This is a genomic window from Cellulomonas sp. NS3, from assembly GCF_024757985.1.
GTDB lineage: Bacteria > Actinomycetota > Actinomycetes > Actinomycetales > Cellulomonadaceae > Cellulomonas_A.
On sequence record NZ_CP103289.1, the window covers coordinates 4,454,003 to 4,509,281 of the forward strand.

Here is a 55,279-nt window from a genome sequence, read left to right on the forward strand (position 1 = left end):
GAACTTCCGAGCGGTCTTCCGCGACTCGACGTTCTTCGAGTCGTTCCGCACGTCGCTCGCCGTGACCGCCGTGACGCTCGTCGCCGCGATCCTGTTCGCGTTCGTCGCGGCGCTCGCCGTGTCCCGGTTCCGGTTCCGCGGGCGCAAGTCGTTCATCGTCGCGATCCTGGTCGTGCAGATGATTCCCGCCGAGGGGCTCTTCATCTCGCAGTACCAGATGCTCGACGGCTGGGGCCTGGTCAACGCCGTGCTCGGCCTGACGATCGTGTACGTCGCGGCGATCCTGCCGTTCACGATCTGGATGCTGCGCGGCTTCGTGACCGGCGTGCCCATCGAGCTCGAGGAGGCCGGCATGGTCGACGGGCTCTCGCGCACCGGCGCGTTCTTCAAGATCACCTTCCCGCTGCTGGCCCCCGGGCTCGTCGCGTCGGGCGTCTACGGGTTCCTGCAGGCGTGGAACGAGTACACGCTGGCGCTGGTCGTCATGACCGAGCCGTCGCGTCGCACGCTGCCGCTGTGGCTGCAGGGGCTCGTCGAGGCGAACCGCGCGACCGACTGGGGCGTCGTCATGGCGGGCTCCACGCTCATCGCGGTGCCGGTGATCCTGTTCTTCCTGTTCGTGCAGAACAAGATGACGAGCGGGCTCGTCGCGGGGGCGGTGAAGGGGTGAGTCCAGCGACGGACGGGGGCGTCACTGTGCAGGTCGAGGGGCAGGTGGGCGAGCAGGTCGACGGGCTGGTCGGAGAGCAGGGGGACGTGGGCGCGCAGGTGGACGGCGGGGCCGGTGCGGCCTCGGGGCTGGCGGGCACGTCGCTGGACGGGCGCACCGCGGGCGCCGCCCCCGGTGGTCACGCTCCCGCGCCCGACGGCGGCCCGCGCGGCGGCTGGTCCGTCGGGCTCGACATCGGCGGGACGAAGGTGCTCGGGGTGCTGCTCGCGAGCACGCCCGGCGCGGCCCCGGTCGTGCACGGGAGCGTGCGCGTGCCGACGCAGCGCGGGCACGACGGCGTCGTGGCGTCGGCCGCCGAGGCCGTCAAGGCGCTGTGCGCCCAGGCGGGGCTCACCGTCGACGACCTCACCGGTGTCGGTGCGGGCGTCCCCGGCGTCGTCGAGCCGCTCACGGGCGCCGTCTCGCACGCCGTGAACCTCGGCATCGACGGCACGGACGTCCCCCTCGGGGAGCTCCTGCGCGAGCGGCTCGGCGGCGTGCCGGTCGGCGTCGAGAACGACCTCAACGCGGCCGCGCTCGGTGCCGCCGAGCTCTTGGGCCTCGGCGGGGACCTCGCGTACCTCGCGCTCGGCACGGGCGTCGCCGCGGGGCTGCTGCTCGACGGGCGGCTGCGGCGCGGGCACCTCGGCGCGGCCGGCGAGATCGGGCACGTGCCCTACGTCGTCGAGGGCCCGCCATGCCCGTGCGGCCAGCGCGGGTGCCTCGAGCTGTACGCGTCGGGCTCCGCGATCGACGCCGCCTGGCCGAGCCGCACCGGGCGACCGGCGCCCGCCGAGGTCTTCGAGGCCGCGGCCGCCGGCGACCGGGAGGCGCTCGCCGTCCAGGGGCGGTTCGTCGACGCGGTCGCCGCCGCGGTGCGCATGCTCGTGCTCACGTGCGACGTCGAGCACGTGGTGCTCGGCGGCGGCGTCGCCGAGGTCGGCGCCCCGCTGCTCGAGGAGGTCGCCGCCGCCGTGCGCCGCCAGGCCGAGGGCTCCGCGTTCCTGCGCAGCCTGCACGTCGCCGAGCGGCTCAGCCTCGTCCCGCGCGAGCTCCAGGTGGCGGCGGTCGGTGCGGCGCTCGCCGCACGGCGCAGCCCCGTGTCCCCCGTCACCCCCGAGAGCCAGGCGGTCCGCTGATGGAAGTCGTCATCCACCCCTCCACCCAGCACCTCGCCGCGCTCGCCGCCGGCGCGATCGACGCGCTGCTGCGCCGCACGCCCGACGCGGTGCTCGGCCTGGCGACCGGGTCCAGCCCGCTCAAGGTCTACGACGAGCTCGCGCGCCGGCACGCCGAGGAGGGCCTCTCCTTCGCCGCGGCGCGCGCGTTCATGCTCGACGAGTACGTCGGGCTCCCGCTCGACCACCCCGAGCGGTACCGCAACGTGATCGAGCGCGACCTCGTGGGCCGCGTCGATCTCGACCCCGCGGCCGTGCACGGCCTCGACGGGCTCGCCGAGGACCTCCCGGCGGCCTGCGCGGCGTACGAGCAGGCCATCGCGGACGCGGGCGGGGTCGACGTGCAGATCCTCGGGCTCGGCACCGACGGGCACGTCGCGTTCAACGAGCCCGGCTCGTCGCTCGCGTCCCGCACGCGGATCAAGACGCTCACGCAGCAGACCCGGGCCGACAACGCCCGGTTCTTCGGCGACGACGTCGAGGCGGTGCCGCGTCACGTGCTCACGCAGGGTCTCGGGACGGTCATGGCAGCGAAGCACCTCGTGGTCCTGGCCGACGGGCGCCGCAAGGCTCAGGCCGTGCACCACCTCGTCGAGGGCCCGGTCACGGCGATGTGGCCCGCGAGCGTGCTGCAGCTCCACCCGCACGTCACCGTGCTGGTCGACGACGCGGCCGCGGGCCGGCTCCAGCTCGGGGAGTACTACCACCAGACGTGGGCGCAGAAGCCGGAGTGGCAGGGAATCTGACGTCGGGACGCGTCCCCGGCGGGACACGAGCCAGGCACGGGACCGGTAGGTCCACGAGGACGGGCCCGGCGCACGCCCCCGTGGCGGCGCGCCGGGCCCGTCGTCGTGCGGGCGCCGGGTGGCGGGACAGCCCGCGGGCGGCCCCGGAGGCGGCCGGTCAGGCCTTGTGGCAGGTGATCTTGATGTAGATCGGCCAGGTGTGGTCGTACGTCACCGTGTCGTCGTCCCAGTTGACGTCGAACGCGATCGACCCGGTGTACTCCCACGACCGGAGGCGCTGGGTGCCCTGGACCGTCTGGCCGGGCTCGATGCGGTTCGGCAGACCCACGATCGCGCGGCCCGCCGGGTAGGCACGTACGTTGCCGATCGTGCCGGCGACGTCGCGGTGGTTGGTGACCTCCCACGTGACGACCCACTCCCCCACGGTGGAGTCGCACACGCAGGTGCCGCGGATGTCGGCGGTGAGGCCGGACGACGCCTGGGCCGGGGCGAGGCCCAGGCCGAGGAGCACGAGGGTCGACGCCAGGGCGGCGGCGGCCCTCCGGACGGATGACGGGGCGTACGACGGGACACGGTTCATGACGGTTCTCCCCCAGGTGACGACGTCACCTCGGGTGCGGGTGCCGGACCCGGCCACGACCGCCCCCGAGGTCGTGAGAGCGCTCTCGCGCTACCAGAAGCGTATCTATCGGACATCCGGGGACGTCAAGGACGAACGTCCCGTCCTCGTGTGAACATCGTGTGACGTCCGACCCACGGCCCGCGGCGGCGGACGGGCTCCCCGGACGCGGGTCGGCCCCGGTGACGTGAGGTCACCGGGGCCGACCGTGACCCGGCTGAGCCGGGTCGCCGCGCCGCCGTCAGTACGGGCAGGTGCTGCGGTACTCCGAGATGGCCGCGCCGCTGGGCGGCGGGCAGAGGAACTGCGTGTACCGCTCGTCGTCGTCCACGAAGCGCTTGAGCCACGAGATGCTCTGCCGCGCGATCGTCGTGTTCGAGGTGTTGGGCGCGAAGTGGCTCGCGCCCCGCAGCTCGAGGTAGGCCTTGTCGAGGCTCGCCGGGAGGTTCTCGTAGAACGGCTCCGCGTGCGTGGTCACCGAGGCGACCGAGTCGTTCTGCGCACCGATGACGAGCGTCGGGGTCTGCACCTCGGGCCACGTCTTGTCGGTGTTCCACGGCGTCATCGGGATCGCCGCCTGCAGGGCCGGGTTGTCCTTCGCGGCCTCGAGCGCGCCGCCCCCGCCCATGCTGTGGCCCATGACCGCGAGCCGGCTCGCGTCGATGCGCCCGCGGACGCTGCTGCTGCCGGTGAGGTAGGCGAGCGCCGCCCGGAGCTGGTCCCCGCGCGACGAGGGCTGGTCGTAGCGGGAGTTCGTGTCGATCGTGATGACGACGAAGCCCTGCGACGCGAGCCGGGGGCCGAGCCACGCGATGCTCGACTGCGCGGCCGTGTACCCGGGCGAGATCGCGACGGCGCCGAACGTCCCCTCGGCCGTCGACGTCGGGTACGTGATCGTGCCGCCCCCGAAGCCGCTCGCGGCGAACCGGGACACCGTCGTCTGCGCGACGGCGAACGGCCCGCGGGCCGCCTCGATCGAGGCGACGGTCGGCGCGGGGCCGCGCTCGTACGGGCTCGCGGCGATCGTCACCGGGGGCGCGGCCGCCGGTGCGTCGACGGTGAGCTGCGGCTCGGTCGCCGCGTGCTCGTCGATGGCGCGCTGGCTCACGACCGGCGGCGTCTCGACGGTGGCCGGGTCGCCCGCGGCGGCGGACGCGGACGGGGCGAGCGTGCTCGCCGCGAGGGCGAGGCCGAGGGTGGCGACGAGCGGCACCCGGCGGCCGGGCGCGGCGCTGCGCCCGGGTCGTGCGAGGAGTCGGTTCACTGCGGAGCCCTTCAGGACGGCTGCGGGGCTGAGGGGTACCCCGGTGCGGTGGTGGCGCACCGCCTCATCGTGACCCGCGGAGGGGCCTCTGCGGTAGCCGTACCAACCGGTCGGTTTGCGGACATCTCGGGCAGCGGATCCGGAGAAGGCGCCGGGAAAGCGTCGAATCGGCCTCTCGCGAGCACGCCCGGACGGCCCCGGGACCCGTGCGTCAGCGCGCGGCGTGCACGGCTCGCCGCACCCGACTCCGGCGACCAGGGACCCGCCGAGCCGCGCGTCGTCCAGCAGGCGCCGGGACGCCTCGGGCTCGACCCCCTCCCCTGCGCCTACGCTGGGCGAACTGCGGTTCGCGTGCGGAGGCCGCGCGGGTCGCTCACCACGGCGGGCGCGACCGGCAGGGCGCTCCCAGAACCGAGGCACCATGAGCGCAGCTCGAAGTCCCGCGGGCGAGGCAGTCGTGCCCGCTGACCCGCCCGGCGTGCAGCTTCCCGACGGGCTCCCCGAGCACGTCACCCGCTCGACCGGCCTGGACCGGCTCGCCGACCTCGCCGCTCGTCTGCTGCACGCTCCGGCCGCGCAGGTCTCCCTGCTCACGCACGAGCAGCTCGTCGCCGCCGGCTCGGGCCTCCCGCCCGGCACGGTCGGCAGCACCGGACCGCTCGAGGACTCCCTGTGCACGGTCACCGTCGAGCACGGGGCGCCGCTCGTCGTCCAGGACGCCGCGACGGACGAGCGCGTCCGCCACCTCCCCCCGGTGCGCACGGGCGGCGTCGGCGCGTACCTCGGGGTCCCGCTCGAGAGCGGAGACGGCCACCACGTGGGGGCGCTGTGCGTCTTCGGGCCCGACCCGCGCGCGTGGACGGCAGGCGACGTCACGGTCCTCACCGAGGTCGCGCGCGCCGCGTCGAGCGAGCTCGAGCTCTCCGCCGTGTCGGCCGACCTCGAGCGCGACCGCATGCGCTGGGAGCTGGCCGTGAGCGCCGGTGGCGTGGGCAGCTTCGACTGGGACCTCCGCACCGGGACGCTCGTCTGGGACGACCGGCTGCTCCAGATCTTCGGGTTCACCCGCGCGGAGTTCGGGCGCACGATCGATGCGTTCAACTCGCGGCTGCACCCGGACGACGCCGCCCGCGTCGGTCAGGCGCTCGACGAGGCGATCGCCGGCTCCACGACGTACGAGGCGGAGTACCGCGTCGTCCTCCCGGGCGGGGTGACGCGCTGGGTCCAGGCGCGCGGGACCGCCGTCCCCGGGCCGGACGGGCGGGCGACGCGGGTGCTGGGCGTCGCGTACGACACGACCGCGAACCGGGACTCCGACGCCCGCCTGACCCGGGTCCTCGAGACCATGTCGGCCGCGTTCTACTCGCTCGACGCGCGGTGGCGGTTCACGTACGTCAACGCCGAGGCCGAGCGCCTGCTCGGGCGGCGCCGCGAGGAGCTGCTCGGCGGCGACATCTGGGAGCTCTTCCCCGCAGCGGTCGGCTCGCCGTTCGAGACGCACTACCGCGACGTCGTCCGGACCGGCCACCCGCAGAGCTTCGAGGCGTACTACCCCGAGCCGCTCGACGGCTGGTACGAGCTGCGCGCGTGGCCCACCGCGGACGGGCTGTCGGTGTACTTCCTCGACATCACCGAGCGCCGGAGCGCCCAGCAAGCGGCCGAGGCGGCGCTCGCGAGCGCCGACCGCGCGACCCGCCGCCTCGAGCTCCTCGCGCGCGCGAGCCAGGACCTCGGCGCGACGCTCGACATCGACGAGGCCCTCGCGAGCGTCGGAGGGCACGTGGTCCCGGCGCTGGCCGACTGGTGCATCATCACGCGCGTCGAGGACCACGGGCTGCGCGACGTGGGCACGTGGCACGTGGACCCGGCGATGCGGGGAACGCTCGAGCGCTACGCCGCGATCCGGCTCGAGACCCTCGACCTCACGTCGTCGTTCGTCGCGCAGGCCATCAGCACCGGGGAGCCGTCGCTGGTCCTCGCGCCGGCCGCCGAGTCGATGGCGCAGTACCTGGGCTCCCCCGAGGCGCGCGCGCTCGTCCGCGAGCTCGCGCCCCACACCGGGGCGGTGCTCCCGCTGCGGGCCCGGGGGCGCACGAGCGCGCTCATCACGCTGTGCCGCGGCGCCGGGCGGCCGCGGCTCGGCGGCACCGACATGCTCGCCGCCCTCGAGCTCGCCGAGCGGGCCGGGCTCGCGGTCGACAACGCGCGGCTCTACAGCGAGCAGCACACCATCGCCGAGGGCCTGCAGCGCAGCCTGCTCACGGCGCCCGTCGAGCCCGACCACATGCAGGTCGTCGTGCGCTACCAGCCGGCGGCCGAGGCCGCAGAGGTCGGCGGCGACTGGTACGACGCGTTCCGGCAGCCGGACGGGTCGACCGTGCTCGTCATCGGCGACGTCATGGGCCACGACATCACGGCCGCCGCGGACATGAGCCAGGTGCGCTCGCTCCTGCGGGGCATCGCGTACGCCACCGGCGCGACACCGGCCACGATCCTGAGCACGCTCGACGCCGCGATGCAGGGGCTCGGCGTCCGGACGAGCGCGACCGCCGTCGTCGCGCGCGTCGAGCAGCCCGCGGGCGAGGGGCACGGGCCGCACGTGCTGCGCTGGTCCAACGCGGGGCACCCGGCCCCCGTGCTCCTGGAGCCCGACGGCACGACGCGACTGCTCGACGCGCGGACCAACGACCTGCTGCTCGGCGTGTCGGCGTCGTGGCCGCGCGAGGACCAGGAGCTCCGGCTCGAGGCCGGGTCGACCGTGCTGCTCTACACCGACGGGCTCGTGGAGCGGCGCGACCGGCCCGTCATGGTCGGCATGGCCCAGCTCCAGGAGGCGGTCGCGAAGCTCGCGGACCGCGACCTCGACGCACTCGTCGACGGTGTGCTCGCGCGCCTGTCCCCCGGCCGGAACGAGGACGACGTCGCGCTCGTCGCCGTCCGCCTGCACCCGCAGGACCGTCCCCGGCCACCCGAGGCCGGCCCGAGCCGGGTCCGGCCGGCGCCCACCCCGTCCGTGGACCCGTCGAGGCCGTCGCCCGGTGGATGAACGTTCACCCATCCGGCGCGATGGGGCGGCGGGACGCATGGTGGTCTCTACCGACGTGAACGAGGTGGCTCGATGCGCGTCCCCGCGCTGCTCAGCTCGGCCCGGCTCGGCCGGCAGTGGAGCGTCCGCGTCGCGCGCTCCTACGGCGCCTCCGACGCCGCCCTGCAGGTCGTCGAGCTCCTCACGAGCGAGGTCGTGACCAACGCCGTGAAGTACGGGCACGTCACCGACGCGATCGACGTCGACGTGCGGTGCGCCCACGACGAGCTCACCGTGTCGGTGACCGACGACAACCCCACGCCGCCCCTGCTGCTGGAACCCGACGCCGGGCGCGCCGGCGGGCAGGGCATGCGCGTGGTCGCGGGCCTCGCCCGCAGCTGGGGATGGCTGCCCACGTGCCACGGCAAGAGCGTGTGGTTCACGGTCCCGCTGACCTGACGACCGCCCCGCCTGCCCCGGCGGCGCGCCTGCGCACGGGAGGATGGGCCGGGTGTCCCGCCTGCTCGTCGACCTGACCCCGCTGCGCGTCAGCGTCCCGTACCGCCGGATGTGGCTCGGCACGTCGCTGTCCGCGGTCGGCACGGGCCTCACGACGACGGCCGTCGGGCTCCAGGTGTGGGACCTGACCCGGTCGAACCTGAGCGTCGGCCTCGTCGGGCTCGTCGGCTTCGTCCCGCTCGTGCTGCTCGGCCTGTACGGCGGCGCGCTCATCGACGCGCACGACCGCCGGCGCGTGATCCTCGCGACGTCGACCGGGCTCTGGCTCGTCGCCGCCGGCTTCGCGGTGCAGGCCTGGCTCGGGCTCGACGACGTGCGCGTGCTCTACGTGCTCGTCGCGCTGCAGAACGGCCTGTTCGCGATCAACTCGCCCGCGCGCTCGGCGATCGTCCCGCGCCTCGTCGGCACGCACCTCCTGCCCGCGGCCAACGCGCTGTCCGGGCTGTCGTTCGGGATCAGCATGGCGATCGGCCCGCTGCTCGCGGGGCTGCTCGTCGGGCGTGCCGGGTACGGCTGGGCGTACACCGTCGAGGTCGTGCTGCTCGTCGGCGCGGTGGTCTCGCTCGTGGCGCTCCCGCCGCTGCCGCCCGAGGGCCTGGTGCGCCGCGCGGGGCTCGCCTCGGTCGTCGAGGGGCTGCGGTTCCTCGCGACCCGCCCCAACATCCGGGCGACGTTCGCGATCGACCTGACCGCGATGGTCCTCGCGATGCCGCGCGTGCTCTTCCCGGCGATCGGCGCGACGGTGCTCGGCGGTGGTGCGACGACCGCCGGCATCCTGCTCGCGGGCGTCGCGGTGGGCTCGGCGCTCGCCGGGCTGTTCTCGGGGCCGATCGGGCGCGTGCGCCGGCAGGGGTACGCCGTGGTCGTCGCGGTGCTCGGCTGGGGGACGGCGGTCGCGGCGTTCGGGGTCGTCGTCGGGCTCGCGCCCGGGCCGGGCCCCGGCGGCGCGACGACGTGGGTGCTGTGGCCGGCGACGGCGTGCATGGTGCTCGCGGGTGCGGCCGACTCGACCAGCAGCATCTTCCGCTCGACGATCCTGCAGGCGGCGACCCCTGACGCGATGCGCGGGCGGCTGCAGGGGGTGTTCATCGTCGTGGTGGCGGGCGGCCCGCGGCTCGGGGACCTCGTGCTGGGCGGGATCGCCGACCTGACGGGTGTCGGGTGGGCCGCGGTGCTCGGCGGGCTCGCGTGCGTCGTCGGCGTGGGGCTGTTCGCGTGGCGGCACCCGGGCTTCCGGCGGTACGACGCGCTGCACCCGGTGGCGTGAGTCCCCGGCCGTATGTAGACCCCCTGTGGACTCGGCACCGTGGCCGAGACGACGACCGTGCGCGTGCGTACCAGCACTCGCGACGAGCTGAACGCGCTCAGCGCCGAGCGCGGCGTGCCCGTCGAGTCGGTGATCCGCGACGGCATCGCGCTGCTGCGGCGTGAGCAGTGGCGCCGGCAGGCCGAGATCGACGCCCGCGCCGCCGCCGCCGACCCGCAGGACCGCGCCGAGGTGGCCTCGATCCTGAGCGACCTCCTCGGCTGATGCGCGGCGACGTCCACCTTCTGGGGGCCGGCCCGACGCGCGGGCACGAGCAGGCGGGCGAGCGGTTCGCCGTCGTGGTGCTCGCCTCTCGGCTCGAGCACCTCAGCACCTGGCTCGTCGTCCCGACGTCGACCCGCGCGAACCCGTACGCGTTCCGGCCGCGCATCGAGGTCCCGGGCCACGGGGAGACGCTCGCCCTGTGCGACGCGATGACCGCCGTCGACCCGCAGGCACGACTCGGTGACCTCGTCGGCTTCCTCCCGCTCGCGGACATGCAGCGGATCGACTACGCACTGACCGGCTTGCTCGACCTGGCCTGACCCGCTGCGCGCGGGCGTCGGCGAGTCGGTCCCCGGGTCACCCCTCCGCGGACAGAGGGAGCGACCGGACGCTGCGGAACTCCCGGCGCCGCCCGTCGACCGGGTCGGTGAACGCGACCTCGGCGGCGAGGAGCTGGAGCGGGTGACGGAAGTGGTCGACGGGGACGTCCCGCACCACGGGGTAGAGCGGGTCCCCGACGATCGGGATGCCGAGCCCGGCCAGGTGCAGGCGGAGCTGGTGCGTCCGGCCCGTGCGTGGGGTCAGCCGGTAGACGGCGAACCGGTCAGCCGCACCCACCTCGCCCGCCTCGACGCGACCCGCGGTCTCGCCGCCGTCCACTTCCCGCTCGAGCTCGACCAGCGTCTCCGCGTTGACCGGCGCCCCCGGCACCACCTCGGCGCACCACGTGCCGCGCTCCTTGCGGATGTGGTCGCGCACGACGACCGGCAGCCCGAGGTCGGCGCGCAGCGGCGCGAGCGCGCGGTACGTCTTGTCGACGGCGCGCCGCTCGAACGCCGACTGGTAGGCGCCGCGCCACCGCTGCTCGGTCGCGAGCATCAGCAGCCCGGACGTCACGCGGTCGAGCCGGTGCAGCGGCGACAGCTCGGGCAGCCCCAGCTCGGCGCGCAGCCGGACGACGACGCTCTGCATCACGTGCCCGCCGCGCGGGATCGTCGAGAGGAACGGCGGCTTGTCGACGACCACGAGCCGCTCGTCGCGGTGCACGACGTGGATCGTGCCCGGCACCACCGGCTCGTCGCGCAGGTCACGGTGGAACCACACGTACCGCGCCGGGGCGTACGGGTCGTCGTCGCGCAGAGCGCGGCCGTCCTCGTCGACGAACCGCTCCTGCGCGAGCATCCCCGGGACGTCCACGTGCTCGGGCAGCCGGTGGCGCAGCCAGGCGCCCATCGTCGGCCACGGGTCGGGGGTCGCGCGGTCGCGGTCCGGGGTGCGCAGGCGGGCGGCGTCGAGGCCGTGGCGTGCCGGGAGCGGGGAGCGGGGAGGCACCCGGCGATGGTACGAGCCGCGTCCCGGTCCGCGAGACCGCGAGGAAGGCCGGCCGATCCGCTCAGGCAGACTCACCCGACGCCGATCAGGAGGGCATCCCTCAGGCGCGGACCTGGCGTCGCCGTCCCTCTCGCCTCCCGCAGGAGACACCATGCACGTTCTGCGAGCACCCCGACGGGCAGCCCTGGCTGCCGCGACCCTCACCCTGGCCGTCGCCGCCCTCCTCGCCGGCCCGCCTGCCGGCCCGGCGGCAGCGGCCACGTCGACGAGCGCGTCCGACGCGCTGACCCCGTCGACGGGCCTGCTGTGGGGCGCCCACGTCGCCGACAGCGCCGCCGCGGACGCCGAGTCGGCCGTCCAGGGGTTCGAGGCGCGGATCGGCCGCAAGCTCGACCTGACCCGGTTCTACTCCCGGTGGAACTCGCCGATGCCGCCGCAGCCCGTCACGTCGGCGCTCGCGCACGGCCGCACGCCGGTGTGGTCGATCTCGCCGCAGACCACCTCGGGCACCAAGCACTCGTGGGCGTCCATCGCCGCGGGCACGCGCGACGCCGACATCGTCGCGCACGCGCGCGCGGTCGCGTCGCTCGGCGCCCCGGTCTTCCTGGTCTTCCAGCACGAGCCCGACTACGCCACCGGCTACGGCACGCCCGCGGAGTACCGCGCCGCCTACCGGCACTACGTCGAGGTGTTCCGTGCCCAGGGCGTCACGAACGTCGCGTGGGCGTGGATCCTCACCCCCGGCAGCTTCTGGGCGACGCCCTCGACCGCGGGCGCCGACGCCTACTACCCCGGGGACGACGTCGTCGACTGGCTCGGCCTCGACCCCTACAACTGGTTCGGCTGCATGGCGGGCGGCCCGACGTCGTGGCGCCCGCTGGCCGAGTCCGTCGCACCGTTCCACGCGTGGGCCGCCCCGCACGGCAAGCCGCTCATGCTCGCCGAGTGGGGGAGCGTCGAGGACCCGGACCAGCCTGGCCGCAAGGCGACGTGGTGGACGGAGGCGATGACGACGCTCGCCGCCTACCCCGAGTTCAAGGCCGCCCTGGCGTTCGACGCCGTGGGGAACTGCTCGTGGCTGGTCGACTCGTCGGAGTCGTCCCTCGCGTCCTTCGTCGCGGCCGGCCACAGCCCGGCGGCGCACGGCCGGGCCAGCGCGTGGCTCGGCTCCTCGACCGTGCAGGGCGCGGCCCCGCTCCCGGTCGCGTTCGACGCGTCCCGGAGCACCGGGACGGGACGGTCCACCGGCTCGGGCGTGACGTCGTGGACCCTGGCCTTCGGGGACGGCACGTCGGCGAGCGGGACCGGGCAGCCCCCGGCCTCGACGACGCACACGTACGCGGCCGGGACGTGGACGGCCACGCTCACCGTGCGGGACGCCACCGGGTCGACGAGCACCGACACCCGCCGGGTCGTCGCCGCGGCGGCGCCTACGGTCTCCGCGAGCGAGTCCGACCTCACCGCCACGTCGGTGACGCTCAAGGCGTGGGTCGGCACCCACGGCGAGGCGGGGACGGCGACGTTCGAGTGGGGCACGACGACGGCCTACGGCAACCGGGCCACGTCCGCGCTCCTCGCCACCGGCGGGACGCAGGCGGTCTCCCAGAAGGTCACCGGCCTGCCGTCCGGCGCGACGGTGCACGTGCGGATCACCGCCACCACCCCGGGCGGCAGCACGGTCGTCACGCGCAAGCTCGTGACGCCGGGCCTGCCGACGTTCGGCTGGACGACGGTGTCGGGGCGCACCACGACGGCCGCCAAGGTCTCCGGCGGCATCAACCCCCGCGGGCTCACGGCGACGACCTGGGTCGAGTACGGCACCACGACCGCCCTCGGGTCGACGGCCGCCGGCCCGGCGCTCGCCGCGCTGACCTACGAGAAGGGCGTCGACGTCGCGCTCGCCGGGCTGAGCCCGAGGACGACGTACTACTACCGCCTCGCCGCCGCGAACACGGCCGGGACCTCGCGCGGCCCGATCAGCACGTTCACGACGCTCGGCTGACCGCCGGCGGGCGCCCGGCCGGACCGCTCCGGCCGGGCACCCGCCGTGCGCGTCGTCGGCGCGTCGTCAGCGCGTCGTCAGCGCGTCGTCGGCGCGTCGTCGGCGGGTCGTCAGGCCGGCTCGAGCAGCTCCCGCCGCGGCGCCACCCCGACCTCGACCCCGGCGCCCCGCGTGCCCCAGCCGGTGCGCGTGCAGGTGGCGATCGAGAAGAGCCGCAGCGGACGCAGGACGACCGCGGTCCACAGCAGCATGACCGGCGCGAATGCGACGGTGCCGACCTGGAACGCCAGCGACTGGTCGGTGCGGCCGACCACGAGATACCGCGCCGCGGTGATGTAGCAGATCAGCACGCTGAACAGCAGGAGATAGCCGTAGAACGCGCCGTACATGATCGGCATGATGATCATGAGCACGAAGAAGGCGATCGTGATGAGCGTGAAGTTGACCCACGCGGCGAAGTGCTCCCAGTACGCCCAGCCCTTCACCGGCAGGTAGCGGAACCGCCACACGGAACGAATGGTCGAGCCGCGCATCCACCGGACCTGCTGCCGGAGATGGTGGCTCACCTTCTCCGGCAGGACGGTGAACGCGAACGAGTTCTCCTGCTGGACCGTGCGGCCCCTGAGGTGCGCGAACAACGTGAGCAGCGAGTCGTCGGAGAACATCACCGTGCTGCCCCCGAAGGTCTCGTTGGCGTACGACGGCAACGAGTCGCGGACGACGTGGGCGCGGTACATCGAGAAGTTGCCCGAGTTCACCAGCACGCACCCCAGCCGGGACATCGCCGCCCGGACGACGAGCTGGAACGCGAGCAACCAGGAGTCCGTGATCCGGACGAACAGGTTCCGGTTGTTGTAGGCGAGGATCACGGACGCCACCGAGGTGATGTCCCGCTGTGCGAACGGGTGCAGCCCGTTCTCGATGCAGTGCGGGTCGAGCACGGTGTCGGAGTCCATGGTCGCGAAGACGTCGGCCGCCGGGTCCGCCGCGAACGCCTCGATCTGGGCGTGCCGCTTCCCGCGGTTCTCCGTCCGGGTCCAGATCGTCTCGACGTCCGGGTACTGCGCCGCCAGCCGGGCGAACTCGGCCTCGGTCGCGGACAGGTCGCTCGTCGAGCCGTCGTCGACGACGTGGATCCGCTGCGGGCGCCGTGTCTGCTCGAGCACCGAGCGCAGCGCGAGAGCCAGGGCGGCCGGGTCCTCGTTGTACGCCGGGACCGCGATGGTGACCCGCAGCCGGTCCAGGGCCGCGGCCTCGTCGGCGTCCGTCACGACGAACGGCCGGTGCGTCCAGGCGAGGACGAGGTGGAAGACGAGGGACCCGAACACGAGCGCCCACAGCAGGGTGAAAGAGTTCTCCCCGGACTCGCTCAGGTCGAGGATCCCGAGGACGTGGCGCACGCACCAGGCGAGGCCGACGAGGAGCAGGAGCACGGCGATCCCGGCGCCCAGCCGGGGGCGGAGGTAGGCCCGCGGGATCATGCCTCCTCCGCGCGCTTCCCCCGGCGGAAGCTGCGGCGGATCTCGACCGCCACGAGCGAGACGGCCCCGACCGCGACCAGCACGGCCCAGAGCTGTTCGAAAGCCATCCCGCTGAGCGTGATACCCCCGCCGATACCGGCGAGCGAGGTCATCGGAATGCTGCTGCCGTAGTCCATGAGCGTGTCCCCCCGCAGAGTTCGACGACCGGCCGGCCGTCGACGGATCGTTCGGCGCGACGGCGGCGTCACCGATGTCCCCAGGTCCCACTCACAGCAAGGACGGCCGTGCGTCATGCCTGCACGGCCGCTTTCCGACAAACGCCCCCGTTCGCGGGCAAAACCCTACACAGCACGTCGGAAGTTGGCGATGGGTCAGGCACGGACCGACGTCCGCGGGGACGCCACGGGGCGAATTTCACCCCCGGCACGCCGCGGCCTTTCAGGAACCCCGGCAAGGCAGGCTCGGGGACATTCCTCGAGGTGCACGTATTCGCGCTGGTCAGCGCGGGAAGCGGCGGACGACAGGGGCCTCAGGCGCCCTCGGCACGCCCCTCGCGCCAGTAGCCCATGAACGCCACCGACCGGCGGTCGACGCCACGCTCCGCGACGAGGTGGCGGCGCAGCGTCTTGATCGCGCCGGCCTCCCCCGCGAGCCACGCGTACATCTCGGTCGAGCGGGTCAGGGGCTCACCGTCGGGGTCGACGGGGACCTCCCAGAGGATCTGCGCGTCGACGTCGACGTCCTCGATCGCGCCGGTGACCGCGGCGGCGCCGCCCACCGGAGCGTCGAGCAGCCGGCCGGCCGCGGCCTGGACAGCCGGCACGAGCGCCGAGCCGTGCGGGGCGTCCTCGCGGGCGAGCCACGTGACGCGCACACCGGCGGGGGCGCGCAGCGGGAGGACGTCGGCGGCGTGCGGGATCTCGAGGACGGCCTCGCCGCGCGCGTCGGCGGGCAGCGACGCGAGGATGCCGCGGATCGCGGGGACCGCGGTCTCGTCGCCCGCGAGCAGCAGCGCGAGCGCGTGCTCCGGCGGCGCCCACTCCACGCCGCCGTGCGGGCCGGGGTGGCGGGCGTCGGGCCCGCAGACGCCGAGGGTGTCGCCGACCCGGACGCTGCCGGCCCAGCGGGAGGCGGGGCCGAGGTCGCCGTGCAGGACGACGTCGACGTCGATCTCGCGGAGGTGCTGGCGGACGCCCGCGATCGTGTAGGTGCGGATCACCGGGCGGACGGCGTCGGGCGCCTCGCGCCACGCGGTGAACCAGTCGAGCCCGCCCTCGCCCGCGAGCAGCGTGTCGAGCGCGGCGCAGCAGTCGGCCGACGTCGTCACGTCGTCGCCCGGCGTGCGGGCCAGGATGAGCTTGATGCGCTGGTCGCGGCCGTTGTCCGCGAAGACGTCGAGGTCGTCGCCGGTGAACGTGATGCGGCGGAAGCTCGGGGTGAGGTCCTGGATGCGGACGACGCGCACGGCGAAGGCCCGGAAGGGTGCGATGGTCGGGGCCACCAGCAGCTCGGTCACATGCACTCCTGATCGACGGGCCTCGCGGGCGGAGGTGACTCGTAGGGAAGGCAACCCTCCGCGAGGTATGGCTACCCTAACCTGGCATTCCCGGGCTGCGGAGTGGCGTCCGTCACACGGACGCGGGGACGGCCGCCGTCACGCGCGCGGGCCCCACGGCGGGAGGCCGCTCAGGCCCGCGTGCGCCACAGGAGCAGCACGAAGTACGGCGTCCCGACCAGCGCCGTCACGAGGCCGGCGGGGATCTGCGCGGGCGCGATGACCGTGCGCCCCAGCACGTCGGAGACCCCGACGAGCACCGCACCGAGCAGCAGCGCGACGGGCACGACCCGCGTGTGCCGGGCACCGACGAGTGCCCGCGCGGCGTGCGGGGCGACGAGGCCGACGAAGCCCACGACCCCGATCGCCGACACCGCGGAGCCCGCGAGCAGCACCGACGCGAGCAGCAGCACGAGCCGGGTCCGCTCGAGCGCGACGCCGAGCACGCGCGGCACGTCCTCGTCGAGCGCGAGCAGGTCGAGGTCGCGGCGCGCCCGCACCACGAACGGCGTCACGAGCAGCAGCATCGCGAGCACCGGGAACGACTGCGCGAAGGAGCGCCCGTACGTCGACCCCGACATCCAGGTGAGCGCGAGCGTCGAGTCCCACGGGCTCGACGTCACGACGATGATCGTGACGAGCGCGGTCGTGCCCGCGCTGACGCCGATGCCGATGAGCACGAGCCGGTCGGAGCTGAGCCCTCGGCGGTACGCGAGGCCGTAGACGAGCGCGAACGCGACGAGCGCCCCGAGCCCACCCGCGCCGGTGACGGCCCAGATGCTCACGCCGGGCGCGAGGACGAGCAGCGTGATCGCGCCGACGCCCGCGCCGCCGGTCACGCCGAGCAGGCCCGGCTCGGCGAGCGGGTTGCGGCACACCGCCTGGACGGTCGTGCCGGCCAGCCCGAGCGCGGCACCCGCGACGAGCGAGGCGAGCACGCGCGGCGCCCGCTGGTCGAGGACCGCCGTCACGCCCGGACCCGACCGGCCGGACAGCCAGTTCGCGACGTCGCCCGTGAGCAGCAGCGTGTCGCCCAGCAGGAGGCCACCGACCACCGTCGCGACGGCGAGCGCGGCGAGCACCGCAGCGACCACGAGGAACCGGCGGTGCGACGCCGGCCCCCGGCCGCGGCTCGTGCTCGGCGCGGAGACCGGAGAGCTGTCGCGGATGCGGCGGGCGAGGGCCACGAGCACCACGGCGCCGAACACGCTGGTCACGACGCCCGTCGGCACGGCGACGCCGTCGGTCCCGGGGAGCCAGGTGCGCAGCAGGATGTCGGCGGCGAGCACCACGACGCAGCCGGCGAGGGCCGCGAGGGGGAGGAGGAGCCGGTGGCGGTGCAGCCCGGGGGCGAGCGGCGCGACGAGCCGCGCGATCGCGGGCGCGCACAGCCCGACGAAGCCGATGGGGCCGGCGACGGTCACGGCGACCGCCGCGAGCAGGACGGCGACGACGACGGCCTCCACACGGGTGCGCCGCACGTCGAGCCCCAGGACGGTCGCGGTGTCGTCGCCGAGCGCGAGCAGGTCCAGGCGCCGGGCGCGCACGACGGCGAAGGCGACGACGAGCAGCACCGCGGGTGCCGCCTGCACGACCTTGTCGGGACCGGACTGCACGATCGACCCGCTGCCCCACGCGAACAGCCCGATGGTCTCCTGCTCGAACAGCAGCAGCAGCAGCGACGTCACGGCCGAGAGCGCGAGCATCACCGCGGAGCCGGCGAGCACGAGCCGCGTCGGCCCCGAGGCACCGCCGCGGCTGAGCAGCAGCACGAGCGCGGCCGCGCCGAGCCCGCCGAGGAACGCGACCGCGCCCGTCGCCGCGAACGGCAGCGTGAGCCCCGTGACGGCGGCGACGGTCACGAGCAGGTACGAGCCCGCGTTGACCGCGAGCGTGTCCGGCGACGCGAGCGGGTTGCGCGCGACGGACTGCAGCATCGCGCCCGAGACTCCGAGGGCGACGCCCACGAGCAGCGCCGCGAGGACGCGGGGCAGGCGCGAGGCCACGAGCACCGCGGCGGTCTGCTCCGCCTCGCCGTCCGCTCCCCCGGTCAGCAGCCCGAGCAGGTCGCCCGCGCCGATCCCCGAGGTGCCGAGCGTCAGGTCGACGAGGCCGAGGACGACGACGAGCGTGACACCGGCCGCCAGCACCGCGGCGACGCGCAGGGCCGGGACGGCGCCGAGGGGCGCACGTCCGGGCGGTGCCGCCGGGGACCCGGGCGCCTCGGGTGCGCCAGGCGCGCCAGGGGTGGAGCCGGGCATGTCCGCACGCGCCCCTCCCCCTGCCGGTGTCACGCTCGCGGTGGTCATGCCGCCGTCAGCGCCTCGACGGCCGCCTCGATCCACGCCTGGGCGGCCGCGGGGCCACCGAACTGCCAGATCCCGTCGGGCAGGCGGTGCACGTCGCCGGCGGCGACGAACGGCAGGCCGGTCCAGATCGGGTTCGTCGCGAGCGCCTCGGCGAACGGGTCGGCCTCGCTCGCGCTCGCGATGTACAGGAACGGCGCGTCCGTGAGCTGCGTGAGGCCCTCGACGTCGGTCACCGCGAGGCCGTAGTCGGGGTCACCCTCGCCCTCCCAGCCGTTGACGAGCCCGAGCTCCTCGCCGAGCGCCCCGAGGAACGCGCCGTCGGTGAACATGCGGACCGAGACCGTGCCGTCCGCGACCCAGCCGTCGGCCATCGTGAAGGTCGAGCCCTCGAGCCCGGCCTCGGCGAGCGCGGCCTTGCCCTCCTCGACCGCGGCGTCGTACTCCGCCAGCACGTCGGCGGCCTCGTCGGACCGGCCGGTCGCCTCGCCGAGGACCTCGATCGTGCGGCGCATGTGGCCGATCGGGTCGCTCGCGTCCGAGCCGCGGAGCGCGATGACGGGGACGGTCTCCTCGATCTGCGCGATGACGTTCTCGGGCAGGTCGGTCGTGGTGACGACGAGGTCGGCGCCCAGGCCGGCGATCGCGTCGAGGCTCGGCTCGCCGCGCGTGCCGACGTCGGTCACCTCCCCCTCGAGCGGGACGATCTGGTCCCACGTGTTGTAGCCCTCGACGTCCGCGGCGCCGACCGGCGTGACGCCGAGCGACAGCAGGTTCTCGGTCAGGCCCCACTCGAGCGAGACGACCTTCTCGGCGGGCGCGTCGAGCTCGACCTCGCCGCGGTCGTCGGTCACGGTGACCGGGCCGGCGGCGGACGACGCCGCGGTCCCCTCGGCGTCGGCGGGCGCCTCGGTGCTGCCGCAGGCGGTCAGCAGGAGCGCGGTGGCCGCCGTCAGGGCGAGCGCGGGCAGGGGGGAGCGCAGGGATCGCATGGGTTCCTCGGGGTGGGGTGGTCGTGCGGGGGGTCTTCGGGGGTGGTGCGGGGCGGCGCCGGGCCGTCAGTGCGCGACGGCGAGCTCCGGGGTGCGGGTACGCACACGGGTCGTGTGGCGGCCGACGGGGTGCGTCGTGAGGCGGCCCGTGACCGGGTCGTGCACGACCTCGACGCGCAGCCCGTACGTCTCGCTGAGCGCCGGGGACGTGAGCACGTCGGCGGGCTCGCCCGCACCGACGACCTCGCCCGAGCGCAGCAGGACGACGTGGTCCGCGACGGCGGCGGCCTGGTCGAGGTCGTGCAGCACGACGCCGACCGCGACGCCGTGGTCGTCGGCCAGGTCGCGCACGAGGTCGAGGATCTCGACCTGGTAGCGCAGGTCGAGGTGGTTGGTGGGCTCGTCGAGCAGCAGCACGCGGGTGTCCTGCGCGAGGCACGTCGCGAGCCACACGCGCTGGAGCTCGCCGCCCGAGAGCTCGTCGGCGCCGCGGTCGGCCATGGCCGTCGTGCCGGTGACCTCCATCGCCCAGGCGACCGCGCGGGGGCCCTCGGGGTCCTGCGTGCGCCAGCGGCCGCGGTGCGGGTGGCGGCCGTAGCCGACGACGTCACGCACGCTCACGCCGCTCGGCGTCGGGCGGTGCTGGGACAGGAGGGTCACGCGGCGCGCGAAGTCCTGCGCGGAGAGCGCGAGCGCGTCGGCGCAGTCGGTGAGCGCGACCCGGCCGGCGTCGGGGCGGTGCAGGCGCGCGAGCGAGCGCAGCAGCGTGGACTTGCCCGAGCCGTTGGGCCCGACGAGCGCGGTCACCTCGCCCGCGTGCAGGCGCAGCGACGCCTCCTGCACGACGGTGCGGCCGTGGTAGCCGAGGCGGAGCGCGGTGCCCTGGAGCGCGGGCGCGAGGTCGTCGGTGGTCACGAGCGTGAGGTTAGCCTGTCCTTACCCGGAAACGAAAGTCCGTCTCGCGGGTGGGCCCGGCCTAGGGTCGGGGGCATGCTCCCGCACGCGTCCGCCCGCCCGGCGACCCGCCCTCGACCCCACACCCCCGGCGTCAGCACGCCGGACCGGCCGCGGGCGTCCGCGCTCCCGACGACGCTCCTCGCGACGCTCGTCGCGGTGGTCGCCGGGGTCGCGCCGGTCCTGCTCGGCGCCGTCCCCGCCGCGGCGCACAGCGCGCTCGTCTCGTCCGACCCGGCGGACGGCGCGACGACCGCGACGGCCCCTGCGCAGGTCACGCTCACGTTCAACGAGGCAGCGGTCGCGCTCGGGACCGTCGTCGAGGTGCAGGCGCCCGACGGCCGGGTCGTCTCGACGGGAGACCCGGTGCTCGCGGGCACGGACGTGGTGCAGGCCCTCGCCGGTGAGCTGCCCGCGGGCGACTACTCGGTGCTGTGGCGGGTCACGTCCGCCGACGGGCACCCGATCGACGGCCGGCTGACCTTCACGGCGCAGGGCCCGACGACCGTCGGCGCGGCGCCCGGGACCGCGGCCACCGCCGGACCGGCAGCGACGCCGACGCCGACCGAGCCGGCCGCGTCGGGCACCACCCCGACCGCGCCCACGGCGTCGACCGCCCTGACGCACGAGGACCACGCCGCCGAGGCCTCGGCGACGAACACGCTGCTCGTCGGGACGGTCGCGGTTCTCGCCGCGCTCGGCGTCGTCGTGGCGGTGCTCATCCGCCGCCGCCCGCACGGCCACCACGGCGGGTCCGGCGGGTCCGGCGCGGCACCGTCGGGTCGCACGCCCGAGGACGCCGGGCCCGACGGGTCCCGGGACGCCTGAGCGGTCGCCTCGCCGTCGGGCGCTCGGGACCCGCGGGGCGGGCGGTCAGGCGTCCCGGGCGACGTGCACCTGCGCGAGCTCCTGGGTGCACCGGGTGAGCGCGACGTAGAGGGCGTTCCACCCGCGCGGCTGGGCGGCGATGCCGTCCGGGTCGACGACGACGGTCGCGTCGAACTCGAGCCCCTTGGCGCCGGCCGGGTCCAGCACGGTGCGGCCGTCCCCGCCCAGGGCCGCCCGGAGACCCGCGACCCGCGGCCCGGGCGCGACGACGCCGACGGTCCCGCCCGCGTAGCGGTCCTCGAGCTCGCGCACCGTGCGCCCGACCACATCGACGAGCCGTTCCTCCGGGCACGTGAGCGCGCGCGGCTCGATGCCGGTCGTGCGCACCGACCGCGGCGGCTCGTGGGCGCTGCCGGCGCGCCGGAGGACGTCGCCGGTCAGGGCCATGACCTCGGCGGGCGTGCGGTAGCAGGTCGTGAGCGTCGCGGCCGTCCACGCGTCCCCCAGCACTGGACCGAGCGCCTGCGCCCAGGTCGTGTGGTGCTGCGGCGCCTCGGTCTGGTCGACGTCCCCGACGACCGTCATCGAGCGAGTCGGGCAGCGGCGGACGAGCATGTGCCACTGCATCGGCGAGAGCTCCTGGCCCTCGTCGACCACGACGTGCCCGTACACCCAGTCCCGGCGCTGCTCGGCGCGCTGCGCGAGGAACTCGCCCGGCGGCTCGACGGGAGCGGTGCCGCCGAGCAGCTCGGCGACCGCGTCGAGCAGGGGCACGTCGCTGGGCGCCCAGCCGTCGGGCTCGGTCACGACGGCCTCGATCTCCGCGACGGTCAGCGCGGGCAGATGACGGCGCAGCGCGGCGCGGTCGCGCAGGAAGGCCCGCAGCGTCCCCGGCACATCCCGGCGCGGCCACCAGGCGTCGAGCGCGACGGCCAGCGCGGGGTCGGCCGCGATGCGCTCGCGGGCCGCGTCGAGGTCCTCGTCGGAGAGCACGCCGTCCACCTCGGCGCCGCGCGCACCGGAGGACGCGGCGCGGTCGTCGGCGCGCGCGAGCGACGCGTCGACGCGCGCGAGCACGTCCTCGAAGCCCTCCTCGGCCTGGGCGAGCAGCTCGGCGGACCGCTCGGCCGCGGCGTCCACGAGGAGGTCCACGAGGTGCTCGTGCACGACGCGACGCGCCTGGTGGTACGACCGGCCGCCGGACTGCGCGGCCGCGAGCGCGCGGGCGACCCGGCGTGCGGGGAGCACGTACGCCTCGCCGTCGACGTGCAGGTGCAGCGCGGCGGCGGCCGGCACGAGGCTCGCGACGTACGCGGCGAGGCCGTCCTGCCACAGCGCGCGGCCCTTGACCTCGGCCACCGCGCGGGGCTCGTCCCGCTCGGCCCGGACACCCGGGACGAGGCGCGCGCACGTCGTCGCGACGACCTGGGTCTCGCCGAGCGCGGGCAGCACCTGCGACACGTAGTCGAGGAAGCGGGTCGACGGACCGACGACGAGGACGCCGCGCTCGGCGAGGTGGGGGTGGGTGAAGAGCAGGTACGCGACCCGGTGCAGCGCGACGACCGTCTTGCCGGTGCCCGGACCACCCTGCACGACGAGGAGGCCCCGGGGGTCGGCGCGCACGACGGCGTCCTGCTCGCGCTGCAGCGTCGCGATCGCGGTGCGCATCGTCCCGGTGCGGCGCTCGGCGAGCGCGTGGAGCAGGGCTCCCTCGCCGACGAGCCCCGCGCCCAGCGGCCCGTCGAGGGCGCTCTCGTCGAGCGGCTCGTCCTCGACGTGGACGACGCGGCCGTCGCGGGAGCGGACGTGCCGGCGCCGGGCCTGGCCCTCGGGCTCGAGCGGTGTCGCGGTGTAGAAGGGCCGCGCGACGGGGGCGCGCCAGTCGACGACCAGCGGGTCGGCGTCGTCGTCGCGCGCGGGGACGCCGACCCGCCCCACGTGCCGCACGGTCCCGTCGAGCGCGTCGAGCCGGCCGAAGACGAGGTCGGGCCCCGTGCCCTCGAGCTCGCGGACCCGGCGCCGGCGCCCCGACGCGACCGTGCTCCCGACGGCGTCGTGCGCGCCCACCCGGGAGCCCGCGGCCCGGAGCTCGTCGAGCAGCTCGTCACGGCGCGCGATCGCGGTGTCGAGGTGGCGCTGCTCCTCGCCGATGGCGTCGTCCTTCATCCGCACGTCCGTCCCGCTCGCTTTCGTACATCGTACGGTACATCGAACGGGGGAGGTGGCACACTTGTTCCCGTGCCCACCGCGCCGACTCGGACCAGTGACCCGCTGACGCTCGTCCAGCTGCTCTGGGCCCCCGGCACGCGCGTCGGCCGCTCCGGCACGACCGTCGGCGCGATCACCGACGCGGCGATCGCCCTCGCCGACCGGTCCGGGCTCGACGCGCTGACGATGCGGGCGGTCGCCGAGCAGGTCGGCGTCGGGGCCATGACGCTCTACGGGTACGTCCCGGGCAAGACGGAGCTGCTCGAGCTCATGCTCGACCGCGTCGCCGCAGCGACCTACGAGGGCCACCCCCGGCCCGCCGACCTGCCGGACTGGCGGTCCGCGCTGCACCACGTCGCGCAGCGCAACTACGAGCACGCGCTCGCGCACGGCTGGTCCGTCGAGATCCCCGCGGCCCGACCGATCCTCGGACCGGGGATCTGCCTCAAGTACGAGGCCGAGCTCACGCCGCTCGACGGCATCGGGCTCCGCGACGAGGAGATGGACCACGTGCTCACGTCCGTCCTGCACCTCGCCACGAGCGCCGCCCGGTGGGAGGTCGCCACGGAGCGGGTCCGCGCCGCGTCGCAGCTCACCGACGAGCAGTGGTGGCGGCTCTCGGAGCCCGTGCTCACGACGGTCATGGCGGGACTCGACCTGCCGGTCTCGAGCCGCGTCGGGCAGACGCTGCAGTCCGCCGCGGACCCGAGCGGGACGCTCGCGACCGGGGTCGCGGTGCTGCTCGACGGCGTCGCGGCCCGGCTGGCGCGGTCCTGACCCGACGGTCGCCACGCACCGGCCCCGCCACGCACCGGCCCCGCGGCGCTGCAGGCCGCTCCCCCGCGCCTCAGCCCGAGCGGGCCGGGCCGGCTCGCTCGGTCAGCCGACGGTCGTCCCGAACAGCAGCCCCAGCGCGTAGGTCGCCGCCGCCGCGCCGTAGCCGATCGCGAGCTGGCGCAGCGCGCGGCGCACCGGCGGCCCGCCCGAGAGCACCCCGACGGTCGCGCCCGTGCCGAGCAGCGCGAGCCCCACGAGGACCGACGCGATCGCCACGGCCGGCCACCCGTCGAGCCCGAACAAGTACGGCAGCACCGGGATCAGCGCACCGGACGCGAAGAAGCAGAAGCTCGCCGCACCGGCGCTGACCGCGGTCCCGACGGTCTCGTGCTCGTCGCCCTCGGCGTCGCCGGCCGCCGGGCTGGCGCCCGCGCCCGACGGCGACAGCGCGGGCACGCCGAGCGCCGGCGTCGGGATCGTGCCGAACGACGCGAGCACCTCCCGCGCCCGCGTCTGTGCGGCGTCCTCGGTCATGCCCCGCGCGCGGTAGACCAGGGCGAGCTCGTTGGCCTCGACGTCGAGGTACGGGAGCGCGGCGCGCGCGTGCGGCCCGGGCGCGGACGCCTCGAGCAGCTCGCGCTGGGACCGCACGGAGACGAACTCGCCCGCGGCCATCGACAGCGCGCCCGCGAGCAGGCCCGCGAGGCCCGTCAGCAGCACGGTGGACTGCGACGCCCCCGAGGCGCCGATGCCCAGCACGAGCGCGAGGTTGCTGACCAGGCCGTCGTTCGCGCCGAACACCGCCGCGCGGAACGTCCCGGAGATGCGGTTGCGCCCGCGGGTCGCGAGCCCCCGCACGACCTCCTCGTGGATCCGCTCGTCGGCGGCCATCTGCGCGGTCGCGTCGTCGTCCTTCTCGTACGAGCCGCGGGCCTCGGCGCGCTGCGCCAGCGCGAGCACGAACACCGACCCGAAGCGCCGCGCGAGCCAGCCGAGCACCCGGGTCCGGACGTCGCCGCGCAGCGGGCGCCCGACGTCGTCGCCGAGCAGCTCGAGCCAGTGGTCCTCGTGGCGGCGCTCGGCCTCGGCGAGCGCGAGCAGGATGTCGCGCTCCTCGCCCGTGCGGCGCGACGCGAGGTCGCGGTACACCGAGGCCTCGGCACGCTCGTCGGCCAGGTACTGCCGCCATCGCCGCAGGTCACGACGGCTGCGCGCCGACCCGTCGGGCGGACCCGGGGCCGGGTCGGGGCTGTTCTGCACGGGATCATGGTTCCACGCACGCCCGTCCCGGTCCGTCAGGGGCAGCACCCGGCGCACGAGACGGCCGCGCCCTCCGGTTGCCGGACCGGGCAGCGTGACCCACCGTGGATCTGCGTCAGGCAACCGCGCGGGGGGGGGAGAAGGTATGTACGCCGAGACTCACATCAGCCCGCACGTCAAGGCCGTCGCTCCGGCACGACGCTGGGCGCGCGACCGCCTCGTCGAGGCCGGCGTCGAGGGTCAGGCGCTGGACGTGCTGGTGCTGCTGGTCAGCGAGACCGTCACGAACGCGGTCGCGCACGCGGACCCGCCGGTCCACCTGTGCGTGGACGTCGACGGGGAGCGGACGCGCGTCGAGGTGACCGACGGGGCACGCACCGAGCCGATCCTGCGGCACCCGCCCGCGACCGCCACGGGCGGCCGGGGCGTCATGTTCGTCGACGAGCTGTCGACCCGGTGGGGCATCGAGCCCGTCGGAGGCGACGCGGCGAAGCGCGTGTGGTTCGAGCTCGAGCACGGCGACGTCGACCGGTGGCCGGCGCCCAGCGCGCATGCGTGAGCCGACCCTCTGGGAGACCATCGGGGCCACGAACCCGGACCGCTCGGCGTGGTACGTCGAGCGCTTCCGGGCGATGGCGGCCGCGGGCGACGACCTCGCGGGCGAGGCCCGGTTCGTGGACGCGCTCGTGCCGCGCGGCGCACGCGTGCTCGACGCGGGGTGCGGGCCGGGTCGCGTCGGCGGGGAGCTCGTGCGGCGCGGGCACACCGTCGTGGGCGTCGACGTCGACCCGGTGCTCGTCGCGGCCGCCCGCGAGGACCACCCGGGCGGCGACTGGCACGTGGGGGACCTCGCGGAGCTCGACCTGCCGGCGGCGGGCGTGCGCGAGCCCTTCGACGTCGCCGTCATGGCCGGGAACGTGCTGACCTTCGTCGCGCCCGGCACGCACGTCGAGGTGCTGCGCCGGGTCGGTGCGCACCTGCGCGACGACGGCCGCCTCGCGATCGGCTTCGGCGCGGGCCGCGGGTACGCGTTCGAGCAGCTCACGCCAGACGCGGAGCAGGCCGGTCTCGTCGTCGAGCAGCGGTTCGCGACGTGGGACCTGCGCCCGTTCGGTCCGTCCGCGGAGTTCCTCGTCGCGCTGCTCGGCCGCGCGCGCTGACGCTCAGCGGCGCCCGGCCGCCCACCCCTCACCGCCGCGCTCCACGAGCCCGTACTCGTAGGCCGCGATGACCGCCTGGACCCGGTCGCGGACGTCGAGCTTCGCCAGCACGTTCCCGACGTGCGTCTTGACGGTCGTCGAGGACACGACGAGCCGCTCGGCGATCTCGGCGTTCGACAGCCCCTCGGCCATGCACCGCAGCACGTCGGTCTCGCGGGGCGAGAGCACCTGCAGGCGCGGGTCGACGCCGTCACCGTCGTCTCCGCCGGTGCCGGTGGGCAGGTGCGGGGCGAACAGGTCGAGCATCCGGCGCAGGACCCGGGGCGCGACGACCGACGTGCCCGACGCGACCGTCCGGATCGCCTCGACGAGCTCCTCGGGCCGCGCGGTCTTGAGCAGGAACCCGCTGGCCCCCGAGCGCAGCGCGGCGAACGCGTACTCGTCCACGTCGAACGTCGTCAGGACCAGCACGCGCGACGACGGGTGCTCCAGGGCGAGCCGGCGGGTGGCCTCGATGCCGTCCATCCCGGGCATGCGCACGTCCATGAGCACCACGTCGGGCCGGAGCGCCGCGACCTGGTCGAGCGCGACCCGGCCGTCGGACGCCTCGCCGACGACCTCGAGGTCCGGCTCCGACTCGATCACGAGGCGGAAGCCCATGCGCAGCAGCGCCTGGTCGTCCACGAGCAGCACCGTCGTCACGCCTCTTCCCCTCCGTCCGCTCCCCCGTCGTGGCGCCACGGCAGCACCACGTGCACGCGCCAGCCACCCTCCGGCCGCGGGCCGGCGTCGACGTGGCCCCCGAGCAGCGCGGCGCGCTCGCGCATCCCGAGGATCCCGCGGTGCGTGCCCCCGCCCGTCCCGGGCCGGGTCCCGCCCTCGTCGAGGATCTCGACCTCGACCGCCGAGCCGGTGCGCCGGACCGCGACGTGCACCGAGGGGGTGCCGGGTGCGTGCCGCAGCACGTTCGTCAGACCCTCGGCCACGATCCGCACGACCGCGAGCCGCAGCGTGGTGTCCTCCGGCAGCAGGGTGTCGAGGCCGGTCACGGTGAGCGGCAGCCCCGCGGCGCGGAAGCGCTCGACGACCGTGCCGAGGTCGGTCTCGGTGGGTGCGGGCGGTCGCGGTGCGCCGCCGCTCCCGTCGGGCCCGTCGTCGTCCGCGGGGTCGAGCGCCCCGAGCACGCGCTGCATGTCGCCCAGGGCCGCGCGCCCGGTGCGCGAGAGCTCGACGAGCGCGTCGCGGGACCGGTCCGGGGCGCGGTCGAGGGCGGCCCGCGCCCCGTCCGACAGCGCGACCATCACCGAGACGCTGTGCGCGACGACGTCGTGCATCTCGCGCGCGATCCGGGTGCGCTCGGCGGCGCGGGCCAGCGCCGCGCTCGCGTCGCGGTCGCGGGCCAGCGCGGCGTAGCGCTCGACGAGGTCGCGGGCGTGCAGCCGGCGCGCACGCACGCCCGAGCCGGTCGCGACGCCCAGCGCGAGCAGCGCGAGCAGGAGCGTCACGGAGGCCGAGCGGCGACCCGGCGAGAACGGCGGCTCGGTGAGGTCGTGCACGGGGTCGTCGATCTCCGCGAGCGTCGCATCGCTCCACAGCAGCATCTCGGTCAGCCCGACGTCCTCCCAGCGCCACAGCGCGACCGAGACCACCGCGAGCACGGCCCCGCCGACGACCCACGCGGTGCGCGCCGGCCGGGCGGCCGCGACGGCGTGCAGCGCGCACGCGAGGCACAGCCCGAGGACGCCGAGCACGCCGGTCGTCGCGAGCGAGACCACCGCGAGGGCGGTCAGCGTGGCGGTCACGGCCAGGGGCCACGCGCGCCGGGCGAGCAGGACGACCGCGCCCGCCCCAGCGCCGACGAGCCACGACCCCGGCACCAGCCGGAGGGCGGGGGTGTCGGGCGGGTACAGCCCGAGGCCCACGGACCCCTCGACGGTCGCGAGCGCGACGGGGAGCGAGAGCAGGGCCACGAGCAGCACCGTCGCGGCGACGGCCAGGTCGGCGGTCCAGGGGTGCGCCGCGACGAGGCGGGCGAGCGCGCCGCGGCGCTGCACCTGCGTCTCCGTGAGCACGGGGGTCGCGTCCGCGTCACGGGTCCGCGCCGCGCGTCCGTGCGGGCGCAGGTTCGTCACGGTCTCACTCTCCCATCGGGGGGTCGGGGCGGGGGGATGTGGCGGGTGCGCCGGGCGGGACGCCGTGCCCGCACCGGGACCGGCGACGGCCCACCCCGCCCCTGCGTCACGTGACGTCATGGCGGCGGAGCCGGTACGCGGCGGCGGCGAGGAGCGCGACGACCCAGGCGGCGAGCACGAGCCCGCCGCCCCACGGCCCGAGGTGCGGACCCTGGGTCGTGGCGTCGAGCGCCGCGACCCTCGCGTCGTCCAGGACGAGACGCGAGCCCGCGCCGGGCAGGAGCGCACGCAGCGTGTCGGTGACCCGGCCCGGGTTCGCGAGGAGCAGCTGGTCGGCGACGACGAGCAGCAGCACGCCCGCGACGAGCGCGGGGGCGGACCGGCGCAGCAGCGCCCCGAGGCCGAGACCGAGCAGCGCCACACCGGTCAGCACGAGGACGAATCCCGCGAGCGCCCGTGCCGTCCCGCCGTCCGCGAGGTCGAGCGTCAGCCCGGTCGCGTCACGCTGCCCCTGCGTCGCGAGGGCCGACGCGACCAGCGCCGCCAGAGCCGTCACCAGGGCCACCGACGCGGTGCCGAGCGCCTGCGCGCCGAGGACCGGGAGCCGACGCGGCACGGCGGCGTAGGTCGTGGTCGCCGTGCCCGTGGTGTGCTCCTCGGTGCCGACCAGCACGCCGAGCACCAGGGCGCCGAGCTGGGCGAGCACGTGGCCCGCGACGACGAGCGACACCCCGGAGCGCCCGTCGCCCGCGCGGACGAACAGGCCGAGCGCGTACGCGAGCATCAGCGCGGAGACGGCCGTGCCGAGCGGGAGCCACAGGGTCGAGCGCACGCTCGTGCGCTTGGTCCACTCCGCGGCGAGCACCCGGCGGAAGGTGACCGCACGTGCGGGCCGCCCGACCGGGCGCCGGACCTCAGACGAGGTCACGGGAACGCAGTCGCACGGCGGCGACGCCGAGCGGGACGAGCACCCACGCGGCGAGGACCGCGGCGCCGCCCCCGACCCCGAGGTCGGGCGCACCGTCGACGCCGCCCGCGTCGGGCACGAGGTACGTCGCTGCGCCGCCGGGCAGCACCGCCGTCACGGTGCCCACCGCGGTGACCTCGGGCCGGGCGTACGCCTCCCCGACCGGCGGGGCGCCGCCGATCCCCGGGTCGGACGCGAGCATGAGCGCCACGGGGAGCACCAGGACGAGCACCACGGCGGCGACGACCGCCGGCACCGAGCGACGCAGCAGGGCCCCGAGCGCGAGGCCGAGGAGCGCCATCGCGACGAGCTGGACCGTCATGCCGGCCAGGACCTGCGGCGTCTGCCCGCCCGCGAGGTCCAGCGTCATCCCCCGCGACCCGGCCGCGGGCAGGAGGCCCACCACCGCGGCGGCGACCGCGAGCACCGACACCACGAGCGTGGCGCCCGCCGTGACGACCACCTGGGCGACGAGCACGGGCAGCCGGCGCGGGACGGCGGTGAACGTCGTGCGGAACGTGCCGGTGCTGAACTCCCCGGTCCCGACCAGGACGCCGAGCACGAGCAGCCCGATCTGGGCGAGCGGCAGGCCCGTCGAGAGCGAGCCCATCGGGTCGAACCCCGGGTCGGTCGACGAGGCGCTCGCGGACAGCCAGGTCAGCACCCCGGACACGGCCACGGTGGCGACGGCCGTCGCGGCCGGCGAGCGCAGGCTCGTGAGCTTGCCCCACTCGGCGGCGGCGACCCGCGCGAGGCTCGGGCCCCGCCGTGCGGGGAGCGCCCGGGCGGGCGTGGGCGTGGGGACGGCGGCGGTCGCGGTCATCGGGTGCCTCCCGTGGCGGTCAGGCCGGTCGCCTCGTCGGCGGCACGGCCGCGGTACTGCACGGACGCGGCGGTGAGCTGCAGGTACGCGTCCTCGAGCGAGCCGCGGTCCGTCGCGAGCTCGAGCACCGTCGCGCCGCACCGGCGGGCGGCCGCGCCGACCTCCTCGACGGTCGCACCCCTCACCTGGAGCACGCCGGACCCCTGCGCCGTGACGTCCGCGCCGCTCGCGAGCAGCGCCCCCGCGAGGGCGTCCGGCTCGGTGGTGCGGACGCGGGCGGTGCCCGCCCGCTCCGAGCCGTCGACGATCTCCTGGACCGACGCGTCGGCGAGCAGCCGGCCCTGGCCGATGATCACGACCCGGTCCGCGCACAGCGCGAGCTCGTGCATGAGGTGCGACGAGAGCAGCACCGTGCGGCCCTCCGTGGCCAGGGTGCGCACGAGCCCGCGCACCCACAGCACGCCGTCGGGGTCGAGCCCGTTGACCGGCTCGTCGAGCACGAGCGTCCCCGGGTCGCCGAGCAGTGCACCGGCGATGCCGAGCCGCTGCCCCATCCCGAGCGAGAACGTGCCCGCCCGGCGCCGTGCGACTGACTCGAGCCCCGTCATGCCGATCACCTCATCGACCCGCGAGCGCCCGATCCCGTGGGTGCGTGCCAGGGCCAGCAGGTGGCGGAACGCCGACCGCCCGGGGTGCACCGACCGGGCGTCGAGCATCACGCCGACCGCGTGCAGCGGCGCCGGCAGGTCGGCGTACCGCCGGCCGTCGACCGTCGCGGTCCCCGCCGTGGGCCGCTCGAGCCCGACGACGACCCGCATCGTGGTCGACTTCCCGGCGCCGTTCGGGCCGAGGAACCCGGTCACCAGCCCGGGCCGTGCGGTGAACGTCAGCCCGTCCACGGCCGTCGTCGGGCCGTAGCGCTTGGTCAGCGCCTCCACCTGGATCATGCGTCGCTCCCGTCGTCACGGGCCGCGCCGGTCGCGCGGCCCTCCGTCGTCGACGCTAGGGACGCGGTGCGCGGCGACGTCACCTGCTGGCGGACGACCCGGGCCGCGGGCCGGCCTCCTCCTCGGGGAGGAGCGGGCCCGCCGCCAGGGCGACCGGGTCCCCGCTGACGCCGCGCTCGCGGGGCGAGCCGGACGCCCGTGCGCGCCGGACCATGAACCTCGCCCGGCCGTCACCCGCGCCCTAGGCTCACCGCATGGCCCGGTACTTCGACGTGCACCCCAGCAACCCCCAGCCGCGGTCGATCGGGCAGGTGGTCGCGCTGCTGCGCGACGACGCGCTCGTCGCCTACCCGACCGACTCGTCGTACGCGCTCGGCGCCCGGATCGGCAGCCCCACGGGCGCGGACCGCATCCGCTCGATCCGCCAGCTCGACGACAAGCACCACTTCACGCTCGTCTGCTCGGACTTCGCGCAGCTCGGCCAGCTCGTGCAGCTCGACAACTCGGCGTTCCGCGCGATCAAGTCCGCGACGCCCGGCCCGTACACGTTCATCCTCCCGGCGACCCGCGAGGTGCCGAAGCGGCTCGCCCACCCGAAGAAGAAGACCGTCGGGGTGCGCATCCCGGACCACCCCGTCGTCCAGGCGATCCTGCGCGAGCTCGGCGAGCCGCTGCTCTCGAGCACCCTGATCCTGCCCGGCTCCGAGGCGCCCATGACGGAGGGCTGGCTGGTCAAGGAGGAGCTCGACCACCTCGTCGACGCGGTCGTCGACGCCGGGGACTGCGGCACCGAGCCCACCACGGTCGTCGACTGGTCCGAGGGTGCGCCCGAGGTCGTCCGCGTCGGGGCGGGGGACCCGAGCCGGTTCGAGTGAGCGACGTCGCGGGAGCCGGTCGCCCGAGGGTCGCCGACGCCGCCACGGGCCCGCCACCGGCGGCGGCCACGGGCGACGCCACCTACCCGCTGCTCGCCCGCACCGCGCCCGACGTGGCGACCCTCGACGACCTCGTCGTCGACTGCCGCGCGTGCCCCCGCCTCGTCGCGTGGCGCGAGGAGGTCGCCCGGGTCAAGCGCGCGTCGTTCCGCGACGAGACGTACTGGGCCCGGCCGGCGCCGGGCTTCGGCGACCCGGACGCACGCATCCTCGTCGTCGGCCTGGCGCCCGCCGCGCACGGCGCGAACCGCACGGGGCGGATGTTCACGGGCGACCGCTCGGGCGACTTCCTGTTCGCCGCGCTGCACCGCACGGGCTTCGCCAACCAGCCGACCTCGACGCACCGGGGCGACGGCCTCGCGCTCACCGGGATCCGGCTCACCGCGCCCGTGCGGTGCGCTCCCCCGGCCAACGCCCCGACGCCCGCCGAGCGCACGACGTGCGGGCCGTGGCTCGGGCGCGAGCTCGAGCTCGTGGACCCCGACGTCATCGTGGTGCTCGGCGGGTTCGGGTGGCAGGCGCTGCTCGCGACCCTCCAGGAGCAGGGCTGGCACGTGCCGAGGCCCCGGCCGCGGTTCGCGCACGGCGCCGAGGTCGCGCTCGACGGGCCGGGCGGACGCACTCTGACGCTGCTCGGGTGCTTCCACGTGAGCCAGCAGAACACCTTCACCGGGCGCCTCACGCCCGCGATGCTCGACGCGGTGCTGGTGCGGGCGCGGGAGCTCGTCGGCGGGGCATGAGCAGCGGGGCCCCGTGGTCCGGGCGCGGGGGTGAGGGCGTTCGACGAGCGGACCCGACGGGTCCCCACAAGACTGTTCGCCGATCGCACCCCCCAGCGAGAGGAGAACCCCATGCCGAACGGTGACGTGCACACGGTGCACCGCGACGGGACCTGGCTCAACGAGGTCGAGGGGCAGCACACGCCGCTCGACGGGACGTTCGACCGCAAGGACGACGCCGTGGCCGCCGGACGCGAGGACGCCGACGCCCGTGGGGTCGAGCACGTGATCCACGGGCTCGACGGGCAGATCCACGAGAAGAACAGCCACGGGCACGACCCCCGCAACGTCCCGGGCTGACCGGGCTGATCGGCCATGGTGTCCGCGGGCGCTGCAGATGACCCGTGGGGGCTGGTCGTCGTCGCTCTCGGCGCCGTGCTCGCCGTGATCCTGCTGATCCGGGATCGGCGAAGCCGCCGCTAGACCCGTCCCGCCTCGTCGAACGGGCGGCGCTCCCACCGCACGGACCGCGGAGCGCCGCCCGCTCACGTACCGTCGATCCATGGCAGCCTCACCGCCGACGCGGCCCGCTCCGCACGGCACGACTGCGACGCCCGGCAGCGCTGGTCCACCACGCAGCGCTCGACCCCACGGCAGCACCTCCACCCCCGGCCACGTCTTCGTGATCCCCGGCGACCTCGCCCACCTCGACGCCGACGCGATGATCCTGCCCACGGACCGCGGCTTCACCGTCGAGCGGCAGTGGTTCCCGGTGCTCGGGCTCGCCGGGGACGGCGCGGAGGATGCCGCCGAGCCGCCGGTCCCCGCCGCGGTCGCCGACCTCCGACCCGAGGGCTGGCCCGACGGCAACGGCCGCGCCCGCGGGACGGGCACCGGCACACCCGTCCTGCCCACCTGGTTCGTCGACTCCGTCCGCGACCCGACGCTCGACGGCAAGGACGCGGCCGACGCGCTCGCCGACCGCGTCGGGCACGCGCTCCGGGCCGTCGCACGCTCGGACGTCCGGCCGGGCCGCGGGCGCAGCCGGGTGCTCGTCGCGCTGCCGACCCTGGGCGTCGGCGGCGGGGACTTCGGGTCGCTGCGCGGGCTCGTGATCGACGCCCAGCTCGCCGCGTGCCGCGCGGCCGCCGAGGAGACCGGGATCGACGTCGTCGTCGTCGCCCGCAACGCGTCGGACTACGCGGCGTTCCAGGACCACCGACGCTCCCGCCTCGCCGGCGACGGGGGCGTCGACGACGAGCGCGCCCGCGCCCTCGCCCGGCGCGCCCGCGACGGCTCCCTCGCGCTGTTCATCGCCGCCGGCGTCGGCATGGGCGCCGGGCTGCCGGGCTGGCGTCAGCTCATCGACCTGCTCGCGGGCGACACCGACGACCCCGAGGGCACGCGCACCGCCCTCGCCCGGCTCGCGTCCCCGCTCGACCAGGCCGAGCTGCTGCGGATGCGGCTGCCCGGCCTCGCGCAGCGGATCGCGCACCACGTCGGCTCGACGCACCGGTACGCCGTCGCGCACGCCCTCCTCGCGTCGCTGCGCTGCCGCCGCGCGGTCACGACGAACTACGACCGCCTCTACGAGCTCGCCGTGGGTGACGTGGACAACGCGTTGCCGATCAGCGTCCTGCCGACGCACCGCGTCGCCGCGCACGCGCCGTGGCTGCTCAAGATGCACGGCGACAGCGAGGACCCGGCGTCGATCGTGCTGAGCCGCAGCGACTTCGTCGGGTTCGACTCGTCGTTCCGGCCGATGGGAGCGCTCGTGCAGGCGCTCCTGCTCACGCAGCACGTGCTCGTCGTCGGTGCGTCGATGCAGGACGACAACTTCCTGCGGCTCGCCTACGAGATCCGGGGCTTCCTCGGCGACCCCCGCGAGGACGGCGAGCCGCTGTTCGGGACCGTCCTCACGCTCAGCGAGGAACCCGCGCAGGGCGAGCTCTGGCGCGGCTGGTTCGACTATGTCGCGGTCTCCCGGGACCCGGCCGACGACCGGGCCCGCGAGCTCGCCGTGTTCCTCGACCGCGTCGCGATGCACGCGTCACGCCCGTCGTTCGCGCTCGACGTCCGCTACGAGCAGCTCCTCGACCCGCCCGAGCAGGACGCCGCCCGCGCCGCCCGCGCCCTGCTCCACCAGCTCGAGGACCTCGGCCTCGCGGACCGGGGCCGGTGGTCGACGATCGTCGAGGCGCTGCGCGACTCGGGCGCGGGGGGCTGAGCGGCGCGTGCTCGGCCGTCCGGTACGCCGTAGCGTCGCCGCGTGACCGGAGTCCGCGCCCTCGCCCTCGCCGTGATCCGCCGCCCGGGTACCGGGCAGCTGTTCGTCGACGAGGTCGTCGAGCCCGGCACCGGCCGCACGTTCCACCGCCCTGCCGGTGGCGGCATCGAGTTCGGCGAGCGCGCGGCCGAGACCCTCGTGCGCGAGCTCGCGGAGGAGTACGGGCTCGCGGTCGTGGTCGGGCGGCAGCTCGGCGCGCTGGAGAACCACTTCACCTACGCCGGTCGCGCCGGGCACGAGATCGCCCTCGTCCACGAGGCCGAGCTGGCCGACCCCGCGGAGTACGAGCGCGACCGCCGGCCGTGCCTCGACCAGCCGCACGTCACCGGGGTCTGGCGGTCCGCGACCGAGGACGCGATCCCGCTCTACCCGGACGGGCTCGCCGACCTGCTGTAGCGCCGCCGACGGCTCGGGCGCTGGTTACGCTGGCCGCTCACTCCCCCGCGAAAGGGTCGCGCCCGTGCCGGAGCTGGATCGCCTCGCCGTCGTGTCCGACGTCCACGGGAACGTGACCGCGTTCGAGGCGGTGCTGCGCGACATCGACGCCCGCGGCATCACGACCGTGCTGAACCTCGGGGACGTCGCCGGGAAGGGTCCGCGCGGCTCGCAGGCGGTGGCGCTGAGCCGCGAGCGCTGCACGGTGACGGTCCGCGGCAACTGGGACGACTTCCTCCCGCGGCCGGACCCGGACCGGGACCCCGAGTTCGTGTGGTGGCACGAGGAGCTGACCGACGCGGACCGCGAGTGGCTCGTGACGCTGCCGCTCTCGCACGACCTCGAGCTGAGCGGGCGCCGCGTCCGGCTGTTCCACGCCTCGGCGCAGAGCGTCTACACGCGCGTGCGGTTCCGGCACACCGAGGAGGAGTTCGCGGGCATGTTCGCCGCGACCGAGCTCACCGGGGACGGCCCGGAGCCGACGGTCGTCGGGTACGGCGACGTGCACGACGCGTACATCGAGACGTCCCGCGGCCGGACCCTGTTCAACACGGGCAGCGTCGGGAACCCGCTCGACGAGCCGACGGCGTCGTACGTGGTCCTCGAAGGGGTCCCCGGCGGCACCGCGCAGGACCCGTTCGGCATCCAGGTGGTGCGCGTGCCGTACGACATCGAGGCTGAGATCGAGGTCGCGCGCAGCCTCGGGATGCCCGCGCTGGAGCCGTACGCGATCGAGCTCCGCACCGCCGTCTACCGCGGGCTGCACGAGTCGCTCGGGCTCACCCCGGCGCGCTCGTGACCCCGGCTCGTCGCCGACCAGCACGGGGGTCCCGGACCGGCGCGCTCACCGACCCGGTGGCCGGTCGACCGGGCAGGATGAGGCGGTGCCGATCCTCCCGAGAGAACGAGACCCCCGTCTGATCACCGTCCGCCGGGGCGGGACCCTGACCGACGAGGACCACCACCTGCTGGCCGAGTGGGCGGCACGGTGCGCCGAGCACGTGCTGCCGCTGTTCGTGCAGGAGAGCCCGGACGATCCCCGACCGCGCGACGCGATCGAGGTCGGCCGCGGCTGGACCCGCGGCGAGGTGCCCGTGCGTGCGGCCCACCGGACGTCGTTCCAGGCGAACGCCGCCGGGCGCGGGCTCCCCGACCCGGCGCGGTTCGCGGCGCTCGCGGCGGGGCAGGCGGTGGCGGTCGCGCACGTCGCGGCGCACGCGCTCGGGGCCGCGGCCTACGCGATCCGGGCGGTCACCGCCGCAGCACCGCCGGACGGCGGCGAGGCGGCGCGCCTGCGCGAGCGCGACTGGCAGCGGGACCAGGTCCCCGCCGGGCTGCTCGCGCTCGTCCTCGACGACCAGCGCCGCCGGAGCGACCTCTGCTGGCACGTGTTCGACGACTGACGGGCGCCGCGACCGCGGGGCGCGGCAGGCTCTCGGGCTTCGGCGCCGCACACCCGCCACGGATGCCGGAGCCGGGCGCCCGCCGGGGTCAGCGGGAGGTCGTCGCCTCGTCGTCGCCCGGCCGCGGCGACGCCCCCGCGACAGTGCCCGGCACCACGATGTACCCCTCGTCCCCGGTGCCGAGCACCCGCATGCGCGGGTCCCGGACGCCCCACAGCCACGCGAGGTACGCGCACAGCACCGCGTCGACCTCGTCCTCGACACGTTCGAGCTCGCTCGCCCGGACCGCTCCCGCGACGACCGCCCGCAGCTCGGCCCAGCGCGGCGACGCCGAGAGCCGCAGGGGGTCGTCGCACACGCGCTCGAGGTGGTCGAGCAGGGCGCGGAACGCCGGCCGGCGCGACTCGAGGTCCCGCCCGCGGCGCGCCTTGTACGGCAGCACGGTCGCGAGCCCGAACAGCAGGACCGTCGCCGGGTGCGGATAGACCTCGATGGCGACGGACGTGCCGGCACCCGGGACGACGCCGGGGTCCGTGGTCCACCCGAACCGTCGGGCGAGGGTCTGGGCGCGCGGCGGGTCGAACAGCGGGTTGCTGCGGTTCGCCGGGTAGGCCCCCGCGTGGAACCGGCCGAACTCGGCGGTGACCAGCGCCTCGCACCGGCGACGCCCGGTCGGGTTGGGCACGACGAGCGGTGCGTCGATCGCGGCGACCACCTCGCCGGACGCGTGCTCGGCGACGAACGCCGCGATCTCGTCGTCGGAGCGGACGGCGCCGGACGCGACGAGCCGCCCCCGCTCGTCGAGCGCGGCCAGCCCGGTCCGCGCCCGGGGCCCCCACGCGAGGTCGACCCCGAGGTACCGGGTCAGGCCGAGCTCCGGGCCGCCGCCGCGCGCGTGCCCGACGCCCGTGACCCCAGCGCGAGGGCACCGCGCGCGACGCCGTACTCGACGGCCAGCGCGAGCAGCCACCCGACGACGGCGACGCCGAGGCCCGACGTCGGCAGCCGCGTCCCGTCGCCCTCGGCCCACCGGCTGGACACGAGCACGGGCGCCCACAGCGCGAAGAACCCGAACACCGCGAGCCACACGACGGCTGCTGACCGGTGCGCCCAGCGCGCGAGCGCGGCCTCGACCAGCCCGCCGGGGACCCCGGTCAGCAGTGCGCCGGCGCCGACGAGCAGCCAGGCCTCCCGGCGGAGGTGCAGCACGCCGTCGACCTCGAGCGGGACGGTGAGCCAGACGAGCACCGCGATGCCGACGACCGCGACGACGACGCGCGGGACGCGCACGAGCCGACCCCGCACGGCCGGGCCGGCCGCCGGGTCGTCCGCCCGGTCGCCCGCTGCACGGGTCGCCGTCGCCCGGTCCGCCGGGGGTGGGACGGCACGCTCCACGGGACCTCCTCGTCCGACGCGGCGGGCCCGCCGCACGCGCATCCTCGCGCCGCGGGCGCCGACCCGCCAGCCCTCGCCGGCCGGCGGCGCGACCCCGGGGTCACCTCGGGGCGCACACCACCCCGACGCACTGCGGCTCGTTGCCGTTGCCGCGCGCGACGTTGCCACCGCCGTCGACCCCGTTCGGCGCGTAGATGCCCCACCCGGAGCTCCGGACCGCCGTCACGTTCGCGATGCGCGATGGCCCGGTCGCGTAGACGGCGTCGCCGTTGCGCAGGAACGTGTCCCCGTCGAGGTCGACCGTCACGCCCATCTCGAGCGGGTCGACGGCCAGGACGGCGGTCTCGTTCTCGACGAAGCGGTTGCGGCGCAGCGTCATCGGGTCGTCGCCGTCGACCGCGAGCGTGTTGTCCCGGAAGGTGTTCGACGTGAGGAGGACGTGACCGAAGCTCCCGCCCTCGACGCCCACCTCGCTCCCCCGGACGAGGTTGTCCGCGAGGACCATGCCGCCCCGGTAGTGGGACGCCGTGGTGGTGTTGTCGACGAACCGGGACGACGTGGCCTCGACGGACCCGTCGATCGTGAGCAGCGCCACGCCGTTGTCGACGAACGACGACGCCGCCACGCGCGCGATGTTGTCCGAACCGACCGTGAGGGCGACGTCGTTGCGCCGGAACGTCGACCGGTCGACGGTCGCGTCCGAGAAGAGCGCGATGTCGATCCCGGTGCCGTTGTCGACGAAGCGCGAGCGGGTCACGTCGAACGCGGCGAAGAAGCCGGTGACGCCCGAGCCGTTGCCGCGGAACAGGACGCCGCTGATCGTGGTCGGCACCGGCTGCCCGTCCGGGAAGTCGTCGTTCGCCTGCGCGACGCCGGACGCCCAGCCCGTGATGGTCCCGTTCGTGACCACGCCGTTCGTGCGGTTGTCCGTGAGGACGCCGCGCCCGGTCCCCGGACCGCGGAGCGTGTGGCCGCCGAGGTCGAGGGTGATCGGCCCCTCGAGCCGCAGCCCGTCGCCCTCGGCGCAGACCAGGTCGGCGGTGAGGGTGGTGTCGGTCGTGAGCGTCGCCCCGCACACCGGCGGTTGCGGGGTCGGGCCGTCCGTCGGCGTGGGCGTGGGCGTGGGGCCCAGCGTCAGCGTGAGGGCGAGCGCGAGGCCCGCCGTCGAGGTCGGGTGCACGGGTCCCCCTGGGGGGCTCGGCTGGTCGCCGCGTGCGGCGCGACCGTCCTGGCGCCCCCTGCGGCACGGCCCCGGGCGACGTCGTCCGGGCCGTTCCCGACACTAGGGACCCGGCGTTCGGGCGTGGCCGGAGGTGCCCTGACGTGCACCGGGCTCGGCCCTTTCGGGTCACCGCGCCGAGCGCCCCCGGTGGCGACCCACCCCACCGGCGCCTAGCGTCCCCAGGGCGGTCCAGACGCGTGGCCGCACCGCCTCGAACAGAGGACACCCGCATGTACCTGCACGTTCAGCGCCTGATCAACGAGATCATCCCGGACGAGCCGGACCCCGCCGCCGCGAACGCGCTGCAGGAGGGGCTCGGTGGCCAGTTCGGCGAGATGCGCACGATGATGCAGTACCTGTTCCAGAGCATCAACTTCCGCGGCCCGGCCGGGAAGCCGTACAAGGACCTGCTCCAGGGGATCGGGACCGAGGAGATCAGCCACGTCGAGCTCATCGGCACGACAATCTCGCGGCTGCTCGACGGCTCCCCGCGCTACCAGGGCAAGAAGACCGACCCGCTCGACCAGCCGGGCGCCGGTGGGAAGACGCCGCTCGAGATGGCGACGCACCAGAGCAACATCCACCACTACCTCGTGGCCGCCCAGGGCGCGCTGCCGGTGGACGCCGCGGGCAACCCGTGGAGCGGCAGCTACGTCTACAACTCCGGCAACCTGGTGCTCGACCTGCTGTACAACCTCATGCTCGAGTCGACCGGCCGGCTGCAGAAGTGCCGCATCTACGAGATGACGGACAACAAGACGGCCCGCTCGACGATCTCCTACCTGATCGTCCGCGACCAGGCCCACGAGAACGCGTACGCGAAGGCCCTCGAGACCCTCGGCGTCGACTGGAAGAAGACGCTGCCGATCCCGAAGACGAACGCCGAGCAGTTCCCCGAGGTCAAGAAGCTCCTCGACCTCGGCCTGCAGAGCAAGCAGTACTCGTTCGACCTGACCAGCCAGTCGGAGGCCGGGAAGATCTTCCGGGGCATGTCGCCCTCGAACGACGGCACCGAGCTCGACGCGACCGAGCAGGCCCCCGCGGGCGTGCCGATGACGATCGCCGAGGAGCGGTTCGAGGAGTTCTCGCCGGGCGCCGACCCGGAGCTCCTCGCGCTCATCCAGGCGACCGCCGACATCGAGATGGCCGAGGTCCAGCCGGTCTACGGGCCCGTCCCGCCGACGAGCTAAGGCGCACCGGCCTCAGCGGCGCTGCGGCACCGCCGGCCCCGAGCGGCCCGTCGCCCTGTGGCGGCGGGCCGCTCGACGCGTTCCGGCGGGTTCCGTCAGTACCAGACCCACTCGTACTGGCAGTCGCCGTAGCTCACGCCACCGACCGTGACGCGTGAGCCCGGCGCGACCTCCGGCGCCCCGGTGACGACGCGCGGGCCGGTGTTGCGCACGCAGACGAGGTCCTGGGCGATCGCGACCTCACCGAGGTCGACGCTGTGCGGGTTGTCGCGCAGGATCAGCGACCCGCCGATCGTCGTCCGGCACTGCTCCCGTCCTTCGAGACCCAGCCGGGCGTAGTCGGACAGCCCCGTGACGGTGAGGTCTCCGGCGACCGCGGTGCGGCACACGATCGCGTCGCGGGAGCCGACGGCCGTCAGGTCCGCGAACGTCGAGCTGTGCGTGAGCATCCGGCCACCCCTGGCGGTCACCGACCCGAGGAACGTGCTGTGCTGGAGGCGGTGCATCTCCGTCGCCGTGACGTCGTAGGTGCCGGTGACCCGGGACGCGCCGGCGAAGGTCAGGTCGCGCGCGACCCCGCGGACGTCGCGCACGGTGCTGCGCTCGACGCGCAGCCACGCGGTGTCGGCGCCGTCGAGCTCGACCGCGCCGTGGACCCGCGCCTGGTACAGCGACGCTCCCCCGGTCGCCCGCACGTCACCGTCGACCACCGTGCCGCTGAGCTCGACGCGCTGCCCGGCGGGCACGACGACGTCGCCGCTGACCGTCGAGTGCGCGAGGTAGCAGTAGCCCTCGTCGATGATCACGTCGCCGATCACGGTCTGGTTCGCCGCGATGTGCTCACGCTGGTTCCACAGCTCGCTGCACAGCGTCACCGGTTGGTCGACCGCTGCCGCCGCCGGGACGGCCAGCGCGCCCGCCCCCAGCACCCCCAGGATCCCGAGCGCCGCTGCGCCGATCCCCCGGACCCCCCACTGCATGCCACTTCTCACGGTTCCCCCTCGAGCCGATGCGTCCGCCCAGGGTCACCACCGCTCGCCGGATGCGGTAGACCGCCGCCGGGAATGCCCCGGTAATTTCATCCACAGCCACCGGCCCGCCACGGAGCGGGTCCGGCCCGCCGGGAATGCGGCGCCGCCGCTGCTCGTTCTCGCAGACATGCCCCTCACTGGTGAGTACGCCCCGAGCCCGTCCGACTGGGCCCGCAAGCAGGCCGAGGAGTTCGAGGCCTCCGGCGGGACGAAGGCCAACACGCTTCGCGGCAAGCCGATCATCCTGCTGACCTCGGTCGGTGCGACGTCCGGCAAGCTGCGCAAGACCCCGCTCATGCGCGTCGAGCACGAGGGCGAGTACGCCGTCGTCGCGTCGAAGGGCGGCGCACCGGAGCACCCCGTCTGGTACTACAACCTGGTCAAGCACCCGCACGTCGAGCTGCAGGACGGCCCGGTCCGGCGCGACTACCTCGCGCACGTGGCCACGGGCGACGAGCGTGCGGCGTGGTGGGAGCGGGCCGTCGCCGCGTGGCCCGACTACGCCGAGTACCAGACGAAGACGGACCGCGAGATCCCGGTGTTCGTCCTGACGCCGATCGAGGACTGAGCCCGCTCCCCGGCCGACCGCGACGCCCCGCACCCCCGGTGCGGGGCGTTCGTCGTCCCCGGGCCGGGTGCGGGGGCCGACCACTCTCCGGGTGCGAGTCCGGGACCGCCGTCGGACGATGGCACGCATGACCGACGACCTCCGCGACGCCCCCGACCCCGACCACCGCGTGCCCGACGGCGCGAGCGATGCGCTCGTCGAGGCCGTGGGCGGTGTGACCGCCGCGCTCGAGGTGACCGAGCACGCCCGCGGCATGCTGTACGCGTTCCACCGGCTCACCGGCCGCGCCGACATCGAGCTCGCCGAGGCCCTCGACAAGCTCGCGGCCGCCGGGGAGCCGGAGCTCGCGGACGAGATCCGGGCGGACCTCGTGGGGCGCAACGTGCTCCACGGGCGCTGGACGTTCCAGATCGTCGAGGACTACGACGAGGGCTACTGGTCGACGTTCCGGCACTGGGAGCGCGAGGTGCGCGACCGGCTCATGGAGGGCCGGCGCCACGTGTACGAGGCGCAGATGAAGGAGTCGAACCGGACGCACGGTCGCGAGGGCCACGAGGCGCGACCGGTGGAGACGACGACGGGCTGACGGGCGGGGCCGCTGCGGGCTCGCGCCCCGGCGGCGGACCTGCCGGCCCGTCGGGCGCTCCTCACGGCGGCGGTGAGCCGGTCCCGGCCGCCGGCCCGAACCGGCCCGCGAGCTCCGCCGCGGCCGCTCGTACCCCGGCGTCCTCGTCGGCCACGAACGCCTCCACCTGCGCGCGCAGGGCCTCCTCGCCCGCGGTGTCGCCCGCCGCGGCGCGCCTCCAGCGCTGCTCACGGAACGCGTCGGCGAGGTGGTCGAGCCGTTCCGGTCCCGCGCGGGACCACGCGTGCAGGAACAGCCACCACGCCGTACGCCCGCCGTGCGTCAGGAGCGCCGTCGCGGTGCGGTCGGTGACGGCCGTGTCGTCGGGATCGAGCAGCAGGGCCGTGAGCGCGGCCCGCACCTGCGCGTCGCCGTCGTCGACGAGCGGAGCCAGCTCGTGGCCGGCCGTCGCGCGGTCGGCCCAGTCCCGGGAGCGGGCGAGGCGCAGGAGCTCCGGGAGGGGACGGCTCACGGGACGTCCCCCGGCGCGGCCTCGGGCACGCGGGCGCCCCTCCGCCGCCGGGCGTGGAGCGCGTAGAGCCCGACGAGCACAAGGCACAGCACCGCGGTCGACGCGAGCTGCACGCGGGCGTCGGGGTCGGAGAGCATCAGCGCGACGAACCCCGCGAGCAGCCCCAGCGTCGCCCACGACAGGGACGGGAAGCCCCACATCCGCACCCCGAGCCGACCCTCGGCCTCGAGCCGGCGGCGCAGGCGCAGCTGCGAGACCGCGATGAACACCCACAGCACGACGAGCGAGGAGCCGACCGCGCCCAGCAGGAGCCCCAGCAGCCCGGCGGGCAGGGCCCAGTTGAGGACGATGCTGACGAGCGCGCACGCGACCGAGAGCGCGACCGCGGACCACGGCACCCCCTGGCGCGAGACCCGCAGCAGGGCGCCGGGGCCGTCGCCGCGCTGCGCGAGCGAGAACGCCATGCGGGACGTGCCGTAGACGTTGGCGTTGAAGGCCGAGAGCAGCGCGACCACGACGACGACCTCCATGATCCGGCCCAGCCCGGGGACGCCCACGAGGTCGAGCACCGCGACGAACGGGCCGCCGAGCCCGTCGCCCGACTCGCCCTCCCCGGCGACCAGTGCGGCGGAGTCCCACGGCAGGACGAGCACCATGATCGCGACCGAGCCGACGTAGAACAGCAGGATCCGCCACACGATGCTGCGGGCTGCGGTCGCGATCGAGCGCTGCGGGTCGTCGGACTCGGCGGCGGCGATCGTGATGATCTCGATGCCGCCGAACGCGAAGAGCACCACGAGCAGCCCCGACGCGACGCCCGCGAGCCCGTGCGGCGCGAAGCCGCCGTTGCCCAGCAGGTTGCTCGTGCCGACGGGGTCGGTGCCGGGCAGCAGCCCGAGCGCGAGCAGCGTGCCCACGACGAGGAAGACGACGATCACGCCGACCTTGAGCGAGGCGAACCAGAACTCGAACTCCCCGAAGCTCCGGACGCCGACGAGGTTGACGACCGCGAACCCGGCCACGAGCACCAGCGCGACGAGCCACTGCGGCAGGGCGGGAGCCCAGCCGTGGATGATCCCGGACGCCGCGGTGATCTCGACGCCGAGCACCATGATGAGCGTCGCCCAGTACAGCCAGCCCATGACGAACCCGGCCCAGCGCCCGATGCCGACCTCGGCGTACGTCGAGAACGAGCCGCTCGACGGGATCGCGGCGGCCATCTCGGCGAGCATCCGCATGACGAGCACGACGAGCAGGCCTGCGACCGCGTACGACACGAGGATCGCGGGCCCGGCGATCGCGATGCCCGCACCGGTCCCGACGAACAGCCCCGCACCGATCGCGGAGCCGAGCCCCATCATCGTCAGGTGCCGGACCCGCAGGCCCGTCCCCAGGTGCTCGGCGGCGGGAGCGGTGGCGCTCGGTGGGGCGGTGTCGGTCACCGGACGAGGCTAGCGACGGCGCGCGGCACCCGCCCGGGACGCCCGTCCCTGCGGGTCCGCCGTCCCGCTACGTTGACGGGATGACCTCCACCACCGAGAAGGCCCGCGAGCTCCAGCGTCTGCACACCGACCCCGAGCTGCTCGTCCTCGTCAACGTCTGGGACGTCATCACGGCACGCGTCGTCGCCGACGTCCCCGGCACTCGGGCGCTCGCCACCGCGAGCCACTCGATCGCCGCCGCGTACGGGTACGAGGACGGCGAGCGGATCCCGCGCGACCTGATGATCGAGGCGGTCGGCCGCGTCGCGGCGGCCGTGGACCTGCCCGTCACCGCCGACCTCGAGGCCGGCTACGGCGACCCGCGCGGCACCGTGGCGCGGGCGATCGACGTCGGCGTCGTCGGCGCGAACCTCGAGGACCAGATGAAGCCGCTGCCCGACGCGGTCCGCGCGGTCGAGGCCGCCGTCGCCGCGGGCGAGCGGGCCGGCGTGCCGTTCGTGCTCAACGCGCGCACCGACGCGTTCCTGCGCGCGGGCGACCAGGACCGCGAGGCGGTGCTGGCTGCGGCCGTCGAGCGTGGGCGGGCCTACCTCGACGCCGGCGCGTCGACCGTGTTCGTGCCCGGCCTGCTCGACGAGCCGACCGTGACCCGGCTCGTCGAGGAGCTCGGCGAGCGGAAGGTCAACGTCATCGCCGTCCCCGGGTCGCTGCCCCTGGACGTGCTGCAGCGCCTCGGCGTCGCGCGCGTCTCGTACGGGCCGTGGAGCCAGAACGTCGCACTGACCGCGCTCGCGGACCTCACGAGCGCGGTGCACGGCGGCGGCGCGCTGCCCGCGGGGACACGCAAGCTCAACTGACGGCCCCCGCGCGGGACGCCTCAGAGGACCGTGCGGAGGGAGGCGCCCGGTTGCTCGTACCCGAGCCCGGCGTCGACCTCGGCGACGTCGGCGAGCTCGGGACGGCGCGCGATCGCGTCCACCCGGCGCAGCGCCCTCGGTATCCGGTGCGGGCCCGCCATCGCCGAGACGAGCGCGGCGGCATGCGCGGCCGGCATCCCCGCAGCGGTCACGTACAACGGCCGGGTCGCGGACCCGCGCCGCACCTCGACCGCGTGGGAAGCGGCGTGGAACCGGGTCTTGGCGACCCCGACGACCGGCACACCGAGCTGCACGTCGGCGGCCACGACCAGCGCGGCGACCGCCCCGCCGGCGTCGGGGTAGTGCACGTCGCACACGCCGTACCGCCCGGGGCGCGCACCAGGATCGAGGGTCACGACGGCCTCCCTCCGGCTCGGTCCCGCCGAGGGTAAGGGAGGCGCGCTGCGCGACGGCGGTCGTGACCGGCGCCCGGCACCCGCGCTGGGACGTCAGCCGGTGCGCGTCGGGCGCCGGACGAGCTCGCCGCCGCAGTTCGGGCACGAGCCCCCGAGCTGCTCCGTGCACCCGCGGCAGAACGTGCACTCGTGGCTGCAGACCATCGCGTCGCGCGAGCCGGCCGGCAGCCCCGCCCCGCAGCGCTCGCACGCCGGTCGCATCTCCATGGCCGCGTCCCACCTCCCGCCCGCGCGGCACCCAGCGCACCGCGACGCCCCAGCCTGGTCGCGGCGCACGGCCCCGACCAGCAGCAGCACCGCCACGGAACGTCGACCCTCCGCCGGGCGAGCGGCTGTCCGGGGCCCCGCGCGGCGTGGTTCGAGGCGGTGCTGCGGGTCCTGGACGGCCGCTGAGGTGTCCGTCCGCGCCCAGCGCCGGTGCGCGGCGATGGTCAGCGTTCCGCCGGCGGACCGGCCGCGGCCGGGCCCGGCGGTGTGCCGGGCCCGGCCGTCGCTCAGTCGTCGCGGTCCCAGGGCGCCGTCTCGTCGAGCTTCGCGTAGTACTTCGCGAGGTGGCTCTTGACGCGGTCGACGTCCTTGGCCGGCAGGTCGACGCCGCCGCGCGATCCCTGCATCACGGCCGCCGCGGCGAACACCCCGCGCGGGACCGCCACGAGCTTCCCGCCGACGACGTCCGCGACGAGCAGCTTGTACGACCCGAAGTTCTCCTTCGCGTCGGCGTCGTACCAGACGTGCGCGTCGCGGTACCGCTCGTTCGGCTCGTCGTCGGCCTTCGCCCACGCGCGCACGCGCTTCTCGGCCGCCGCGCCGTCCCACTCGCGGTCGCGGTCGGCGAGCGGCAGGTCCCCGAACGCGGTCACCGCCACGGCTCAGCCCTCCGACGGAGCCGCGGAGCGCAGGCGGTCGAGCAGCGGCCCGGCGGCGGTGTCGAGGAACTCCTGCTGCTTCTCGTCGCCGACCTGCACGAGCGCGATGTCGGTGAAGCCGGCCTCCCAGTACGCGGAGACGGCCTCGACGATCTTGTCGAGGTCCGGGCCGCAGGGGATCTGCTCGGCGACGTCCTCGGGCCGGGCGAACTGGCTCGCCGCGTCGAACGCCTCGGTCGTCGGGAGGTCCGCGTTGACCTTCCAGCCACCTGCGAACCAGCGGAACTGCTGGTGCGCGCGCGTGACGGCGGCCTCCTCGTCGGTGTCCCAGCTGATCGGGATCTGCCCGATCTTGCGCGGCTTCGGCTCACCGGGCTCGACCGGGCCGTGCGCCTGGTCCCACGCGTCGAACGCCTCGGTGTCGGGCTCGGTCGCGATGAGGTGGTCCGCGAGCGGCGCGAACCGCGAGATCGACTGGGCACCGGAGACCGCGATGCCGATCTCGACGGGCCGCTCGGGCAGGTCCCAGATCTTCGCCGAGTCGACGCGGAAGTGGTCGCCCTCGTACGTCAGGCGCTCGCCCGCGAGCAGCTCGCGGATGATCTCGACGGCCTCCTCGAGCATGTCGTGGCGCTCACCGACGGCGGGCCAGCGCTGCCCTGCGACGTGCTCGTTGAGGTTCTCGCCGGCGCCGAGCCCGAGCGTGAACCGCTCGTCGGAGAGCACCGCGAGGGTCGCGGCCTTCTGCGCGACGACCGCGGGGTGGTACCGGACGGTCGGGCACGTCACGTAGGTCATGAGGTCGACCGTCTCGGTCGCCTGCGCGACGGCCCCGAGCAGGGTCCACGCGTACGGCGCGTGGCCCTGCTCGTCGAGCCACGGGAAGTAGTGGTCGCTCGACACCTCGAAGTCGAAACCGAGCCGCTCCGCCGCGACGGCGTAGCGCACGAGCTCCTTGGGGCCGGACTGCTCGGTCATGAGGGTGTACCCGAATCGCGTCATGCGTCCCACGGTGGCACCGGCCCCGGAGGGTCGCATCCGGTGCTGCGGCTCACCGGGTCCGCAGCCGCGACGCGCCGCCTCCCGGTCGCCTGCGCCTCCCGGTCGGCGCGTCAGGCCGCCCACACCGGCGCCACGACCCGCACCGGCTCGCCGGTCAGCGCCGACTCCTCGATCGCGAGCCCGATGCGGTGGTCGTGGCTGCCCTGCGCGAGCGGGTACGGCGCCGGGCCGTCGCCGCGCACCCAGTCCGCCGAGCCGGCGATCAGCCCGGCGACGGCGAGGTCGTCGTCGGCCAGGCGTGCCCCCACGAACGGGTTCCGGTAGAGCACCTCGCCGTCGAGGCTCACGTGGTCGAGGTCGAAGCCGTCCATGTCCTGCTCGACCCCGTACTGCCGGCGCACGAGCCGCGACTCGACGACCGTGCGCGCGTCCGTCCAGCGCACGAGCCGGTCGTCGACGAGCTCGCCCGCCGAGCCGCGCAGCACGATCCGGTTCGCGCGCAGCGGGTTGTGCCACTGGTTGTCGGTGAAGTCGTAGAGCGCGCTGCCGTGCTCCCCGAAGTCGAGCGTCGCGAGCACGGTGCGGGCCTCGCGGGGCTCCGTCGCGTCCGTCCAGCCGGCGCGGTTCATCGGGTCGAGCAGCGGCGCGGTGAACGCCTGGGCGCGGACCGTCACGTCCGCGAGCCCGGTGCCGAGCAGGTGCCGGACGAGCCCCGCCGCGTGGTGCCGGTGCGTCGAGGAGACCTGCACCGACGTGACCTCCCCGAGCAGCGCGCGCCGGGCGAGCGCCGCACGGGCGACGTGCATCGGCAGGAACGGGCTGTGCTCGGCGACCTGCACGAGGCCCGACGCCCCGACGTCGCGCCACAGGGCGTCGAGCGCGTCGGCGTCGGGGGCGGGCGGCGTCTCGGTGAGCACCGGCACGCCCGCGGCGACGAGCTCCCGGATCACGCCCGGCGTGACGTCCCACGGCGTGCTGACGACGACGAGGTCCGGTCGCCCTCCCGCGTCCCCGCGCACGAGCTCGGCGACCGTGCGGACCGTCGGCACACCCCAGGCCCGCTCGACCTCGGCGCCCCGCTCGGCGGTCCTGGTCACGACCCCCGCGACGGCGAACCGCTCGGGGACCTGCCGCGCGATGCGCGCGAAGAACGCGGCCCGCCAGCCGCTGCCGACGACGCCGAACCGGAACGGGACCACCTGCGCACCCATGCGCCGACGCTAGCCCGCGGGACCGCGCCGGGCTCGACGGGTCGCGGTCAGACGAAGATGCAGAACGGGTGCCCGGCCGGGTCGGCGTACACGCGCAGCGGCTCGTCGGGGTCGTCCCGGCGGTCGAGCAGCAGCCGACCGCCGAGCACCAGGACGCGCTCGTGCTGCGCGTCGAGCTCCTCGGGCGTCTCGACCGTCATGTCGAGGTGCAGCTGCTGCGGCCGCGGACCCTCGGGCCAGGTGGCCTCGGGCAGCTCGTCGACCTGCTGGAACGCGAGCGCGACGCCCTCCTCGCCCCGCAGCACCAGCCAGTCGGCGGTGTCCGGCTCCTCCGGGGGCGGTGGTTCGTCGCCCGGCCGGTACGCCAGGCCCAGCAGCTCGCGGTAGAACTCCGCGAGCCCGCGGACGTCGGTGGTGTCGAGGACGACCTGACGGACCCTCGGCCTGCTCTCGGCCACGCTCATGCGTCACACCTCCTGGGGCCCATCGTGGCGGCGGGCGGACCCTCGTGCACCCGGGCAGCGGGCGCTCCGCCCTGTCGGGCGGGGGTGCGCATGCGTGTCGGACATCGACCCCGAGGTGGCGGAGCGGGCGCACGCGCGCAACGCGCAGCGCAAGGCCGCCGCGGCCGAGGTACCCGTCCCGCCCGCGCGGACGTCGACCGGCTCCCCGGCGGCGAAGGACGGCGGCCGCGCCGAGAAGGCGCCCGCGACGCCTTGACCCGAGGCCGTCGCCGGGCGGGACGGCCCCGTGCGCCCGCACGCCCGCTCGGTGCGGCCCCTCGGCGGCTCCGCTCAGCGCGTCGGCTCGACCGCCGCGCGCAGGCCGTCGACGAGCGACGTCGTCGGCCGCCCGGTCAGCCGGGACAGCTCACCGGTGACGTCGGCGAGCGCGCCCTCGCGGATGTTGCCGTCGAGCGCGACGACGAAGCCGGCGGTGCCCTCGTCGAGGCCCGCGGTCGTGAGCACCGCGAGGTGCTCCTCCGGGGTCACGGGCCGGTAGACGACCTCGCGCCCGAGGACCTCGCCGAGCGCGGCGGCGAGCTCGTGGTGCGTCCAGGCGGTGTCGCCGCCGAGCTCGTAGACCTTGCCCTCGTGGCCCGGGGTCGTGAGGACGGCCGCGGCCGCGGCGGCGAAGTCGGCGCGCGTGGCGCTCGCGACCCGGCCCTCCCCGGCGCTCCCGACGACCTCGCCCGTGGCCCGTGCCTGCTCGACCGTGGGCACGTAGTTCTCCGTGTACCAGTTGTTGCGCAGGATCGTGGTCGCCAGGCCGGACGCCGCGAGGAGCTCCTCGGTGGCCTTGTGCTCGGGCGCGAGCACCAGGTCGCTCGTGGTGGCGCGGGGTGCGCTCGTGTACACGAGGCGGCCGACGCCGGCGGCCTTCGCGGCCTCGATCGCGTTGCCGTGCTGCGTGACGCGCTGCCCGACCTCGTTCCCGGAGACGAGGAGGACCGTGTCGGCGCCCTCGAACGCGACGCGCAGCGAGTCCACGTCGGCGTAGTCGGACGCGACGACCCGCACGCCCTGCGCCGCGAGGTCCGCGAGCGCCTCGACGCGTCGCCCGGTCGCCACGACGTCGGCCGCGGGGACGCCGCGGGCGAGGAGCTCGGTGACGACGAGACGGCCGAGGTGGCCGGTTGCTCCGGTGACGACGACGGACATGGGTGCTCCTCCGGGTGGTGCGCGAGGCCGCGGACGCGGCACCGGCACAACGGCGCGGGCCGCGCGCTGCTTCCCAGAATGCAGATGAACCTTCAACTTTCTTGTTGCGCGGATCGCACAGAGCGGCGCGCCGCGCGAGGCGCCCGGCGCGGACGCCGCCTCGCAACCCGCCCCGGGCGCGGACGCGGACGCACGATGTCGAGAACGGCTGCCCGGCTCCGTCCACCGGACGAGCCCCCAGACGGGCGCCCCGCACGGAAGGATCGGACATGGACCGCACCGACGTCATCGAGGTCCTCGCGAAGCCGCTGTCGCGTGAGCTGCTGGGATCCGCGATCCCCGCCCGGCTCGCCTACGTCGGCGTCGACGGAGCGCCGCGCGCGATCCCCATCGGCTTCTGGTGGAGCGGTGAGCACGTCGTCATGGCGACCCTCCCGCGCTCGGCGAAGGTCCGCGCGCTGCGGCAGAACCCGCGGGTCGCCCTCACGATCGACACCGAGTCCGCGTGGCCGCCCCGGGTCCTGCTGATCCGCGGCGCGGTCCGCGTCGAGCGCGTCGAGGGCGTGCCGGACGCCTACGTCGAGGCGTCGCGCAAGGTCGTGCCCGTCGAGGACTTCCCCGCGTGGGAGGAGCAGGTCCGGGCCCTCTACGACGAGATGGTGCTGCTCACCGTCGTGCCCGACTGGGCGAAGCTCCTCGACTTCGAGACGACGCTCCCCCAGGCCGTCGAGGACCTGGTGCGGGAGCGCCGGGAGGCGGCGGGTGACGACGGCTGAGCGCGCCGGTCCCGCCGTCCCGCGCGCGTGCCAGGCTGACGTCGTGACCCAGCAGCCCACGCCCACGCCCGCGCCCGAGCAGCCCGAGCGCGAGATCGCCGAGCTGACCCGCCTCGTCCGCGAGTTCGTCGACGAGCGCGAGTGGGCGCCGTTCCAGGACCCGAAGTCCCTCGCCCTGGCCCTCGTCGGGGAGGTCGGCGAGCTCGCCGAGCTGCTGCAGTGGGTCCCGGCCGACGGTGCGGTCGAGCGGTTCACGGACCCGGCGCGGCGGCAGCGCATCGGCGAGGAGCTCTCGGACGTGCTCGTCTACCTGCTGCGGCTCGCGGACGTGCTGGGCGTCGACCTCGGGCCCGCGGCGCGCGACAAGCTCGCGGGCTCCCACCGGCGGTTCGTGGCCGACGAGTGGCGCGGGCGGATCCCCGAGAAGTCCTGACCGCTCGGGGACGGGTCAGGGACCGGCGGCCGGGTCCTCGACGGGCGGCCGGCACTCCAGGGGCTCGCACCCGCCGGCGCCCCGGTGGACGTGGGCGCTCGAGAGCGCGATGACCCGCAGCGTCCCGTCGTCCAGGGCGAGCACCTGCACCGAGCCGTCGTGGCCGTCGCTCGCCCGGAAGAAGAGCGGCCGGTCGTGCAGCGCCGACGTCGCCCCCTCCGTCGACACCGTGTACCCGCGGGGTTCGAGGGCCCCGCGGACGGCCTCGCCGAGCGCCTCGACCCGGGCGTCGTCGAGCGCCGCCGGCTGCGCGGAGTTCCAGTGCTCCGGCGTCCAGCGCAGCACGGGCAGGCCGTCGACCACCTGGTCCTCGGTGCCGTCGCGCTCGCTCACGAACACGTCGGCGTCCGCGGGCTCCCACGTCACGTCGGCCGTCGCCGCCACGGCCGCGAGCACGGCCCGGGTCGCGTCGACCTGGCCGGGCAGCACCTCGGCGAGGTCGGGCCGCGCACGCAGCTCGTCGGCCGTGTGGAGCGGCGTGTACTCCGGGCGACGGTCGAGGAGGTCACCCCCGGAGGCCAGGGCCACCCCGACGACCCCGACCACCAGGGCCGCGACGAGGACGGCGCCGAACGGTCGCAGGCGGCGGCGGGAGGACGTCACGTCGCCATCCTGCCCGCTCACTCCCAGCCGAGCCGCCAGCAGAGCTCGCCGGACCGCCACAGGGTGGCGCGCCGCTGGAGCTCCTGCGGCATCCCGAGCGCGTCGTCGACCCCGTACCGCTCGCGCGCCGCGGCCCACAGGACCGTGCACTCGCACGGCCCGTCGTGCGGCCACTCGGGCACCTGGAGCTCCGGCAGCGCGTAGAGGAACGCACCCTCGGCGACGACGCGCTCGCCCGCGGCGCGCGGCCCGACGACGTGCCCGTAGACCTCGACGACCCCGGGGTGCGCGACAGCGGCACGCAGCAGCGCCCCGAGCGTCGGGCCGTCGCCCTGCCGGACCGCGAGCTGCGGCTCGTCGAGCAGCGTCAGCAGGTGCGCCGCGACGTCGGCGCCGAGGCCCGCGAACCGCACGAACCCGTCGTCGCCGTTGACCTCGTGGACCGTGCGGGACGAGCCGTACGGGCGGTAGTCGTGGTACGCGTAGGGCACGTGCACGGACGTCGTGTACGGCGCGAGGGCCGTCGCGGCAGCGGCCGTCCAGCCCCGCGGCCCGAGCGTCCCGCCCGCGCGCCGGCGCACCCCGTGCGGCGCGTCGAGCTGCGCCTCCCACCACGCGGCCACGTCGACCGTCTCCACCTGCTCGAGCACCACGGCTCCCCCTCCCCCTCGCCTCGGACACCCACGTGGAGCGGCGTCCCCACCTGCAGATACAGGGCGTCCACCGGGTGATACGGCACGTCGAGGCCCTCGCTCTGGGTCCTGCGTCCCAGACCACCACATGACCCGCCCATTACCGTGAAAACACGTCCTCCCGAATCCTTCAGGTCCCTCACCCGGCGCCCGATAAGGACCCCGCAGGACACCGACGCGTCCTGGACCGCAGGGGGAAGGCACTCACGTGAACCGTCGCTACCACCGCCCGCCGACCTGGCCGCCGGCACCCGAGGGCTGGACGCCGCCCAAGGGCTGGATCCCGGACCCGGGCTGGCCGCGCGCGCCCCGCGGGTGGGTCTTCTGGACCGACGAGCCCGAGATCGAGGTGCCCAACACCATCGAGGGCTTCTTCACGATCCCGACGCAGCGCCGTGCGGTCGAGGAGTGGGCCTGGCAGGACGTCCGCTCGCGCGTCTGACGCCGCCCGGCACCGCCCGACACCCCGTACAGCTCCGAGGCACCCCCGGGACCCACGTCCCGGGGGTGTCTTGCGTCGGTGGCTAGCCTGGTCGCAGGTCCACCTCCGACACGGGGAGCTCGCATGGGCACGGCAACGACGCCGAGGATCCGCAACGTGGTGCTGCTCGGCCACAGCGGCGCAGGGAAGACGACGCTCGTCGAGGCGCTGCTGCACCGGGCCGGGGCGATCCCCCGCCCGGGCCGCGTCGAGGACGGGTCGACGGTGTGCGACCACGAGCCCGAGGAGGTCAGGCGGGGCATCTCGCTGTCCCTCGCGGTCGCGCCGTTCGCGTGGACCGCGCCCGACGGGCAGACCTACAAGGTCAACCTGCTCGACACCCCCGGCTACGCCGACTTCGTGGGCGCGGTCGACGCGGGCGTGCAGGTCGCGGACCTCGCGGTGATCGTGGTCAGCGCGGTCGACGGCGTCGAGGTCGGCACCGAGCACGCGTGGCAGCGCTGCGTCGCGGCGGGGCTCCCGCGCCTGGTCTTCGTCACCAAGGAGGACCGCCCGCGCGCCGACTTCCACCGCGTGCTGGACCAGCTCCGGGACACGTTCGGCGCCGGGATCGTGCCGCTCGAGCTCCCGCTCGGCGAGGAGGACGCGTTCCACGGCGTCGCGGACGTGCTGTCCGACGAGGGCCTCGCGTACGACCCCGACGGGAGCCGCCACGCGTGCCCGGTGCCCGACGACGTCGCCGCCGAGGAGCACCGCCTGCACGACGAGGTCGCCGAGGAGATCGTCAGCGGCGACGACGAGCAGCTCGAGCGCTACCTCGCCGGGGAGGTGCCGACCGGCGAGGAGCTGGGCCGCACGCTCGCGCACGAGGTCCGCGACGGGCTCGAGGTCCCCGTGCTCGTGGGCTCGGGGGTCACGGGCGTCGCGGTCGACCGCCTCGCCGACTACCTGTGCACGCTCGGTCCGTCGCCCGCGGACCGCCCGCGCACCGTGCTCGTCGGCGGCACCGAGGTCGCGGTCGACGCCGAACCGGCCGGCGACCCCCTCGCGTTCGTGTTCCGGACGCTCGCCGACCCGTTCGTCGGGCAGGTGTCCCTGCTCAAGGTGCTCTCGGGAACCCTGCGCGCGGAGGACCACCTCGTGAACACCACGACGGGTGCC

At 75.6% G+C, this 55,279-nt stretch carries 60 protein-coding genes (2 of these 60 cut by a window edge); 29 read left to right on the forward strand and 31 right to left on the reverse strand.

Features of this window, described 5'->3' with window-relative positions; genetic code table 11:
- The 3 genes in view from NXY84_RS20140 to nagB are tightly spaced (each overlapping or abutting the next) and all read left to right on the forward strand, a layout consistent with a single transcriptional unit that may run on beyond the window.
- A protein-coding gene (locus tag NXY84_RS20140) for a carbohydrate ABC transporter permease (protein WP_258724799.1) crosses the window boundary here: on the forward strand, window positions 1-670 show its 3' portion. It extends 161 nt beyond the left edge of the window; only the last 670 of its 831 coding nucleotides appear in the window; the start codon falls outside the window, past its left edge; the stop codon is at window positions 668-670.
- Complete coding sequence (locus tag NXY84_RS20145) at window positions 667-1,848, forward strand: ROK family protein (RefSeq protein ID WP_258724801.1); 1,182 nt, start codon at window positions 667-669, stop codon at window positions 1,846-1,848. Before NXY84_RS20140 ends, NXY84_RS20145 begins: the two co-directional genes overlap by 4 nt.
- Entirely contained in the window at window positions 1,848-2,633 is a 786-nt protein-coding gene (gene nagB, locus NXY84_RS20150) for a glucosamine-6-phosphate deaminase (RefSeq protein WP_258724802.1), read from the forward strand. The genes NXY84_RS20145 and nagB overlap by 1 nt, the downstream gene beginning before the upstream one ends.
- Before the next feature lie 157 nt (window positions 2,634-2,790).
- Here the strand turns inward: nagB and NXY84_RS20155 are convergent, their stop codons facing one another.
- Both NXY84_RS20155 and NXY84_RS20160 read right to left on the reverse strand, forming a co-directional pair.
- Complete coding sequence (locus tag NXY84_RS20155) at window positions 2,791-3,213, reverse strand: hypothetical protein (protein ID WP_258724803.1); 423 nt, start codon at window positions 3,211-3,213, stop codon at window positions 2,791-2,793.
- Window positions 3,214-3,493: 280 nt separating this feature from the next.
- Window positions 3,494-4,516 (reverse strand): dienelactone hydrolase family protein, encoded by a 1,023-nt coding sequence (locus tag NXY84_RS20160; RefSeq protein WP_258724804.1) that lies wholly within the window; start codon window positions 4,514-4,516, stop codon window positions 3,494-3,496.
- A gap of 478 nt (window positions 4,517-4,994) precedes the next feature.
- Here NXY84_RS20160 and NXY84_RS20165 point away from each other — a divergent pair, with 478 nt between their 5' ends.
- The 5 genes from NXY84_RS20165 (at window position 4,995) to NXY84_RS20185 (ending at window position 9,911) form a co-directional block, all read left to right on the forward strand.
- Window positions 4,995-7,562 (forward strand): SpoIIE family protein phosphatase, encoded by a 2,568-nt coding sequence (locus tag NXY84_RS20165; RefSeq protein WP_258724805.1) that lies wholly within the window; start codon window positions 4,995-4,997, stop codon window positions 7,560-7,562.
- A 72-nt stretch (window positions 7,563-7,634) separates the two neighbouring features.
- A complete protein-coding gene (locus NXY84_RS20170; protein WP_258724806.1) occupies window positions 7,635-8,000 on the forward strand; it encodes an ATP-binding protein in 366 nt (121 codons plus the stop codon).
- A gap of 52 nt (window positions 8,001-8,052) precedes the next feature.
- Window positions 8,053-9,327, forward strand: coding sequence for an MFS transporter (locus NXY84_RS20175; RefSeq protein ID WP_258724807.1), 1,275 nt, complete (start codon window positions 8,053-8,055; stop codon window positions 9,325-9,327).
- 39 nt (window positions 9,328-9,366) lie between these two features.
- Window positions 9,367-9,591: a hypothetical protein gene (locus NXY84_RS20180; RefSeq protein ID WP_258724808.1), complete on the forward strand. Its 225-nt coding sequence runs from the start codon at window positions 9,367-9,369 to the stop codon at window positions 9,589-9,591.
- Complete coding sequence (locus NXY84_RS20185) at window positions 9,591-9,911, forward strand: type II toxin-antitoxin system PemK/MazF family toxin (RefSeq protein ID WP_258724809.1); 321 nt, start codon at window positions 9,591-9,593, stop codon at window positions 9,909-9,911. The genes NXY84_RS20180 and NXY84_RS20185 overlap by 1 nt, the downstream gene beginning before the upstream one ends.
- Before the next feature lie 37 nt (window positions 9,912-9,948).
- On the opposite strand, the gene NXY84_RS20190 is transcribed toward NXY84_RS20185, so the two are convergent.
- Window positions 9,949-10,923, reverse strand: coding sequence for a pseudouridine synthase (locus NXY84_RS20190; protein WP_258724810.1), 975 nt, complete (start codon window positions 10,921-10,923; stop codon window positions 9,949-9,951).
- A gap of 151 nt (window positions 10,924-11,074) precedes the next feature.
- On the opposite strand from NXY84_RS20190, the gene NXY84_RS20195 reads away from it, so the two are divergent.
- Window positions 11,075-12,925, forward strand: coding sequence for a PKD domain-containing protein (locus tag NXY84_RS20195; protein WP_258724812.1), 1,851 nt, complete (start codon window positions 11,075-11,077; stop codon window positions 12,923-12,925).
- Between the two features lie 110 nt (window positions 12,926-13,035).
- Here the strand turns inward: NXY84_RS20195 and NXY84_RS20200 are convergent, their stop codons facing one another.
- The 6 genes from NXY84_RS20200 to NXY84_RS20225 form a co-directional block, all read right to left on the reverse strand.
- Window positions 13,036-14,406, reverse strand: a complete 1,371-nt coding sequence (locus NXY84_RS20200; RefSeq protein WP_258724813.1) for a glycosyltransferase family 2 protein — start codon at window positions 14,404-14,406, stop codon at window positions 13,036-13,038.
- Window positions 14,403-14,582, reverse strand: coding sequence for a hypothetical protein (locus NXY84_RS20205; protein WP_258724814.1), 180 nt, complete (start codon window positions 14,580-14,582; stop codon window positions 14,403-14,405). Before NXY84_RS20205 ends, NXY84_RS20200 begins: the two co-directional genes overlap by 4 nt.
- A 353-nt stretch (window positions 14,583-14,935) precedes the next feature.
- Complete coding sequence (locus NXY84_RS20210) at window positions 14,936-15,922, reverse strand: siderophore-interacting protein (RefSeq protein ID WP_258724815.1); 987 nt, start codon at window positions 15,920-15,922, stop codon at window positions 14,936-14,938.
- 170 nt (window positions 15,923-16,092) lie between these two features.
- Complete coding sequence (locus tag NXY84_RS20215) at window positions 16,093-18,222, reverse strand: iron ABC transporter permease (protein ID WP_258724816.1); 2,130 nt, start codon at window positions 18,220-18,222, stop codon at window positions 16,093-16,095.
- A gap of 44 nt (window positions 18,223-18,266) precedes the next feature.
- Window positions 18,267-19,259 carry an iron-siderophore ABC transporter substrate-binding protein gene (locus NXY84_RS20220; RefSeq protein WP_258724817.1) on the reverse strand — a complete coding sequence of 331 codons (993 nt, stop codon included), beginning with the start codon at window positions 19,257-19,259 and terminating at the stop codon, window positions 18,267-18,269.
- Between the two features lie 66 nt (window positions 19,260-19,325).
- Window positions 19,326-20,174 (reverse strand): ABC transporter ATP-binding protein, encoded by an 849-nt coding sequence (locus NXY84_RS20225; protein ID WP_258724818.1) that lies wholly within the window; start codon window positions 20,172-20,174, stop codon window positions 19,326-19,328.
- 75 nt (window positions 20,175-20,249) lie between these two features.
- Between NXY84_RS20225 and NXY84_RS20230 the strand changes: the two genes are divergently transcribed.
- Complete coding sequence (locus NXY84_RS20230; RefSeq protein ID WP_258724819.1) at window positions 20,250-21,041, forward strand: copper resistance CopC family protein; 792 nt, start codon at window positions 20,250-20,252, stop codon at window positions 21,039-21,041.
- Window positions 21,042-21,086: 45 nt separating this feature from the next.
- On the opposite strand, the gene NXY84_RS20235 is transcribed toward NXY84_RS20230, so the two are convergent.
- Window positions 21,087-23,207 carry a HelD family protein gene (locus tag NXY84_RS20235; RefSeq protein WP_258724820.1) on the reverse strand — a complete coding sequence of 707 codons (2,121 nt, stop codon included), beginning with the start codon at window positions 23,205-23,207 and terminating at the stop codon, window positions 21,087-21,089.
- A gap of 72 nt (window positions 23,208-23,279) precedes the next feature.
- On the opposite strand from NXY84_RS20235, the gene NXY84_RS20240 reads away from it, so the two are divergent.
- Window positions 23,280-24,026 (forward strand): TetR/AcrR family transcriptional regulator, encoded by a 747-nt coding sequence (locus NXY84_RS20240; RefSeq protein ID WP_258724821.1) that lies wholly within the window; start codon window positions 23,280-23,282, stop codon window positions 24,024-24,026.
- 102 nt (window positions 24,027-24,128) lie between these two features.
- On the opposite strand, the gene NXY84_RS20245 is transcribed toward NXY84_RS20240, so the two are convergent.
- Window positions 24,129-25,286 (reverse strand): VIT1/CCC1 family protein, encoded by a 1,158-nt coding sequence (locus NXY84_RS20245; protein WP_396126339.1) that lies wholly within the window; start codon window positions 25,284-25,286, stop codon window positions 24,129-24,131.
- 145 nt (window positions 25,287-25,431) lie between these two features.
- On the opposite strand from NXY84_RS20245, the gene NXY84_RS20250 reads away from it, so the two are divergent.
- Window positions 25,432-25,845 (forward strand): ATP-binding protein, encoded by a 414-nt coding sequence (locus NXY84_RS20250; protein WP_258724822.1) that lies wholly within the window; start codon window positions 25,432-25,434, stop codon window positions 25,843-25,845.
- Window positions 25,838-26,446: a class I SAM-dependent methyltransferase gene (locus tag NXY84_RS20255; protein ID WP_258724824.1), complete on the forward strand. Its 609-nt coding sequence runs from the start codon at window positions 25,838-25,840 to the stop codon at window positions 26,444-26,446. Before NXY84_RS20250 ends, NXY84_RS20255 begins: the two co-directional genes overlap by 8 nt.
- A gap of 3 nt (window positions 26,447-26,449) precedes the next feature.
- On the opposite strand, the gene NXY84_RS20260 is transcribed toward NXY84_RS20255, so the two are convergent.
- From NXY84_RS20260 to NXY84_RS20280, 5 genes are all read right to left on the reverse strand, one after another.
- Window positions 26,450-27,148, reverse strand: a complete 699-nt coding sequence (locus NXY84_RS20260) for a response regulator transcription factor (RefSeq protein ID WP_258724825.1) — start codon at window positions 27,146-27,148, stop codon at window positions 26,450-26,452.
- Complete coding sequence (locus NXY84_RS20265) at window positions 27,145-28,578, reverse strand: sensor histidine kinase (protein WP_258724826.1); 1,434 nt, start codon at window positions 28,576-28,578, stop codon at window positions 27,145-27,147. Before NXY84_RS20265 ends, NXY84_RS20260 begins: the two co-directional genes overlap by 4 nt.
- Window positions 28,579-28,684: 106 nt before the next feature.
- The gene (locus NXY84_RS20270; protein ID WP_258724827.1) at window positions 28,685-29,506 is read right to left on the reverse strand and encodes a hypothetical protein; all 822 of its coding nucleotides are present in this window, start codon (window positions 29,504-29,506) and stop codon (window positions 28,685-28,687) included.
- Entirely contained in the window at window positions 29,493-30,368 is an 876-nt protein-coding gene (locus tag NXY84_RS20275; RefSeq protein WP_258724828.1) for a hypothetical protein, read from the reverse strand. The genes NXY84_RS20270 and NXY84_RS20275 overlap by 14 nt, the downstream gene beginning before the upstream one ends.
- Complete coding sequence (locus NXY84_RS20280; RefSeq protein ID WP_258724829.1) at window positions 30,365-31,315, reverse strand: ATP-binding cassette domain-containing protein; 951 nt, start codon at window positions 31,313-31,315, stop codon at window positions 30,365-30,367. Before NXY84_RS20280 ends, NXY84_RS20275 begins: the two co-directional genes overlap by 4 nt.
- A gap of 254 nt (window positions 31,316-31,569) precedes the next feature.
- On the opposite strand from NXY84_RS20280, the gene NXY84_RS20285 reads away from it, so the two are divergent.
- From NXY84_RS20285 to NXY84_RS20315, 7 genes are all read left to right on the forward strand, one after another.
- Complete coding sequence (locus NXY84_RS20285; RefSeq protein ID WP_258724830.1) at window positions 31,570-32,190, forward strand: L-threonylcarbamoyladenylate synthase; 621 nt, start codon at window positions 31,570-31,572, stop codon at window positions 32,188-32,190.
- Complete coding sequence (locus NXY84_RS20290; RefSeq protein WP_396126343.1) at window positions 32,187-32,990, forward strand: uracil-DNA glycosylase; 804 nt, start codon at window positions 32,187-32,189, stop codon at window positions 32,988-32,990. Before NXY84_RS20285 ends, NXY84_RS20290 begins: the two co-directional genes overlap by 4 nt.
- A gap of 111 nt (window positions 32,991-33,101) precedes the next feature.
- Window positions 33,102-33,329 (forward strand): DUF2188 domain-containing protein, encoded by a 228-nt coding sequence (locus NXY84_RS20295; RefSeq protein WP_258724832.1) that lies wholly within the window; start codon window positions 33,102-33,104, stop codon window positions 33,327-33,329.
- 202 nt (window positions 33,330-33,531) lie between these two features.
- A complete protein-coding gene (locus tag NXY84_RS20300; RefSeq protein ID WP_258724833.1) occupies window positions 33,532-35,196 on the forward strand; it encodes an SIR2 family protein in 1,665 nt (554 codons plus the stop codon).
- Window positions 35,197-35,238: 42 nt separating this feature from the next.
- Complete coding sequence (locus NXY84_RS20305) at window positions 35,239-35,652, forward strand: NUDIX hydrolase (protein WP_258724834.1); 414 nt, start codon at window positions 35,239-35,241, stop codon at window positions 35,650-35,652.
- 64 nt (window positions 35,653-35,716) lie between these two features.
- Window positions 35,717-36,490, forward strand: coding sequence for a metallophosphoesterase family protein (locus NXY84_RS20310; protein WP_309485027.1), 774 nt, complete (start codon window positions 35,717-35,719; stop codon window positions 36,488-36,490).
- An 85-nt stretch (window positions 36,491-36,575) separates the two neighbouring features.
- On the forward strand, window positions 36,576-37,094 hold the full coding sequence (locus NXY84_RS20315) for a putative immunity protein (RefSeq protein WP_258724835.1): 519 nt from the start codon (window positions 36,576-36,578) through the stop codon (window positions 37,092-37,094).
- 88 nt (window positions 37,095-37,182) lie between these two features.
- Here NXY84_RS20315 and NXY84_RS20320 read toward each other — a convergent pair whose 3' ends face one another.
- The 3 genes from NXY84_RS20320 to NXY84_RS20330 all read right to left on the reverse strand — a co-directional run bounded on the left by NXY84_RS20320 (window position 37,183) and on the right by NXY84_RS20330 (window position 39,669).
- A complete protein-coding gene (locus NXY84_RS20320; protein WP_258724836.1) occupies window positions 37,183-38,064 on the reverse strand; it encodes a DUF429 domain-containing protein in 882 nt (293 codons plus the stop codon).
- Window positions 37,959-38,489 (reverse strand): hypothetical protein, encoded by a 531-nt coding sequence (locus tag NXY84_RS20325; protein ID WP_258724837.1) that lies wholly within the window; start codon window positions 38,487-38,489, stop codon window positions 37,959-37,961. The genes NXY84_RS20320 and NXY84_RS20325 overlap by 106 nt, the downstream gene beginning before the upstream one ends.
- Before the next feature lie 100 nt (window positions 38,490-38,589).
- The gene (locus NXY84_RS20330) at window positions 38,590-39,669 is read right to left on the reverse strand and encodes a hypothetical protein (RefSeq protein ID WP_258724838.1); all 1,080 of its coding nucleotides are present in this window, start codon (window positions 39,667-39,669) and stop codon (window positions 38,590-38,592) included.
- A gap of 272 nt (window positions 39,670-39,941) precedes the next feature.
- On the opposite strand from NXY84_RS20330, the gene NXY84_RS20335 reads away from it, so the two are divergent.
- On the forward strand, window positions 39,942-40,901 hold the full coding sequence (locus NXY84_RS20335; RefSeq protein WP_258724839.1) for a manganese catalase family protein: 960 nt from the start codon (window positions 39,942-39,944) through the stop codon (window positions 40,899-40,901).
- 95 nt (window positions 40,902-40,996) lie between these two features.
- On the opposite strand, the gene NXY84_RS20340 is transcribed toward NXY84_RS20335, so the two are convergent.
- Complete coding sequence (locus tag NXY84_RS20340; protein ID WP_258724840.1) at window positions 40,997-41,881, reverse strand: hypothetical protein; 885 nt, start codon at window positions 41,879-41,881, stop codon at window positions 40,997-40,999.
- A 178-nt stretch (window positions 41,882-42,059) separates the two neighbouring features.
- Between NXY84_RS20340 and NXY84_RS20345 the strand changes: the two genes are divergently transcribed.
- Window positions 42,060-42,500 (forward strand): nitroreductase family deazaflavin-dependent oxidoreductase, encoded by a 441-nt coding sequence (locus NXY84_RS20345; RefSeq protein ID WP_183297233.1) that lies wholly within the window; start codon window positions 42,060-42,062, stop codon window positions 42,498-42,500.
- Window positions 42,501-42,627: 127 nt separating this feature from the next.
- A complete protein-coding gene (locus NXY84_RS20350) occupies window positions 42,628-43,086 on the forward strand; it encodes a hypothetical protein (protein ID WP_258724841.1) in 459 nt (152 codons plus the stop codon).
- Between the two features lie 61 nt (window positions 43,087-43,147).
- On the opposite strand, the gene NXY84_RS20355 is transcribed toward NXY84_RS20350, so the two are convergent.
- A complete protein-coding gene (locus NXY84_RS20355) occupies window positions 43,148-43,597 on the reverse strand; it encodes a hypothetical protein (protein ID WP_258724842.1) in 450 nt (149 codons plus the stop codon).
- Complete coding sequence (locus NXY84_RS20360) at window positions 43,594-45,039, reverse strand: amino acid permease (protein ID WP_258724843.1); 1,446 nt, start codon at window positions 45,037-45,039, stop codon at window positions 43,594-43,596. The genes NXY84_RS20355 and NXY84_RS20360 overlap by 4 nt, the downstream gene beginning before the upstream one ends.
- Window positions 45,040-45,119: 80 nt before the next feature.
- On the opposite strand from NXY84_RS20360, the gene NXY84_RS20365 reads away from it, so the two are divergent.
- Window positions 45,120-45,896 carry an isocitrate lyase/PEP mutase family protein gene (locus NXY84_RS20365; protein WP_258724844.1) on the forward strand — a complete coding sequence of 259 codons (777 nt, stop codon included), beginning with the start codon at window positions 45,120-45,122 and terminating at the stop codon, window positions 45,894-45,896.
- A 20-nt stretch (window positions 45,897-45,916) separates the two neighbouring features.
- On the opposite strand, the gene NXY84_RS20370 is transcribed toward NXY84_RS20365, so the two are convergent.
- The 6 genes from NXY84_RS20370 to NXY84_RS20395 all read right to left on the reverse strand — a co-directional run bounded on the left by NXY84_RS20370 (window position 45,917) and on the right by NXY84_RS20395 (window position 49,915).
- Entirely contained in the window at window positions 45,917-46,312 is a 396-nt protein-coding gene (locus NXY84_RS20370) for a hypothetical protein (RefSeq protein ID WP_258724845.1), read from the reverse strand.
- Between the two features lie 93 nt (window positions 46,313-46,405).
- Window positions 46,406-46,579: a DUF1272 domain-containing protein gene (locus NXY84_RS20375; RefSeq protein WP_258724846.1), complete on the reverse strand. Its 174-nt coding sequence runs from the start codon at window positions 46,577-46,579 to the stop codon at window positions 46,406-46,408.
- A 287-nt stretch (window positions 46,580-46,866) separates the two neighbouring features.
- Window positions 46,867-47,238 carry a hypothetical protein gene (locus NXY84_RS20380; protein ID WP_258724847.1) on the reverse strand — a complete coding sequence of 124 codons (372 nt, stop codon included), beginning with the start codon at window positions 47,236-47,238 and terminating at the stop codon, window positions 46,867-46,869.
- Between the two features lie 3 nt (window positions 47,239-47,241).
- Window positions 47,242-48,240: a TIGR03557 family F420-dependent LLM class oxidoreductase gene (locus NXY84_RS20385; RefSeq protein ID WP_258724848.1), complete on the reverse strand. Its 999-nt coding sequence runs from the start codon at window positions 48,238-48,240 to the stop codon at window positions 47,242-47,244.
- 110 nt (window positions 48,241-48,350) lie between these two features.
- Window positions 48,351-49,451: a Gfo/Idh/MocA family protein gene (locus NXY84_RS20390; RefSeq protein ID WP_258724849.1), complete on the reverse strand. Its 1,101-nt coding sequence runs from the start codon at window positions 49,449-49,451 to the stop codon at window positions 48,351-48,353.
- A gap of 47 nt (window positions 49,452-49,498) precedes the next feature.
- Window positions 49,499-49,915, reverse strand: a complete 417-nt coding sequence (locus NXY84_RS20395) for a VOC family protein (RefSeq protein ID WP_258724850.1) — start codon at window positions 49,913-49,915, stop codon at window positions 49,499-49,501.
- 94 nt (window positions 49,916-50,009) lie between these two features.
- Here NXY84_RS20395 and NXY84_RS20400 point away from each other — a divergent pair, with 94 nt between their 5' ends.
- Window positions 50,010-50,171, forward strand: a complete 162-nt coding sequence (locus tag NXY84_RS20400) for a hypothetical protein (protein ID WP_258724851.1) — start codon at window positions 50,010-50,012, stop codon at window positions 50,169-50,171.
- 74 nt (window positions 50,172-50,245) lie between these two features.
- Here NXY84_RS20400 and NXY84_RS20405 read toward each other — a convergent pair whose 3' ends face one another.
- A complete protein-coding gene (locus NXY84_RS20405) occupies window positions 50,246-51,112 on the reverse strand; it encodes an SDR family oxidoreductase (RefSeq protein ID WP_258724852.1) in 867 nt (288 codons plus the stop codon).
- A gap of 269 nt (window positions 51,113-51,381) precedes the next feature.
- Here NXY84_RS20405 and NXY84_RS20410 point away from each other — a divergent pair, with 269 nt between their 5' ends.
- Window positions 51,382-51,888, forward strand: coding sequence for a pyridoxamine 5'-phosphate oxidase family protein (locus NXY84_RS20410; protein WP_258724853.1), 507 nt, complete (start codon window positions 51,382-51,384; stop codon window positions 51,886-51,888).
- A 43-nt stretch (window positions 51,889-51,931) separates the two neighbouring features.
- Entirely contained in the window at window positions 51,932-52,321 is a 390-nt protein-coding gene (locus NXY84_RS20415; RefSeq protein ID WP_258724854.1) for a nucleotide pyrophosphohydrolase, read from the forward strand.
- 15 nt (window positions 52,322-52,336) lie between these two features.
- Here NXY84_RS20415 and NXY84_RS20420 read toward each other — a convergent pair whose 3' ends face one another.
- A complete protein-coding gene (locus NXY84_RS20420) occupies window positions 52,337-52,984 on the reverse strand; it encodes a hypothetical protein (protein ID WP_258724855.1) in 648 nt (215 codons plus the stop codon).
- A 17-nt stretch (window positions 52,985-53,001) separates the two neighbouring features.
- Window positions 53,002-53,634 (reverse strand): hypothetical protein, encoded by a 633-nt coding sequence (locus tag NXY84_RS20425; RefSeq protein ID WP_258724856.1) that lies wholly within the window; start codon window positions 53,632-53,634, stop codon window positions 53,002-53,004.
- Window positions 53,635-53,884: 250 nt separating this feature from the next.
- Between NXY84_RS20425 and NXY84_RS20430 the strand changes: the two genes are divergently transcribed.
- Window positions 53,885-54,118, forward strand: a complete 234-nt coding sequence (locus tag NXY84_RS20430; RefSeq protein ID WP_258724857.1) for a hypothetical protein — start codon at window positions 53,885-53,887, stop codon at window positions 54,116-54,118.
- Window positions 54,119-54,241: 123 nt separating this feature from the next.
- A protein-coding gene (locus NXY84_RS20435) for an elongation factor G (protein ID WP_258724858.1) crosses the window boundary here: on the forward strand, window positions 54,242-55,279 show its start. The gene runs 1,077 nt beyond the window's last position; the window shows 1,038 of its 2,115 coding nt (coding positions 1-1,038); it begins with the start codon at window positions 54,242-54,244; the stop codon falls past the right edge of the window.

Excerpts from the sequence above, each read along its gene's own strand:
- NXY84_RS20215 (WP_258724816.1), bottom strand. The coding sequence starts at position 18,222 with ATGCCCGGCTCCACCCCTGGCGCGCCTGGCGCACCCGAGGCGCCCGGG.
- NXY84_RS20250 (WP_258724822.1), top strand. The coding sequence starts at position 25,432 with ATGTACGCCGAGACTCACATCAGCCCGCACGTCAAGGCCGTCGCTCCG.
- NXY84_RS20340 (WP_258724840.1), bottom strand. The coding sequence starts at position 41,881 with ATGCAGTGGGGGGTCCGGGGGATCGGCGCAGCGGCGCTCGGGATCCTG.
- NXY84_RS20280 (WP_258724829.1), bottom strand. The coding sequence starts at position 31,315 with ATGATCCAGGTGGAGGCGCTGACCAAGCGCTACGGCCCGACGACGGCC.
- NXY84_RS20365 (WP_258724844.1), top strand. The coding sequence starts at position 45,120 with ATGACCTCCACCACCGAGAAGGCCCGCGAGCTCCAGCGTCTGCACACC.
- NXY84_RS20155 (WP_258724803.1), bottom strand. The coding sequence starts at position 3,213 with ATGAACCGTGTCCCGTCGTACGCCCCGTCATCCGTCCGGAGGGCCGCC.
- NXY84_RS20220 (WP_258724817.1), bottom strand. The coding sequence starts at position 19,259 with ATGCGATCCCTGCGCTCCCCCCTGCCCGCGCTCGCCCTGACGGCGGCC.
- NXY84_RS20185 (WP_258724809.1), top strand. The coding sequence starts at position 9,591 with ATGCGCGGCGACGTCCACCTTCTGGGGGCCGGCCCGACGCGCGGGCAC.
- NXY84_RS20395 (WP_258724850.1), bottom strand. The coding sequence starts at position 49,915 with ATGAGCGTGGCCGAGAGCAGGCCGAGGGTCCGTCAGGTCGTCCTCGAC.
- NXY84_RS20300 (WP_258724833.1), top strand. The coding sequence starts at position 33,532 with ATGGCAGCCTCACCGCCGACGCGGCCCGCTCCGCACGGCACGACTGCG.
- NXY84_RS20295 (WP_258724832.1), top strand. The coding sequence starts at position 33,102 with ATGCCGAACGGTGACGTGCACACGGTGCACCGCGACGGGACCTGGCTC.
- NXY84_RS20255 (WP_258724824.1), top strand. The coding sequence starts at position 25,838 with ATGCGTGAGCCGACCCTCTGGGAGACCATCGGGGCCACGAACCCGGAC.
- NXY84_RS20385 (WP_258724848.1), bottom strand. The coding sequence starts at position 48,240 with ATGACGCGATTCGGGTACACCCTCATGACCGAGCAGTCCGGCCCCAAG.
- NXY84_RS20345 (WP_183297233.1), top strand. The coding sequence starts at position 42,060 with ATGCCCCTCACTGGTGAGTACGCCCCGAGCCCGTCCGACTGGGCCCGC.
- NXY84_RS20350 (WP_258724841.1), top strand. The coding sequence starts at position 42,628 with ATGACCGACGACCTCCGCGACGCCCCCGACCCCGACCACCGCGTGCCC.
- NXY84_RS20195 (WP_258724812.1), top strand. The coding sequence starts at position 11,075 with ATGCACGTTCTGCGAGCACCCCGACGGGCAGCCCTGGCTGCCGCGACC.
- NXY84_RS20235 (WP_258724820.1), bottom strand. The coding sequence starts at position 23,207 with ATGAAGGACGACGCCATCGGCGAGGAGCAGCGCCACCTCGACACCGCG.
- nagB (WP_258724802.1), top strand. The coding sequence starts at position 1,848 with ATGGAAGTCGTCATCCACCCCTCCACCCAGCACCTCGCCGCGCTCGCC.
- NXY84_RS20405 (WP_258724852.1), bottom strand. The coding sequence starts at position 51,112 with ATGTCCGTCGTCGTCACCGGAGCAACCGGCCACCTCGGCCGTCTCGTC.
- NXY84_RS20230 (WP_258724819.1), top strand. The coding sequence starts at position 20,250 with ATGCTCCCGCACGCGTCCGCCCGCCCGGCGACCCGCCCTCGACCCCAC.
- NXY84_RS20390 (WP_258724849.1), bottom strand. The coding sequence starts at position 49,451 with ATGGGTGCGCAGGTGGTCCCGTTCCGGTTCGGCGTCGTCGGCAGCGGC.
- NXY84_RS20275 (WP_258724828.1), bottom strand. The coding sequence starts at position 30,368 with ATGACCGCGACCGCCGCCGTCCCCACGCCCACGCCCGCCCGGGCGCTC.
- NXY84_RS20285 (WP_258724830.1), top strand. The coding sequence starts at position 31,570 with ATGGCCCGGTACTTCGACGTGCACCCCAGCAACCCCCAGCCGCGGTCG.
- NXY84_RS20205 (WP_258724814.1), bottom strand. The coding sequence starts at position 14,582 with ATGGACTACGGCAGCAGCATTCCGATGACCTCGCTCGCCGGTATCGGC.
- NXY84_RS20410 (WP_258724853.1), top strand. The coding sequence starts at position 51,382 with ATGGACCGCACCGACGTCATCGAGGTCCTCGCGAAGCCGCTGTCGCGT.
- NXY84_RS20375 (WP_258724846.1), bottom strand. The coding sequence starts at position 46,579 with ATGGAGATGCGACCGGCGTGCGAGCGCTGCGGGGCGGGGCTGCCGGCC.
- NXY84_RS20200 (WP_258724813.1), bottom strand. The coding sequence starts at position 14,406 with ATGATCCCGCGGGCCTACCTCCGCCCCCGGCTGGGCGCCGGGATCGCC.
- NXY84_RS20335 (WP_258724839.1), top strand. The coding sequence starts at position 39,942 with ATGTACCTGCACGTTCAGCGCCTGATCAACGAGATCATCCCGGACGAG.
- NXY84_RS20170 (WP_258724806.1), top strand. The coding sequence starts at position 7,635 with ATGCGCGTCCCCGCGCTGCTCAGCTCGGCCCGGCTCGGCCGGCAGTGG.